We start from the raw sequence: 55914 nt of genomic DNA, 5'->3' as shown, positions 1-55914 counted from the left end.
CGGTAGAGGGGGAGCTTTTCCATCACCCCTTCCCCCAGGCCCTCGAGGCCCTCGCCAAAAAGCCTCAGGAGGAGGATGGTCCTTTTGGTCTGCACCCCGAAGCTGGTCTCAAACCGGAACTTCAGGGGTAGCTCCAGGATCCTGAGCTCTGCGGCCTCTAGACGCATGGCTCCAGCACCTCCTTGCCCAGGTAGGGGACAAGGGCCTGGGGTACCCTCACCCGCCCATCAGGGAGTTGGTGGTTTTCCAAAAGCATCACCAGAATTCTGGGGGTGGCCAAGGCGGTGTTGTTCAAGGTGTAGGCGTACTGCACCCTGCCCTCCTTGTCCCGGTAGCGGAGGTCCGCCCTCCGGGCTTGCCAGTCCAGAAGGGCTGAGCAGGAGTGGGTTTCCCGGTAACGCCCCTCCGAGGGCACCCAGACCTCCAGGTCCACCTGCCGCCACTTGCCCGGGCCCATGTCCCCCGTGGAGACCTCCAGGAGGCGGTAGGGAAGTTCCAGGAGGCCTAGGATTTCCTCGGCGTTTTGTAAAAGCTCCTGGAAGGCTTGGTCCGAGGCCTCGAGGCTCGCCTCGGTGAGCACGTACTGCTCCACCTTGTGAAACTGGTGCACCCGCATGAGGCCCCTCACGTCCTTGCCGAAGCTCCCCGCTTCCGAGCGGAAGGCGGGGGCATAGCCGGCATAGCGCTTGGGAAGCTCTTCGGGTTTCAGGATCTCCCCGCTGTGAAGGGCGTTCAACACCACCTCCGCGGTGCCCGTGAGGTAGAGGTCTGTGCCGGCGATGGGCCAGACCTGGTCCCTAGCGGCGGGAAAGTGCCCGGTGCCGATGAAGGCCTTCTCCCTGGCGTAAGAGGGAAGGGTCAAAGGGGTATAGCCCTTTCGCACCATGAAGTCCACGGCGAAGCGGATCAGGGCCAGCTCATACAGGGCAAGATCCCCCCTCAGGGCGTAGGTGCGGCTTCCCGAAACCTGGCTGATCCTGGGCTCCCACCAGCCGTTTTTCTCCAGAAGGCTCACGTGGTCCAGGGGAGGGAAGGAAAACTCCGGGGGGGTTCCCACCCGCTTGATCTCCACGTTGGCGGAGTCGTCGGGGCCCACTGGGGCTTGGGGCCAGGGGGGCAGGGGCACCTGGAGGAGGAGCTCTAAGAGCCGGGCTTCCTTTTCCCGCAAGGCTTCCTCCACCCCCTTGGCCTCCTCCGCCAGGGCCTTGCCCCTGGCCACCAGGTGGGGCTTGGTCTCGGGGGGAGCTTTCGGTACCTCCTTGGCGATGCGGTTGCGCTCGGTCTGGAGCTCCTGGAGCCGGGCCTTTAGGCCCTGCACCTCGGCGTCCAGGGCCAGAAGGGCATCCAAATCCAAGGCCACCCCCTTCAGGCGGATGGCTTCCCGATAGACCTCGGGGTTGCGGCGGAGGTGCTTGAGGTCCACCATGGTCACTCCAGCACCTTGGGTACCCGGAAAAACCCCTCTTCGGCCTCTGGGGCCGCCTTTAGGGCCTCTTCCTGGGAAAGGGAGGGAAGGGGTTCATCCTCCCTTAGACGGCCCTGGGCTTCCTCCTCCCCGGCTTCTTCCACGTGGGGAAGGGCGTCCACGAACTCCAGGATCCGCTTGAGATCCTCTAACAGCAAGGCCTCCTCCTCGGGGGAAAGCCGGATCTTGGCAAGGCCTTCCAGCTTGCGTAAGAGCTCCGGGGATAGCTCCATGTCCCGCATTTTACCCTCGGGAAGCCCTACGAAAGCCAGCTGGCCAAAGCATAGACCAGGGGGGCCAGGAGGAGGGCGGGAAGGAAGGAGCCCACCCGCACCTTGGTGAGGCCCAGGAGGTTGATCCCCACCCCGAGGACCATCAGGCCTCCCACCCCGGTCACGAGGAGGACCCGGGGGTCGTGGGCGGGGTCGGGGAGAACCTGGCTCAGGGTGCCGGCCAAAAGGGCGATACCCCCCTGGTAGCCGAGGATGACCAGCACGCTAAACCCCACACCTATGCCAAAGGAGCTGGTGAGGGCGATGGCGGAGAGGCCATCCAGGGTGGCCTTGAGGAGAAGGATGCTGGGATCCCCGGTCAAGCCGTTCTGGATGGAGCCCAGAAGGGTCATAGGGCCCACGCAAAAGAGAAGGCTTGCCGCCACGAAGCCCTCGGTGAAGCTTCCCCCGCCCCTTACCGCCCGCTTGATCTTCTCCCCAATGCCCTCGAGGGCCTCCTCGATCCGCCACCACTCCCCAAGGAGCCCTCCCAGCACCAAGGCGATGAGCCCGAGGATCACGCCGTCTATGGCCCCGCCCTTGGCCTTTCCCAGGGCCCCTGCCATGGAGAACCCGATGAAAAGGGTGGTGAGCCCCACCCCCTGGACCATGATGCGGGCCATGCGTTCGGGGAGCCGGCCCCGGAGCAAGAGGCCGAGTCCTGTGCCCAGGGTCACGGTGGCGGCGTTGGCCAGGGTTCCTGAGAGCTTGTCCAGAAGGGTGAGCTCCATGGGGGCTATTCTACGGGAGTGGAGCCCATCCTCACCCAGGACGGAACCCCAACCCTCTTCCATCCGGGGTACGGGGAAGCCTACCATCCAAGGCAGGGAGCCTTGCTCCAGGCCCGCCGGCTTTACCTAGAGAAGACCCTCACCCACCTCCATCCGGCCCCTAGGGTCCTCGAGGTGGGCCTAGGACTTTTGGTGAACTTCCGCACCACCCTGGAAAGCGCCCTGCAACGGGGGGTCTACCTCCGCTACGTGGCGGTGGAGAAGGAACCTCTGCCAAAAGAGCTCCTGGCCCAGATCCCCTTACCCCTTCCCCGGGCGGAGGCGGTGATGGCGGGGATCCTTAAGGTGTGGCCGCTAGAGCGTTTCCAGGGCCCATGGGGTGAGCTTCGCATCCTTTTTGGCAAGGTGGAGGAGGTGGGACTTCCCCAGAACTGGGCCACCGCGGTTTACCTGGACCCCTTTAGCCCCCGGGTGAACCCGGAGCCTTGGTCCTTTCCTGTGCTGCAAAAGCTTTGTCGGGCTTTGCGGCGTGGCGGGAGGCTTGCCACCTACTCTGCCCAGGGGGCCTTCCGCCGGGCCCTTAAGGAGGCGGGGTTTGCCCTTCACCGGGTACCTGCTGAGGGTAAGCGGGAGTGGACGGTGGGAATCGCCTTAAAAGCTCCTCCCGGCTGAGGTAGGCCAGCTGGGCCCAGGAGCGGTCGGGCTGGGGAAGCTCCCCTCGGTACAGCCAAAGGAACCAGGCGCTGCTCAGGGTAGCCACCAAACGGGGCCATGGGGGAAGGGGATGGGTGTGGAAGCCAAAGAGCCTGGCTCCCTGGGCCAGGTAGCTGTAGCCGTAGACCAAGCGCACCTCGGGGTCTTGGGCCACCTCTTCCGCCAACTTCTTCAGGCTTTCTCGCACGTATCGGATGGCTTCAAACGTGGAAAGCTCCATGCTCCGCTGGCTTTCCAGATGGATCTCAAGGGCAGGGGTGCCCCGGGGTAGTGCGGGGAGGTTGGGCCCGGGAAAAGGCTTTTTCTCCACCCGGAAGAGGTCAAAGGGGCCGTAGCCCACCCGGGCCACCCGATGCCTTGCGTTAAAGCGTTCCTCAAATCCCTGGAGTCCCCGGATGAGGGCGAGCCTCGGGGTCAGGGGAAAGGGGGCAAGGCTGTCCAGGGTGACGGGTTGGTAACCCAGGCGTAGGATCTCCGGAAGCGCTCGCTCTAAGAGCTTAAGGGTTCGCTCCGGCCCGTCGTGGAGGAGCACTATGGACCCTGGGCGCAGGTAGTAAAGAAGCCTTTCCGCAAGGGCCTCAGGGGGAAGGTCCAGCCAGTCCTTGCTTTCCAGGTCCCAAAGCGCCACCCGTTTGCCGAGCCTGCGGGCAAACAACCGGGTAAAGGGGGTGTGAAGCCCATGGGGAGGCCGGTAGTAGCGGCCAGGGTTTCGGCGCATGTGTTCCCATTCCACCCAGGGCAACAGAAGCTTCCAGGCCTGGTGCCACTCGCCATGGTCCTCCACCTGGTGGCCTTCCCGCCTTATGGCCTCCACCAGGTCCGGCCGGGCCTTGGCCCGTTCCCCGGTCAGGAAAAAGGTGGCCTTGACCCCGTGCTGGCGCAAAAGCGCCAAGAGGGCCTCCGTCTTCTCCGAGGGGCCGTCGTCAAAGGTTAGGGCCACCTTGGGGGTGCGCCTCGAGGCGTGGGCGTAGGCCCCCAGGCCAAGGAAGCGGAAGAGGAGGTCGGAGAGCCCGTAGAGGAGGAGAATCAAGCCCAGGATCAGTTCCACCGCATCCTCCAAAAGAGAATAGCGTAAAGGAGACTGAGAAGTAAGAAGATGGTGCTACCTGCGAGAAAGGGTGCCCTAATACCCATGGTTTCCCACAAAAGACCCCCCACCGCAGGTCCCAAGGCCACCCCTAGCCCCTCCACGGTCATCAGCCCTCCCCATACAGCGGCTCGGTTTTCCTGGGGTAGGTTTCTGGCCAGGAAGCCATTCCACCCGGGGAGGAAAAGGCTGAAGCCTAAGCCTCCCAAGGCAGCCAGCAGGGCAAGCTCGGCCAGGCTGGGAGTGAAGGCCAGGCGGGCCATCACCAGGGCCAAAAGGAGAAGCCCGCCCACCAGGGCGAAGCGGTAGCCCCTTCGGTCCACCTGCCGGCCGGTAAGGGGCAAAAGGCCAAAGGCCAAGCCTCCGCCCAAGAGGAGAATCCCTCCCAGGGCGATGGGCTCGAGGGCCAGTTCCTCCTTGGCAAAACGCAGGATGAAGAGGGAAACCAAACCGGGAGCGAAGGTCTGGCCGAAGGCGGCCGGGAGGAACAGCAAAAGGCGCTTAAGGGGGTAGGTTTCCCGGGCCCTTGGGGGAATGGGGATGCGGAAGGGGAGTAGGCTGAGGGCGAGGAGGAGGGTCAGACCTTGGGTGGCGATGAGCAGGTTGAGGGCGGCTTCGGGTTCTTTTTGGGCTATCTGTCCCACCCCCACCAGGCCGATGCCCACCCAGGGCATCACCAGGGTCAGGGTGAAGGACAGGGCCCGCGCTTCCCGTCCGGGCACGGCGATGCGGCTGGCCAGGGTCATGAGCCCAGGGTAGAGGGTGGACATGGTAAGGCCCCACAGGACGGCCAGCCCCCAAAGCAGCCAGCCGGCGTGGGCTTTGGGGGTGAGGAGAAGGGCCAGAAAGCCCGCGAAGGCCGCTAGGGTGACCGTGCGGCCAAACCCCACCCTTTCCGCCAGTAGCCCACCAACGGTTTTCGATAGGTTCTCGGAGAGCTGGTGGAAGGTAAAGGCCAGGGTGAAGGTGGCGGGGCCAAGCCCCAGGTGCTCGGGGGCGTAGAAGGGAAGGAGGCCGGCGAAGAAGCCGCTTCGTACCCCTTCCATGAGGCCTACGGCTAGGACCAGGCGCAGGAAAACAAAGAGCCCCTCCCTGGTCCACGGCAGATAGCGAAACACGCTAAAGTATACCCGTGCGCATCAGCGTGGTGATTCCCGCCCACAACGAGGAGGCCTTTTTGCCCAAGGCATTGCAGGCGGTTTTGGCGCAGACGTTACCACCCTTTGAGGTGGTGGTGGTGGACAATGCCTCCACCGACCGCACCCGGGAGGTGGCGGAGGCCTTTGGGGTACGGGTGGTGTACTGCCCCCAGAAGGGAGTGGCCTATGCGCGCCAGGCGGGGCTTCTGGCCGCCCGTGGGGAATGGGTGGCCATGACCGATGCCGACTCCATTCCCCTCCCCACCTGGCTTCAGAGCCTAGCCCGAAATGCGCAAGACGCGGTGGCCCTCTATGGTCCCTTGCGCTTCTATGGGGTCTCTCCCTGGACGGCTTGGGTTTCCGAGTGGGGCTATCGCGCTTTTCTAAACTTTATGGCCTTGCTGGGAAAACCCAACCTAGCTGGGGCCAACATGATGTTCTTAAAGGAGGCCGCCTTGAGGGTGGGAGGGTTTCCGGAGGTGGAGGCCCGGGAGGATGTGCTTTTGGGTTGGAAGCTTAGGCGGATGGGGAGGGTCAGGTACGTGCCCGAGGCCCTGGTCCTTACCTCTCCCAGGAGGTTAAAGGGGGGATGGGGGAGGTTCTTGGTCCAGCAGGTTAGAAACCTCCTGGGTGATCCTCGAGGCTACTTCGGGGAAGACGGGGGAAGGGAAAGATGAGCCTCCGGGGTTCCACCCGCAGGATCTCGTTGGCCTCGTCATATACGGCCACGATTTTTTCCGCGATCCGCTCTGCGGAGCGTTCCATGGCCCAGGCCCGGGCCTCGAGGCTGAAGCGCCGGCGTTTCTCCTCGTCCTTTAGGAGCTCCAAGGCCTTGGCCGCCAGGGCCTGGAAGTCCTTTGGAGCCACCAGGTACCCGGTTTGGCTGTCCACTACCCCTTCCAGCACCCCTTCTGCCCCCACGGCCACCACCGGCACGCCCATGGCCTGGGCCTCCCAGATCACCAGCCCCTGGGTTTCCGTTTCGCTGGCGAAGAGGAAGAGCTCCGCCATCCGGTAGTAGCCCCCGATGTACCGGTAGGGTACCGTCCCCAGGAAACGAACCCGATTCCCGATGCCCAGGGTTTCCGCCAGGCGTTTCAAGGGCTCCAGCTCGGGTCCTTCCCCGATGTGCACCAGGAAGACCTCCTCCTCCCTGGCCATCTCGGCCACGGCCCTCAGCACCACGCCAAAGGACTTTTCCTTTCCCAGCCGGCCCACGGTGATGAGGCGCCTTTTCCCCTCGGGCCAGGGGGAGGGGGAGGGAAGGGGCGCTTCCTCCAGGATACGGTTGTCGATACCCGTGGGGATAACCCGTATGGGCCTTTGGATGCCATAACCCTCCGCTAGCCGCTTTACGGGTTCCGTGGGGGCGATGACCACCTCCACCCGGTTGTAGAAGGCCTTGGCGAGCCTGGGGATGATCCCCGTGTACTTGTCCAGGATGGCGAGACCGGGGACATAGTGGGCGTACTTTTCGTAATGGGTGTGGAAGGTGGATACGTGGGGGAGCTCCTTATTGCGGGCAATCCTGAGGCCCCACACGCCCAGGGTCAAGGGGGTGTGAGTGTGAATGATTTCAAACTCCGTGGGCAGGTGGCGGGAAGAGGGTAGGGCGATCTGCTGCCCTTCGTAAAAGGGGTAAGCCACGGAGGGGACCCGGACCACACCTTCTTCGCGGTCAGGGGCCTCGGGATGGTGGGGCGCCACCACCCAGGCCTCGTGCCCCATGCGCCTAAGCTCCCGGAGGAGGAGGTAAACGCTGGTGGTTACCCCGTTGGGGTTGGGGAAGTAAACATCGGTAAAGAGACCTACGCGGTAGAGGCGCATGCGTTCCTATCCTAACCACCCAAGCTCTTTCGGATGTGATTAGCAGCACCCAGGATCCCTCCGGGTGGGCCAATGCGGGTTTTCCCCGCCTGGCTCGCCTGCGTGTAGACCTGCTTGCTGTTCAGCAGGAGAAGACCTTCAGCAGCTAGCCGGTAGGGGTCTGGTTCCACAAGGCGCAAGGCTGGACCCAAAAGCCACTTTTGTCTTCGGGCGAAGGCCTTTGTGTATTGAGGGCCTGGGGTAGGAAAGCTTACAACTGGGACTCCTAGACCCGCTGCTTGCTCGCTAGCAGTTCCTGCTGTGGCGAAGGCGATTCGGCTACGGTGAAGGATAGCCGAGAAAGCACCTCGTAAAATCCAAACCGTTTTGCCTTCCTTGGTGAGGCGAAGCGAACCGGGGTCCTCTCTGTCGATTTGCCAGCCTGGCAAGGGAGGAAGGGCCTCCCAGGGTTTGGCCCAAGCTACTACAGGAGTTAGAGGGATATGGCGGCTTGCTTCCAGCATAAGGGGGAGGCTAAATTGCTCGTCTCCCCGGGTGCCAGGGAGTAAAGCCAAGAGTGGGTCATTGCCAAGTAGGGGGGCTAAGTCACGCTCTGGCGGCGGTAAGAGATCCATGGCAAAGCTGCCGTACCAGTAGGCATGGCTTATCCCTAGGTTTTTAAGACGCATCAGGCTCTTTTGGTCACGGACAAATACCGCCTTAACGGACCTTAGGAGGAAGCGTTCATAGGGTGTGAAGTCGCTTCCTCCCCAGTCTAATATCAGTTCCCAAAAAGGCCTGCCTTCAAGATAGTAGGCAGAAACCAAGGGATTGATGTGGTAGACAGGGCTGCCTTTAGCGGCCCAAAGAGCCACTGTTAGGGCGTAGGCGTCGCCTACCGCAACGACTGCGTCCCCTCGTGTACTTCGGGCAGTCTGCCATTGCCTTAGGGTCATGCCAAGGAAACCTGCTCTAAGGTCTTTCATTAGATTTTGCCAGCTACCGAAGATGAATCCCCCGGAGGGCATTTCCTGACGGGGTCCAAGGATTTCCCTGGCAACGCTCTTGTAGGCTTTTCCTTTACCTACCAAGGGCAGGGCCAAGGTTTCGTGGCCCAGCTCCTGAGCGATGCGAGCTCCGATAGCATCCTCTGTGGGTCCGTTGGATACGAAAAGCACTTTCATGGTTGTGGCGGGGTCGGAACCTGGGGCCTAAGTAGGGTGACGGGGAGGCATTTAGGTGAGCCAAGGTTGGGGATAACTGTCCTGCAAGCCATACGCAAAACCCACAGAGCATTATAGCGAATGTGTTCTTTGACCTGGTATAGGATGGAAGCGTGGAGCTGGGTCTGGTGACGGATACCGCAGCGGACCTGTCCCCGCGGGTGCTGACGGAGGAGGCGGTGGGCCTTGTGCCCATCTATGTCCACCTGGGGGGCAGGAGGTACAAGGATTGGCAGGAGCTTACCCCGGATGCCCTTTACCAAGCCATGCGAGCAGGGGCTGAGCCCGTGACCGAACCCCCAGGGGTGGAGGACTTTGCCGAGGTCTATGAACGGTACCTTCAGGTTTATGACCGCCTCCTATCCCTGCATGTCTCCGGAGAACTTTCCAAAACCGTGGAGAGGGCTCGGGAGGCTGCCCTGAAGGTGGCTCCCACCCGTATCCGGGTGGTGGATTCGGGCATGGTCTCTGCGGGGCTTGGGGCCATGGTGCTCAGGGCGGTGGAGATGTTGCGGAAGGGGGCAGAGGAGGAGGCCGTGGTGCGGGAGTGGGAGAGGCTTAAGCGTTCCAGCCTGTACTTCAGCGTGGCCGACTTATCCCACTTGGCGCGGAACGGCCGCCTTCCCCGCTTTGGGGAGGTGGTGGGTAACCTCCTGGGCCTTCGCCCCATCCTGCGCATCGAAAAGGGGCATATCCGCTTCCTCAAGGTGGCTAGGGAAGGAGCCGTGCCCGAGGTTCTTGCCCGGCTGGTCCTCGAGGAGCTTAAGGGAAGGCCTGCCCGGATCACCATCGCCCACACCGATGCCAAGGGCGAGTGGATTGAAGGCTTAAAGAAAAGCTTGGAGGGCGCCTTACGCCTGGAAAAGGGGCGCATCACGCGAAGCGGAGCCACCATCGCTGCCAACGTGGGTCTTGGAGCCCTAGCCGTTCACGCCTACTCGCTAGAATAGGCCCTTGGGTGCCCCCTCTGGCTCCCAGGAGAGAGGGGGTGGATCCTGCTTGCCCATGGAGATCGCCTTGGATCGGTATTACGGGCACCGCCTGGCCGTGCCCCAGGTGGTGGCGGCCTTGCTCTTTGCCCGGGAGAGGCCCCCGGCCCTCCTCCTGGCCCCGGAGGAGCGTTTGCGCCGTTACCGGGACCTAGGGGCTTTTGGCGTGCCGGTTTACGTGAACCCCGGCCTCGAGGCCTGGGAGGAGCGGGCCCTTTTCGTGATGGGGTATGAGGAGGCCCTCGCTCCCTTCCCCGAGGACCCCTCCGCCTGGCGGCTCGTTTTGGAGGTGGGCCGAAGCTATCCTCGAGGGGAGTTGCTGGACCGCCTCCTGCGCATGGGGTACGCCCGGGATGAGGATTATCGGGTGCTGGGGGAGGTGGTGGAGTTTTCCGGGGTCCGGCTGGAGTTCTTTGGGGACGAGCTGGAGAGGCTTTTGGTGGAGGGAGAGGAACGGAGGCGGCACATCCTTCTACCCAAACCGGGCAAGGCGGAAGCCTTTACCTCCAAAAAGCTCCTCCACTTTCCCGGCCCCGTGTACCTGGACACCCCGGCCCTGGCCCCCAAGGAGATCTGGCCCTTGCTGGAAGGGCGTCAGGTGGTGGCCCTGGGGGGTGGGGTGGAGCTCTCCCCCTTGGACCTGGCGGTGAGGCCCCTTACCCCCTATAGGGGGAGCCTCAAAGCCCTGGAAAAGGACCTTGCCCGCTGGCTCGGGGAAGGGAGGCGGGTCAGCCTGTTCGTGGCCCACGGGCGCACCCTGGACTACCTGAAAAGGCGGCTTGCTCCCTTTAGGCCCCGGGTGCTTGAGCGCTATCCGGGACCCAGGGGTGAGCTTTCCCTGCTCCAGGGTGCCTTTGAGGGGGGAGCGGAGTGGGAGGAGGAGGTCCTCCTTACCGAGGCCCTGATCTTCGCCACGGGGGCGGTGCGGGCCCGGTTACGGGCGGGGGAGGGGATCACCGACCCCGGGGCCCTTTCCCCTGGGGATTTCCTCATCCACCCCGACCATGGGGTGGGGCAGTACCTGGGCCTGGAGACCCGGGAGGTCCTGGGGGTGAAGCGGGACTACCTGGTCCTCCGCTACAAGGGGGAGGGGAAGCTCTACCTGCCGGTGGACCAACTGCCCCTTCTCAAGCGCCACCCTGGCACCACGGACGACCCGCCGGAGCTTTCCTCCCTGGGCAAAGGGGAGTGGCAACGGCTTAAGGAGAAGGCTAGAAAGGACGTGGAGGAGCTGGCGGCAAGGCTTCTCGTCCTTCAGGCCAAGCGCAAGGCTACCCCGGGCCGGGCCTACCCCCCGTTGCCGGAGTGGGATCCCCTCATCGAAAGGGGCTTCCCCCACCAGCTCACCCCAGACCAGAAGCAGGCCCTGGAGGAGGTCTTGCGGGACCTCGAGGCCCCCTTCCCCATGGACCGGCTCATCTCCGGGGACGTGGGCTTTGGCAAAACGGAGATCGCCCTCCGGGCTGCCCATCGGGTGGTGGGGCACGGGGCCCAGGTGGCCTTTTTGGTCCCCACCACCCTCCTGGCGGAACAGCACGGTAGGACCTTCCGGGAGCGGTTTGCTGGCCTTCCCGTGCGGATCGGAGTCCTTTCCCGCTTTACCCCGGAAGGAGAGGAGGAGGCCATCCTCAAGGGCCTCGAGGCGGGCACGGTGGACGTGGTCATCGGCACCCACCGCCTTTTAGGGGGGGATGTGCGGTTTAAGGACCTGGGGCTTCTCATAGTGGACGAGGAGCACCGCTTCGGGGTGGCGCAGAAGGAGCGGATCCGGGAGCTTAAAGCCGAGGTGGATACCCTCTACCTTTCCGCCACCCCCATCCCCCGTACCCTCTACTCCGCCTTAGTGGGCCTGAAGGACCTTTCCAGCATCAAGACCCCACCCCCGGGCCGGAAGCCCATCCGCACCTTCCTGGCTCCCTTTGACCCCCTGTTGGTGCGGGAGGCCATCCTCTTCGAGCTGGAAAGGGGGGGCAAGGTCTTCTACGTGCACGACCGGGTGGCCTCCATCGAGGCGAGGCGGCGGTACCTGGAGAGCCTGGTGCCCGAGGCCCGCATCGGGGTGGTCCACGGCAAGATGCCCGAAGGCCTGGTGGAGGAAACCATGCTCCTTTTCGCCGAGGGGGCTTACGACGTCCTTTTGGCCACCACCATCATCGAGTCAGGCCTGGATGTAGCCGAGGCCAACACCATCCTCATCGAGCGGGCGGATCGCCTGGGGTTGGCCACCTTGTACCAGCTTCGGGGCCGGGTGGGACGGCGGGAGGTGGAGGCCTATGCCTACCTCTTCCACCCCCCTAGGCTCACCGAGGCGGCGGAAAAGCGGCTTAACGCCATCGCGGATCTTTCCGACTTGGGAAGCGGCCACCTCCTGGCGGAGAAGGACATGGAGATCCGGGGAGTGGGGAACCTGCTGGGCCCCGAACAGCACGGGCACATCCGGGCCTTATCCCTGGAGGTCTACACGGAGCTTCTGGAGGAGGCCATCCGCAAGCTCCGGGGCGAGGCAGGGGAGGAGAGGAGGCACGTAACCCTGGACCTAGGGGTCTCCGCCCGGCTTCCCGCGGAGTATGTGCCGAGCCTCGAGGGCCGTAGCCGGTACTATGGCCGCCTGGCCGGGGCTAGGAGCCTGGCGGAGATCTCCCGCATCGCCAGGGAACTCAAGGACCGGTATGGCCCCCTTCCCGAGGAGGCGGAAAACCTCCTGGCCTTGGCCCGGCTGCGCCTGGTGGCGGAGCGCAAGGGGGTGGTGTCCATCACCGAGGACCTCACCCATCTCCAGGTGACCTTTCCCCGCTGGCCCTTGGACTACGACGCCCGGGGCCTGAAAGGGCTTCCCTTCCGGGTGGAACTCACCCAGTACCCCCCAGGCTTCCGCCTGGAAAAAAAAGGCTTGAAGCCCCGGGATTATCCCGAGGCTTTGCTGCAGGCCCTCTACCTCTTCGCCGACGCTTAGGGGTTGGGGATCAGGTTGAAGAGCTTAAGCCTTAGCACCACCTCAGCTTCGGTCAAGGTGTACTGGACCTTGTCCCCGGCTAGGTTTAGCCTAGCACCAATGCGAAAGCGGCCGCTTTTGATGAGGTCAAAAGCTTGCGTGCCCGGCTGGATGTTTAGGAGGAGGGTAACAGCCTGCTCTTCCCCAGGGTCTAGGGTGACGGATTGCTGGATAGCGGCATAATCCCCTCCTTGGCCATCGTAAAGATTGGTGTCGCTCTCAGGGCCCAAGCGGACCTCGAGGTCCAGGGTGCTGGGGAGGGTGCCTGTGTTTTTCAAGGCCACCTGGAGGCCCAATTTTCCCTCCACCAAAGCCTCGCTCCCGGGCACCTCTACCAGTTGGCCCGCAGGGTCATCGGGGAAGAGAACCTGGGCAGTGGCGAGGTTGAGCTCCCCCTGGCGTTGGTCTTGGGGGATAAAGCTTAAAAGATCCACTTCAAACCGATGGATGGTGTGGCCGCTGCAGGCCGCCAGGACCAGGGAGGATAACAATAGGGCTAAACGTTTCACGGTTTGACCTCCTTAAAACCGCACCGCCATGGCGATGCCGTACACGGTTCCCCCCACCAAGGGAGCCTCGTGGGTGGTGAGGGCAAGGTCCAGGCTGAGGGCTTCCAGGTTGAAGCCAGCGCCTAGACCGAGGCGCAAGCCTCCCTCCACTCCGAACCCAGCCCGGATGGCAACCATACCCAGGCGGTATTCCGCACCCATGTGGAAGGCGGGGGCGGTGGCGCCGAAGCGGCTGTCCGCAGCCAGGAGGAGTTCGCCCACCTCCAAGGGTAGGCGGTAGGCCCCGTTAAGGGTAAAGATGGGGGCGGAGAGATCGCTTTTCCTCGTGGTAGCCGAACGGCTGGTTTCCGCTCCATCCACCAGCGTTACCTCCACGCCGCTCCACTGGGAGAACCCTAGGAGGTTTTGCACCCCAAGGCCCAAGGCCCAATCCCCCCCGTCCACTGCCAGGCCCACATCCCCTCTTAGGCCGTAGCCCCCACCTCCACCGCCTTGGCCAAGGCTACCCTCCAGGTAGGAGGGATAGCTGAGGAAGTAACGGGCTTCGTAACTTACACCGCTTATATTGCCGTCCTGGTCAAAGGTGGGCCGGGCCTTGGCCGAGGCCTCTGCGTAGCCCAGACCGTAGAATCCCTCGCCCCGTACCCCCGCGTACACCCTCCCTGGGCCGGGTATTTCGGGAAGGGGGGTGGAAAATCCCAGGGCCACGCTTATGCCAGAGGTGAGGGAACCTTGGGCCTCGAGGGCACAGGGGGACGGAGTGCTAGCCTTGCAGCGGTCAAAGGAGCCCTCCCTCATGGCCTGCTCCAGATCCGGATTTGGAGCCACCCGTAACCCCTCAGAGCCCACGAAGGGACCAAGGGAAAGGTATGTGCCGGGTCCTAGATCCAGGCGTAGGGGCAGGAAGGGTTGGGGGGTGAAGGCGCTGGGCTTGTCCGGTGCCACTCCCGCTTGAAAGGAGGGCATCAGGCTTCTCCCTTGGCCATCGGTGATGGAGATACCATCGGCGCTGATCCGGAACACCACCTCGTCGGGGCTTCGCGCGGGGTTAAGGAGAAAGCTACCCAGGTGGGTGGCCTGATCGTAGGCGCTGAGGAAATCAAAGTTGTTTCGGAAGGAAGCCGGGTCCGTGAAGTAGGCAAAGGGGCTCGTGTCTGCAAAGAAAGGCAAAAACCGTAGCAGACCCACCGGGACCTGGAAGCCCTCCCCATCCCACTTTCCCGGAAAGGCGGCGTAGGCGGGGTTGGCTGCTTGTGCCCCCGGTCCGGGTAGGAGAACACCGCCCATGCCTAAGTTTCGCACCCCTTGGGCCAGGGTGAGCCCCAGGAGGCCGACGAGGAGGAAGGAAGCGCTTCTTTTCATACAAGGTTTATCTTATCGGAGCCATGCTCTTTGTCAACGGACCCCTTTGACAAGCCCGCGAACCCTGCCGTAAACTTTGACTCAGTATAAGGAGGTGGCCATGATCAAGAAGGTGGGCGTGGTGGGCGCGGGAACCATGGGTAGCGGGATCGCCGCCTTGGTGGCGAGCGCCGGGATCCCGGTGGTCCTTTTGGACATCCCGGGCAAGGAAAACCGCAACGAGCCGGCCAAAAGGGGTCTTGAAAGGGCCTTGAAGGCCAAGCCGGCAGCCTTCATGGACCCGGATCTGGCCCGCTATGTGGAGATCGGTAACACCGAGGACGACCTGGGGAAGCTTGCGGACTGCGACTGGGTGGTGGAGGCCATTATCGAGAAGCCCGAGCCCAAGCGGGCTTTGTACGAGCGGCTGGAGGGCATCCTAAAGCCCACGGCCATCGTCAGCTCCAACACCAGCGGCATCCCCATGCGGGTGCTTTTGGAGGGCCGCTCCGAGGCTTTCCGCCGTCGCTTTTTGGGCACCCACTTCTTCAACCCGCCCCGCTACCTGCACCTGCTGGAACTGATCCCCACCCCTGAGACCGACCCTGAGGTCCTAAAGGAGATCCGGCGCTTTGGGGAGCGCATCCTGGGTAAGGGCACGGTTCTGGCCAAGGACTCTCCCGGCTTCATCGCCAACCGGCTTGGGGTCTACGGCATGGTGCAGGCGGTGCGCCTCATGGAGAAGCACGGCCTCAGCATTGACGAGGTGGATGCCCTCACGGGACCCCTTCTAGGCCGTCCCAACTCCGCCACCTTCCGCACCGCTGACCTCACGGGGCTGGATGTGCTCAAGCTGGTCACGGAAGAGCTGGCCCAGGCCACCGGGGAGGACTTTGCCCTGCCGGAGTGGGTCCTGCGCCTGGTGGAGGAGGGGCGGCTTGGGGAGAAGACGGGTGCGGGGTTTTACCGACGGGCGAATGGGGAGATCTACACCTTGGACCATCGCACCCTCGAGTATGTGCCCCGGGCCAAGGTGGACCTCCCTGAGCTTAAGGCCCTTCGGGATCTGCCCCTGGCGGAAAGGCTTCCCAAGGTGTTGGAGCTTCCCGGCAAGTACGGGGCTTTCCTCAGGGAGCTTTTGGCCCGCACCGCCCACTACACCTTGGAGAAGGCTTCCGGGATCGCCTACGACCTGGTCTCCGTGGACCAGGCCCTGGAGTGGGGCTTCGGTTGGGAGGAGGGGCCCTTCAAGAACATGGATGCCCTGGGCCACGGGCGCCTCGAGGCCCTTTTCCAGGAGCTGGGTCTTCCCAAGCCCGAGCTCTTAGGCCAGGCCCAGGGGGCCTTCTACCGCAATGGCACCTACCTGGGCTTTGACGGGGCCTACCACCCCTTGCCCAGGCGGGAAGGGGTTATTTCCCTAAAAGCCCTCAAGTCCGAGGGCAAGACCCTCCTAGAGGGCAAGGAGGCAGCCCTGTTGGACCTGGGGGATGGGGTGGCCCTTTTGGAGTTCCGCACCAAGATGAACGCCATCGGGGAGGGCGTGATCCGCATGCTCCAGAAGAGCCTGGAGTATGTGGAGGAAAAGGGCTATGTGGGTCTGGTGATCGGCAACGAGGACCCGAGGGCGTTTTCCGCTGGGGCTAACCTGGCCTTGATCCTCTCCCTGGCCCAGGAAGGCGACTGGGACCAGCTATCCCTGGCGGTGCGGCAGTTTCAGAAGGCTTCCATGTCCTTGCGCTATAGCCCCTTCCCGGTGGTGGTGGCACCCTTTGGCCTAACCCTGGGCGGGGGTGCGGAGTTCACCCTGCATGCGGATAGCGTCCAGGCCCACGCGGAGCTCTACATGGGCTTGGTGGAGGCCGGGGTGGGGCTTCTGCCCGCCGGGGGTGGCACCAAGGAGATGCTTTTCCGCTTCACCCAGGAACTTGCGCCCTACGAGGAGGCGGACCCCTTTGAGGGGGTGAAGCGGGCCTTTAACCTCATCGCCTTGGCCAAGACCTCCACCAGCGCCCTCGAGGCCCGCAAGATGGGCTTCCTTAGGGATCGGGATCGGGTCAGCATGAACCGGGACTTCCTCATCGCCGACGCCAAGCGGCGGGTCTTGGAGCTGGCCCCGGATTACCGCCCACCCCTTCCTCCAAGGATCCGCGTCCTGGGCAGTGAGGCCTTGGGCAACCTGCGCTATGCGGTCTGGGCCTTCCGGGAGGCGGGGGAGATCTCGGACCACGACATGCGGATCGGCCTGGAGATTGCCCAGGTCCTCACGGGTGGGGAGGGCCCGGCGCGGGAGGTTTCCGAGTGGGACCTTCTGGACCTGGAACGGGAAGCCTTCTTGAGGCTCCTCGGCACCCGTAAGACCCAGGAGCGGATCGCCTACACCCTCAAGACGGGTAAGCCCCTTAGGAACTAAAGAGGTGGAACCATGCGGGAAGCGGTAATCGTCAGCGCAGTGCGGAGCCCCGTGGCCCGGGGCAAAAAGGATGGGGCCTTGGCCACCTTGCATCCCGTGGACCTCTCGGCCCAGGTGATGCGGCAGGCGGTGGAACGGGTGGGCTTGGATCCCAAGGAGCTGGAGGATGTCCTCTGGGGCTGCGCCATGCCCGAGGCAGCCCAGGGGCTGAACATCGCCCGCTTGGCCCTCTTAAGGGCGGGCTTCCCTGTGGAGGTGGCGGGGGCCACCATCAACCGCTTTTGCTCCAGCGGCCTTCAGACCATCGCCATGGCGGCCCAGGCGGTGATGACGGGGATGGCGGATGCGGTGTTGGCGGGCGGGGTGGAGATGATGAGCCAGGTGCCCATGTCGGGCTACCACACCCGCCTCCACCCCGACCTCACCCCCACGGAGTGGACCCCGGAGGGCTACTCCACCTACATCGGCATGGGTTTTACCGCCGAGAGGGTGGCGGAGCGCTTCGGGATCAGCCGGGAGGACCAGGACCGCTGGGCCCTTAGGAGCCATCAAAGGGCGGCCCAGGCCTGGGCTGAGGGTCGGTTTACCGAGGTGGTGCCCATCCGGGTACCCAAGGTGCACTACCAGGGAACCAAGAGGGTGGTGGAGGAGATCCTTTTTGAGCGGGATGAAACCGTGAGGCCGGAGACCTCCCTCGAGGCCTTGGCCAAGCTCCGGCCCGCCTTCAAAAAGGGCGGCACCGTGACCGCGGGGAACGCAAGCCCCTACTCCGATGGGGCGGCGGCCGTGGTGGTGATGAGCCGGGAGAAGGCGGAGGCCCTGGGCCTGAAACCCTTGGCCCGCTTCATCAGCTTCGCCGTGGCCGGGGTGGAGCCGGACATCATGGGCATAGGTCCCGTCAAGGCGGTACCCAAGGCCCTAAAAAGGGCGGGCCTGGGCCTGGACCAGGTGGGCCTCATCGAGTTCAACGAGGCCTTTGCCGCCCAGGTGCTGGCGGTGATGCGCGCTTTGGAGATGCCCGAGGAGAGGACCAACGTGAACGGCGGGGCCATCGCCCTGGGCCACCCTTTGGGGGCCACCGGGGCCAAGCTCACCGCCCAGCTCATTGCCGAGCTGGGGAGGCGGGGTGGGGGGTATGGCCTGGTGACCATGTGCATCGGCGGTGGCATGGGGGCTGCCGGGGTTTTTGAGGTTTACCCAGCCTAGGAGGGAGCCATGACGGAGGAGAAGAAGCTTTGGCAGAAGGGCGGGGGTTGGTTGTTGGAGGCCCCTGAGCGCCTCTACACCCCCGAGGACTTCGACGAGAGCGTCAAGGAGATCGCCCGCACCACCCGCACCTTCGTGGAGAAGGAGGTGCTTCCCCTTCTTGAGCGCATGGAGCACGGGGAGTTGGAGCTGAACGTGCCCCTCATGCGCAAGGCGGGGGAGCTTGGGCTTCTGGGGATTGATGTGCCCGAGGAGTACGGGGGGCTGGACCTGCCCAAGGTGATCTCCACGGTGGTGGCGGAGGAACTATCGGGCAGTGGGGGCTTTTCCGTCACCTACGGGGCCCACACCTCCATCGGTACCCTGCCCCTGGTCTACTTCGGCACCGAGGAGCAGAAGCAAAAGTACCTGCCCAAGCTGGCCAGCGGGGAGTGGATCGCGGCCTACTGCCTCACGGAGCCGGGATCGGGTTCGGATGCCCTTTCGGCCAAGACCCGGGCCACCCTTTCCGAGGACGGCAGGCACTACATCCTAAATGGGGTCAAGCAGTGGATCTCCAACGCCGGCTTCGCCCACCTCTTCACCGTTTTCGCCAAGGTGGATGGGGAGCACTTCACCGCCTTTTTGGTGGAGCGGGATACTCCCGGGCTTTCCTTCGGCCCCGAGGAGAAGAAGATGGGGATCAAGGCCTCCAGCACCCGCCAGGTGGTCCTCGAGGACGCGAAGGTCCCCGTGGAAAACGTCCTGGGGGAGATCGGTAAGGGGCACAAGATCGCCTTTAACGTCCTCAACGTGGGCCGGTACAAGCTGGGGGCGGGGGCGGTGGGCGGGGCAAAGCGGGCCCTGGAGCTCTCTGCCAAGTACGCTAAGGAACGCCACCAGTTCGGACGGTCCATCGGGAGCTTTGGCCTGATCCAGGCGAAGCTTGGGGAGATGGCCAGCCGCATCTACGCTGCCGAAAGCGCCGTCTACCGCACCGTGGGCCTTATCGACGAGGCCCTTCTGGGCAGGAAGGGTGCTGAGGCGGTGATGGCAGGGATAGAGGAGTACGCGGTGGAGGCCAGCATCATCAAGGTGCTGGGGTCGGAGGTGCTGGACTACGTGGTGGACGAAGGGGTGCAGATCCACGGGGGCTACGGCTACTCCCAGGAGTACCCCATCGAGAGGGCCTACCGCGACGCCCGCATCAACCGGATTTTTGAGGGCACTAACGAGATCAACCGCCTCCTCATCCCCGGGATGCTCCTAAGGAGGGCCCTGAAGGGGCAGCTACCCCTCTTCCAAGCGGCCATGAAGCTTCAGAAGGAGCTTCTGGAGCCCGGCTTTGAGGAGCCCGAGGACCTCGAGGCCCACCAGGTGGCGGGACTCAAGAAGCTTGCCCTGATGGTGGCGGGTCTTGCCGCCCAAAAATACGGGGAGAAGGTGGAGGAGGAGCAGGAGGTCCTGGGGGCGGTGGCGGATATCCTGATCGACGCCTACGCCGCCGAAAGCGCCCTCCTGAGGGCCAGGAGGCTTGGGGGGGTTGCCCTTGCCATGGCCCGGCTCTATCTCCTCCAGGCCCTGGACCGGGCCCAGGCTTCGGCCCTATCCGTCCTGCCCCGGTTGGTGGAAGGGGATGAGGCCCGGGTGGTCTACTCCGCGGCCCGCAGGCTCACCAAGCATGAGCCCGTGGACCTGGTAGCCCTGAGGCGGGAGGTGGCGGGGGCGGTCCTGGAAGCGGAGGGCTATCCCATCCCCCGCTGAAGCGGGGCGTTTCCCTGCCGGGGCTTGGCCCCGGCAGGGGCCTTAGGTGGTCTTAACCGACGGCGCTTTGGGGTAGGCGCGTTACCCCTTTTGCGCCGTGATCCCTTTGACCGCCTCTGGGTTGCTCAGGAGGAAGACCCTTTTGGTCCCAGGCGACGCCCCGATCGCCCGCTACCCCTTGGAACTCCTTTGGTGAGCTACTCCAGGGCCAGGCGCCACTTGGGGCCTTCCTTGGTGTCCTCCACGATGATCCCCAGGGCGTTGAGCCTTTGGCGGATGAGGTCGCTTTTGGCGTAGTCCTTGGCCCGCCGGGCCTCCTCCCTGAGTTCCAGAAGGAGGGCGACGAGCCCCTCCAGAAGGGGGCCGGAAACCCTCTCCTCGAGAACCCTTTCGGGGAATAGCCCTAGGATGCCTTCCCCCAGGGTGTGGAAGACCTGGGCGGTGCGCCTCAGGGTATCCCCCTTGGCCTCGGGGAGGAGCTTGTTGAACTCGGGGAGGAAGGAGAAGAAGGCGGCCAGGGCCTCGGGGGTGCTAAGGTCGTCCTCTATGGCCGCCAGGAAATCCCTTTCCAAGGCATCCAGGGCTCTTTCCAGCTCCGAGGTGGTGCCGGGCGAGGCCGTGGCCAAACGGGCCCGCACTTCCCGATAGGTCTGAAGAAGGCGGGCATAGCCCCGCTTGGCCGCCTCGAGGCCCTCCCAGGTGAAGTCCATGGGGCTTCGGTAGTGGGTCTGTAGCAGGTAAAAGCGCAGGGCCATGGGCTCGTGGGCCTTGAGGAGGTCGTGGAGGAGGACCAGGTTCCCCGTGCTTTTGGCCATTTTTTCCCCTTCCAGGAGCACGTGGTTGTGGTGCATCCAGTGGCGGGCAAAGCGGTAACCCGCTGCCTCCGCCTGGGCGATCTCGCACTCGTGGTGGGGGAACTGCAGGTCGATGCCCCCGGCGTGGATGTCAAACCCTTCCCCCAGGTACTTGAGGCTCATGGCGGTGCACTCTATGTGCCAGCCCGGATACCCTTCCCCCCATGGGCTTTTCCAGCGCATGATGTGGCCGGGCTCGGCGGCTTTCCAGAGGGCGAAGTCCAGGGGGTCCTCCTTCTCCTCCCGCACCTCCACCCTGGCCCCGGCTCTTAGCTCCTCCAGGCGCTTTCCCGAAAGCTTCCCGTACTGGGGGAAGGCCCGCACCCGGAAGTAGACACTTCCCTTTCGCTCGTAGGCGAAGCCCAACTTTAAGAGCCTTTCCGTGAGCTCGATCTGCTCCGGGATGTGGCCGCTGGCCCTGGGGGCGATGGAGGGGCGGAGCACGTTCAGGGCGGTGATGGCGTCGAAGTAGCTCCAGGTGTACTTCTCAGCCACCTCCATGGGTTCCAGCTGTTCCAGCTTGGCCCGGCGCTGGATCTTGTCCTCTCCCTGATCGGCATCGTCGGTGAGGTGGCCCACGTCGGTGATGTTGGAGACGAAGCGCACCTTGTATCCCTGGTGGAGGAGGTAGCGGCGGAGCACATCGTAGACGATGGGTCCCCGGGCATGCCCCAGATGGGGGTCGGAGTATACGGTGGGGCCGCATACATAGATCCCCACGTGCCCCGGGGTGGCGGGGGTGAAGTCCACTTTGCTCCTCTGCAAGGTGTCGTAGATGCGCAGGCCCATATGGGGGATTATAGGCCCATGGCATAATGGCGGGGTATGGGCAGGATCCTGAGGGGCTTGGCAGGGGGTGGCCAGCTTAGGGTGGTGGCCGCGGACACGGGGGACGTGGTGGAGGAGGCGCGGCGCCGCCATGGGCTTTCCCCCACGGCTACCGCCGCCTTGGGCCGGGCCATGACCGGGGCACTGCTTCTAGCCCAGCTCCTCCTGAAAACCCCCAAGGAGCGGATTACCCTGCGCATGGAGGGCACGGGGCCCTTAGGTGGGCTTGTGGCGGAGGCGGATGCTGTGGGAAACGTCCGGGGGTACGTGCGAAACCCGGTGGCAGAGGTGCCCTTGCGGGAGGATGGGAAGCTGAACGTGGGGGAACTCATCGGGGCCGGGGTCTTGCGGGTGGACCGGAGCCTTCCCCACGGGGAGGTCTACACCAGCACCGTGCCCCTGGTCTCCGGGGAGATCGCCGAGGACCTGGCCCACTACCTTTGGCAGTCGGAGCAGATTCCCTCCGCGGTCCTCTTGGGGGTGCGGGTGAAGGGGGAAGGGGAGGTGGAGCTGGCGGGGGGGGTGGCCATCCAGGTGATGCCGGACACCCCCGAGGAGGTGCTTTCCCGCCTCGAGGCCAACCTGTCGGGTGTAAGCGGCATCACGCCCCTCTTGCGGGAGGGCCTGGAGGCTGCTCTGGAGAAGATTCTTGCCGGCTTGGGTTTTGAGAGGACGGATCTCCGGGCCCTAGGCTACCCTTTGGACGAGATCCCCGCCCGCTTCCGGTGCCGTTGCAATCGGGAAAAGGCCCTCGAGGCCCTGGTCTTTTTCACCCCGGAGGAACGGGAGGACATGATCGTAAGGGACGGGGGTGCGGAGGTGGTCTGCCACTGGTGCGGGGAGGTGTACCGCTTCTCCCCGGAGGAGATCCGCACCCTGGTGGCGGAGGTGCGCTGCCCTGACTGCGGCACCCTCTGGCTGTATCCCAAGGCGGACGGTACCCTTTTCCGCATCGAGGGGGATACCTGCCGCTGCGGGCGTAAGGTGGAAATTCCTTCGGAAAAGCGGGCAAGGGCCTGATAAACTTTGTCCATGTTCAAGACCATCCTCCTGGCTTATGACGGTTCCGACCATGCCAAGCGGGCGGCAAGGATAGCCAAGATGGAGGCCGAGGCCCACGGGGCCAGGTTGGTGGTGGTGCATGTCTATGAGCCCGTCCCCGACTACCTGGGGGAGCCCTTTTTCCAGGAGGCCCTGAAAAGGCGCCTGGAACGGGCGGAAAAGGTCCTGGCGGAGGCCGTGGGCCTCACGGGGGTGCCCCGGGAGGATGCCCTTCTCCTCGAGGGGCGCCCTGCGGAGGCCATCCTGGAGGCGGCCATAGGGGAACAGGCCGACCTCATCGTCATGGGTACCCGGGGCTTGGGGGCGATCGGTAGCCTCTTCCTGGGAAGCCAAAGCCAAAGGGTGTTGGCGGAAGCCCCCTGCCCCGTGCTTTTGGTGCGCTGAAGGGTTTTCGGCGGCCTTGGAGTAAACCCTTCCCGGAGGCACCCCCTTTCCCCTGGTGTAAAGGGTACACTGGGGGGTATGGAGTACCAGACCCTGGCGGTGCTTTCGGGCCTACCGGAAGACCCCCATGGCGCGGTGGGGCTTCCCATCTACGCGGTGGCCGCCTACGGTTTCAAGACCCTGGAGGAGGGAGCGGAGCGGTTTGCCAGCGGGGAGGGCTATGTCTACGCCCGGCAGAAGGACCCCACCAATAGGGCCTTAGAGGAGCGGCTACGGGCCTTGGAAGGAGGCATGGAGGCCTTGGTCTTCGCCTCCGGCCAGGCGGCCACCTTTGCTGCCCTCTTTTCCCTCCTCCGCCCAGGGGATGAGGTGGTGGCGGCTAAGGGGCTTTTCGGCCAGACCATCGGCCTTTTCCAACAGGTCTTTGCCCCCATGGGCGTAAGGGTGCGCCACGTGGAGCCCGAGACCGACCGGGTGCGGGAGGCCCTCAGCGAGAGGACCCGGGCCATCTTCGTGGAAACCATGGCCAACCCGGCCCTGGCGGTTTCGGACCTCGAGGGCCTGGCCTCCTTGGCGGAGGAAAAGGGTATTGCCCTGGTGGTGGACAACACCTTTGGCGCTGCCGGTGCCCTGGCCAAGCCCCTCCAGTGGGGGGCCCACGTGGTGGTGGAAAGCCTCACCAAATGGGCAAGCGGCCACGGCTCCGTACTGGGAGGAGCAGTGGTGGTGAGGGAAAGCCCCATCTGGGCCAACTACCCCCAGTTCCTGGAGAAGGATGCCAGGGGCCAGGTTCCTTGGGGGGCCCTGGGGCCTCGCTGTTATCCCGAGCGGGTGCGTACCCTGGGGCTATCCCTCATGGGCATGGCCCTTTCCCCCTTCAACGCCTACCTTCTCTTCCAGGGCCTAGAGACTGTGGCCCTAAGGGTTAGGCGGATGAGCGAAACCGCCCAGAGCCTGGCCGAGGCCCTTCTAGGCCACCCGAAGATCAAAGCCCTTCGCTACCCCGGCCTACCCCAGGATCCGGCCTATCCCATGGCCCGCAAGTACCTAACCTCAGGAGGGCCCATGCTGACCCTGGATCTGGGAAGCCAGGAAGCAGCCAGCCGCTTCCTGAGGGCCATACCCCTACCCAAAGTGGCCAACCTGGGGGATGCCCGCACCCTTTTGGTGCATCCCTGGACCACCACCCATAGCCGCCTTTCGGAGGAGGGGAGGCTTCAGGCGGGTGTTACCCCGGGGTTGGTGCGGGTTTCCGTGGGCCTCGAGGACCCCGGGGATCTTGTGGCCTGGTTCCGGGAGGCTCTGGGGGAGGTTTAGGGGGGAGTGAAGGCACAAGCAGGCTTAATCGTGATTATATGCACATAATGGTCCTCCCTAGCCCAGAGCCCGCCGGGGATGTTTCCCGGCGGGCTCCTTTACCCAGGCTTCAGATCACCCAAAGCCCTTGGCGCATCAGGGGCACCCGGGTGCCATCCTGCAAGATCCCATCCACCTGCATTTCCTTAGAGCCGATCATCCAGTCGATGTGCACCAGGCTTTCGTTGGCCCCGCGCCTTAGGAATTCCTCCCCGCTTGGGCGCCCCTCGAGGTTCTCCGCATAGGCCTGGCCGAAGGCGATGTGGCTGGCGGCGTTCTCGTCAAAGAGGGTGTCGAAGAAGACCAAGCCCGTTTGGGCGATGGGATTGTCGGCGGGTACCAGGGCCACCTCTCCGAGCCTGCGGGCCCCCTCGTCGGTGGAGAGGACCTTGAGGAGGACCTCCTGGCCCCTTTCCGCCCCTACCTCCACCGCATATCCCCGTTCAAACCGAGCCCAGATGCCCTCCACCAGCTGCCCCCCCAGGGCCAGGGGCCGGGTTGCGCGCACCACCCCTTCCACCCGTTCCCGATGGGGGGCGGTGAAGACCTCCTCCGTGGGCAGATTGGGGTTACAAATGCGTCCCTTCTTGGTGGGGGTGGCCCCACCCTGCCATAGGTGGCCTTCCGCAAGGCCCACCGTTAGGTCCGTACCTGGCCCCTGGAAGTGTAGGGCAGCGAAGCGCTTGGCGTTCAGGAAGGCCACCTTTTCGTGGAGGCTTCGGTTGTGGGCCTCCCAGGCGGCTACGGGGTCCGGCCCGTCCACCCGGGTGGCCTGGAAGATGGCCTGCCAGAGCCTGGCCACGGCTTCCTCCTCGGGGAGATCCGGGAAGACCGCCCGGGCCCAGCCGGGGTGGGCGAAGGGGACGATGGTCCAGTTGGAGACAAACTCCGTGATGGCCTCGAGGGCCGGCTTGTAGGCGCGGCTCTGCGCCTGTTGGGCCCGCCCGATGCGCTCCGGGGGAAGGCCCTCGAGGGCCCGGGGGTCGTTGCCGGAAACCGCAAGCCGCGCCGCCCCTTCCCGGAAGGCCTTAGCCATGCCCTCGTAGAGCCAGGCCGGGGCCTGGTCCAAACCTTCCTCCGGGGCCAGGGAAAGGCGCTTCCGGGAGAGGACGTTATCCCCGTAGAGGACCGTGAAGAGGCTTGCCCCTTGCCCGTAGGCCTTTTCCGCCAGAAGGCGCACGAAATCCACCGCCTCTATGGGCGCGGTGGCGATGACCTCCTGCCCTTTTTCCAGGTTAAGCCCTACCCGGATGGCCAAGTCCGCCAGCTTTTCTAGGTTCTCCTGAAACGCGCTCACGCTCCCAAGTCTTTTGGCCAAAAGGGCTTACGTCAAGCCCTAGGGCAGCTTTTGGGCCTTCCCAGGAGGAGGACGGCTCCAGCCAAAAGGAGGAGAGGTGGCCGGTAATCATCGAGGATTAGGGCCGCCAAAAGGAAGAGGAGGGCCAAGGGGTACCGCAGGGGCATGGCCTCATGGTACACCGGGGGCGGGGCCGTGCCCGGGACATTCCTCACCCGCCCGGGCCGATATGGTAAGGGTGAGGTGAACCCTATGCGCTCCATCACCGTGGACGGCAACGAGGCGGTGGCCCGGGTGGCCTACCGCTTAAGCGAGGTGATCGCCATTTACCCCATCACCCCTTCCAGCCCCATGGCGGAGCTCTCCGATGAGTGGGCGGCCAGGGGGGAGCCCAACCTGTTTGGACTGGTGCCCCGGGTGGTGGAGATGCAGTCCGAGGGGGGTGCGGCGGGGGCCCTGCACGGGGCCCTCCAGGAGGGGGTGCTGGCCACCACCTTCACCGCCAGCCAAGGCCTCCTGCTCATGATCCCCGACATGTACAAGATCGCCGGCCAGGCCCTTCCCGGGGTGATCCACGTGGCCGCTAGGTCCTTGGCCACCCATGCCCTATCCATCTTTGGGGACCACCAGGATCTCTATGCGGTGCGGCCCACGGGGTGGGCGATCCTGGTGTCGGACTCCGTGCAGGCGGCACAGGACTTGGCGGCCATGGCCCACATCGCTGCCCTGAAGGCAAGCCTGCCCGTGCTACACGCCATGGATGGTTTCCGCACCTCCCACGAGGTGCAGAAGATCGTGCCCCTTTCCGACCGGGAGCTTAAGGCCCTCTTTCCCTTCGGGGCCCTCGAGGCCTATCGCCGGCGGGCCCTCACCCCCGAGGCCCCGGTGATCCGGGGCACCGCGCAAAACCCCGACCACTACTTCCAGAACCGGGAGGCCATCAACCCCCACTACCTGCGCCTGCCCCAGGTGGTGGCCGAGGCCATGGAACACTTTGCCCAGGTAACGGGGCGCCGTTACGCTCCTTACGAGTACTTCGGCCACCCGGAAGCGGAGCGGGTGGTGGTGGTCATGGGCTCAGCCTCCTTGGCGGTGGAGGAGGCGGTGGAGTACCTCCTGAGGCAAGGGGAAAGGGTGGGCATGGTGCGGGTGCGCCTTTACCGCCCCTTCCAGAGCGAGGCCTTTCTCGCCACCTTGCCCCAAACCGTGAGGAAGGTGGCGGTCCTGGACCGGGGTAAGGAGCCTGGGGCCGTGGGGGAACCCCTCTTCCAGGAGGTGGCGGCGGCCTTTGCCCTGAGGGGTGGGGAGGTTCCGGTCCTGGTGGGCGGGAGGTACGGGCTTTCCTCCAAGGAGTTCACCCCAGCCATGGCCCTGGGGGTTTTTGAGGAGCTCAGGAAGGAGAGACCCCGGCATGGCTTCACCGTGGGAATCGTGGACGACGTGACGGGCACAAGCCTTTCCTATCCCCAGGTGGACTTTGAGGACCCGGCCTCGGTGCGGGCGGTTTTCTTCGCCCTGGGGGCCGATGGGACCGTGAGCGCCAACAAGAACACCATCAAGATCATCGGGGAGGAGACCCCCCTTTACGCCCAAGGGTATTTTGTCTACGACTCCAAGAAGTCGGGCTCCCGCACGGTAAGCCACCTGCGCTTTGGGCCAAATCCCCTGAACAAGCCCTACCTGGTGCAGAAGGCCAACTTCGTGGGCATCCACCAGTGGAGCTTCTTGGAACGGCTTCCCATGCTGGGGGTGGCGGAAGAAGGGGCCACGGTCCTCATCAATAGCCCCTACCCCAAGGAGGAGGTTTGGGACCGCCTGCCCAGGCCTGTCCAGGAGGAGATCCTCAGGAAGAAGCTAAGGGTCTATGTGGTCAACGCCTATGAGCTGGCCAGGAGGGTGGGCCTTCCCGGGCGTATCAACACCATCATGCAGGCGGCCTTCTTCAGGCTTTCCCGGGTCTTGCCCGAGGAGGAGGCCAAGGCCCGCATCAAGAAGGGGATAGAGAAAAGCTACGGCAAGCGGGGAAAAACGGTGCTGGAGAGGAACTTCCAGGCAGTGGAGCTGGGTTTTGAGGCGGTGGAGCCCCTCCCCATTCCCGGAAGGATCACCTCGGAGCAGGAGCTGGTGCCCCCTATGGTGGACCACCCGCCCGCCTTCGTACGGGAGGTGCTGGGGCCCATCGCCTTGGGGCTTGGAGACGCCTTGCCGGTTTCCGCCTTTCCCCCGGATGGAACCTACCCCACGGGGACGGCCAGGTACGAAAAGCGGGGCATCGCGGAGTTCATCCCCACCTGGGATCCCCAGGTGTGCGTGCAGTGCGGCAAGTGCGTCCTGGTCTGCCCCCATGCGGTGATCCGGGCCAAGGTGGTGCCGGAGGAAGCCTTGGCCCAGGCCCCCGAGGGTTTCCCCCACCGCAAGGCCATGTGGAAGGAACTCACCGGGGAGTTTACCCTGGCCATAAGCCCCGACGACTGCACGGGTTGCTCCCTATGCGTGGAGGTATGCCCCGCCAAGGACAAGCAAAACCCGAGCCGGAAGGCCTTGAACCTGGCACCCCGCCTCGAGGTTCGGGAAGCCATGAACCGGCACTGGGACTTTTTCCTTTCCCTGCCGGAAACCCCCAGGGCCAGCCTCAAGTTCCACGCGGTCAAGGACGTGCAACTTCTGGAGCCCTTGTTTGAGTTCCCCGGGGCCTGCGCGGGGTGTGGGGAAACCCCTTACCTGAGGCTCCTTACCCAGCTCTTCGGCGACCGCCTCATCGTGGCCAACGCCACCGGGTGTAGCTCCATCTACGGGGGAAACCTTCCCACGACCCCCTGGAGCAAGAACAAGGAGGGGCGGGGCCCCGCCTGGGCCAACTCCCTTTTCGAGGACAACGCCGAGTTCGGTTTCGGCATGCGCCTGGCCCTGGACAAGAAGGCGGAGTACGCCCGAGAGCTTGTCAGGGGCTTCCGGCAGGTGCTGGGGGAGGAGCTTTTGGAGAGGCTCCTTGCGGACACGGGGCCAGAGGGGGTGGAGGAGAGGCGGCGGGATGTGGCCCTGCTACGGCAAAAGCTCAAGGACCTGGACGATCCCAAGGCCCGGGATCTCCTGGCGGTGGCGGATGCCCTCATCCCCCATTCCGTGTGGATCGTGGGCGGGGACGGCTGGGCCTACGATATCGGTTACGGGGGTCTGGACCACGTGCTGGCCAGCGGGGCCAACGTGAAGGTCCTGGTGTTGGACACAGAGGTCTACTCCAACACCGGGGGGCAGGCCTCCAAGGCCACGGGCCTGGGGGCGGTGGCCAAGTTCGCCGCGGCGGGCAAGCCCACCCCCAAGAAGGACCTGGCCTTCATGGCCATGAGCTACGGGCACGTTTACGTGGCCCAGGTGGCCATGGGGGCGAGCGATGCCCACACCCTGAGGGCCTTCCTCGAGGCGGAGGCCCATAAGGGTCCGGCCCTCATCATCGCCTACAGCCACTGCATTGCCCACGGCATCGACATGGCCAAGGGCATGGAGCACCAGAGGTTGGCGGAGCGCACGGGGTACTGGCCCCTCTTCCGCTACATCCCTGGCCAGGGGCTGATCCTGGATTCCAAGCCCCCCACCCTGCCCTTGCGGGAATACCTCTATGCGGAAAACCGCTACCGGCTCCTTCTCCAGACCCATCCCGAGGGGGCCGAGGCCTTCTTGAAGCTGGCGGAGGAGGCCGTGCGGGAAAGGTGGGAAAGGCTTTCCCGCATGGCCCAAAGGGAAACTGTGCCAAGCTAAAGGGAGGAGGAAGCCATGGACCTCAGCACCACCTACCTGGGCTTAAAGCTGGAGCACCCTTTGGTGGCCTCGGCCTCACCCCTTACGGAGCGGCTGGACGGGTTTCTCCGCCTGGAGGATGGGGGTGCAGCGGCCATCGTGATGCACTCCCTCTTTGAGGAACAGGTGACCCTCGAGGAGGAGATCCTGGACCATTACCTGCACTACGGCCACGAAAGCTACGCCGAGGCCCTTTCCTACTTTCCCCGGGCCCACGAGTACCGCCTGACCCCTGAGCGCCACCTGGACCTCCTTTCCCGGGCCAAGGAGCGGGTTTCCATTCCCATCATCGCCAGCTTGAACGGCATCAGCCGGGGAGGGTGGGTGGAGTATGCCAGGCTTCTGGAGGAAGCAGGGGCTGACGCCATAGAGCTCAACCTCTACTACATTCCCACCGACCCTTCCCTTTCCGGGGCGGAGGTGGAGGCCATGTACCTGGATACCATCCGGGCGGTGGTGGAAAGCGTGGGAATCCCCGTGGCCGTCAAGGTGGGGCATGCCTTTACCGCCTTTGCCCACTTCGCAAAAGGGGTGGAGGGCACGGGGGCCCGGGCCCTGGTCCTTTTCAACCGCTTCTACCAGCCCGACCTGGACCTGGAGACCTTTTCCGTGGTGCCCACCCTAAGCCTTTCCCGCCCCTACGAGGCCCTTTTGCGCATCCACTGGATCGCCCTCCTCTACGGCCGGGTTGGCCTGGAACTGGCCTTGACGGGGGGCGTGCACTCGGGGAAGGAGGCGGTTAAGGGGATTCTTTCCGGGGCCCAGGTGGTGATGATGACCTCGGCTCTTCTGGAAAAGGGGCCGGGGCATTTCCGCACCGTGCTCGAGGAACTCAAGGCCTTTATGGAGGAGAAGGGGTACGGGAGCGTGGAGGAGATGCGGGGGGTCATGAGCTACCTGAAGGTGGCGGAGCCCGCTGCCCTGGAAAGGGCCAACTACCTCAAGGTTCTGGGCTCGTATCGCCTTCTTCCCTGAGGGCGTAGAACCCTTTTCCCAGGGCCACTACCGGGCTTCTGGACCAGCGGGCCAAGGCGGAAAGCCGGATCTTGGCGATTTTCTCCGGTTCCTTCACCGCGGCCCAGAGCCCCGCTTCCTTCAGGCGGCGGCCCACCTCCGTGTAGTGCAGCGGCCGGCCCTCCCGTTTCAGCATCTCCAACACCGCCTTGCGGAACCGATCCGGTGGGGGCATGGGCAGGTCCAGTATACCCGTATAGTGAGGGCATGAGGAACCAGGAGCTGGCCCGTCTCCTCGAGGAGATCGGGCTCATGAGCGAGTTTCTTGGGGATAACCCCTTTAGGGTGCGGGCCTACTACCAGGCAGCTCGCACCCTCTACGACCTGGATACCCCCATTGAGGAGGTGGCCAAGGGGGGAAAGGAGGCTCTTCTGGCCCTTCCCGGGATCGGCCCGGACCTGGCGGAAAAGATCCTGGAGTTTCTCGCCACCGGGGGGATAGGGAAGCACCGGGACCTTTCGGAGCGGGTGCCGAAGGGGGTCTTGGCGGTGATGGGGGTTCCCGGGGTGGGGCCCAAGACCGCCAGGCAGCTTTTCCACGAGCTGGGCATCGACTCCCTGGAAAAGCTGAGGGAGGCCCTGGAAAGGGGCGATCTCCTGCGCCTCAAGGGTTTTGGCCAAAAGAAGGCGGAGCGCATCCGGGAGGGCCTGGCCCTGGTGCAGGTGGCGGGCAAGCGAAGGCCCTTGGGGGCGGTGCTCTCCTTGGCGCGGAACCTCCTCGCCGCCATCCGGGACCTGCCGGGGGTGGAGAGGGCGGAACTGTGCGGATCCGCCAGGCGGTATAAGGACACGGTGGGGGACCTGGACTACCTGGTGGCCAGCGAAAGAGGCGAGGAGGTGGTGAAAGCCTTCGTGAAGCTCTCCCAGGTGAAGGAGGTGTACGCCCAGGGTAGGGAGCGGGCCACGGTGTTCCTGAAAAACGGCCTGCAGGTGGACCTCCGGGTGGTGCCGCCCGAAAGTTGGGGCTCCGGCCTCCAGTACCTCACCGGGAGCAAGGAGCACTCCATCCGGCTTCGGAGCCTTGCCCAGGAGAAGGGTTTAAAGCTTTCCGAGTACGGGGTCTATAAGGGCGAGGCCCGCCTGGCAGGGGAGACGGAGGAGGGGGTCTACGAGACTTTGGGGCTACCCTTCATTCCTCCTGTCCTGCGGGAGAACCAAGGGGAGATCGAGGCGGCGTTGGAGGGAAGGCTTCCCAGGCTCCTGGAGCTTTCCCAGGTGAAGGGGGACTTGCAGGTCCACTCCACCTATTCCGACGGGCAGAATGGCCTCGAGGAGCTCTGGCAGGCGGCCAAGGCCCTGGGCTACCAGTACCTGGGGGTCACCGACCACTCCCCGGCGGTGCGGGTGGCGGGAGGTCCTTCCCCCGAGGAGGCCCTAAGGCGCATTGAGGCCATTCGCCGCTTCAACGAAACCAAAGGCCCCCCCTACCTCCTGGCGGGGGCGGAGGTGGACATCCGCCCCGACGGCTCCCTGGACTATCCGGACTGGGTTTTGCGGGAGCTGGACCTGGTGCTCATCTCCATCCACTCGGGCTTTAAGCTTTCCAAGGCCGAACAGACCAAAAGGATCCTGCGCGCCCTGGAAAACCCCTTTGTGCACGTGCTGGCTCACCCCACGGCCCGGCTCCTCGGAAGGCGGGCGCCCATCGAGGCGGACTGGGAGGCGGTGTTTGCCAAGGCCAAGGAACGGGGCGTGGCGGTGGAGATCGATGGCTATTACGACCGCATGGACCTCCCGGATGATCTGGCCCGCATGGCCTACGGGATGGGGCTTTGGATCAGCCTTTCCACCGATGCCCACCAGGTGGAGCACCTGCGCTTCATGGAGCTTGCGGTGGGCACGGCGCAGAGGGCCTGGATTGGTCCAAAGCGGGTGTTGAACGCCCTCCCTTACCAGGAGCTTCTTGCCTGGCTCAAAGCCCGGCGAGGCCTTTAGCCCTTAATAGGATTTCCAGGAACATCTCCCGGGAGAGCCTGCCCGTCTGGGTGTTCTGCCGGGAAACGTGGTAGCTGGCCAAGAGGTGACGGCCATCCGGCAGGGGGTAGTGGGCCCCGTGGAAGAAGGGATGGGCGGACTTCTTCATGCCGAAGTGCTCCAGGAGGGCCTCGAGGGCAATCCGCCCCAAGGCCAAGTAGACCCTGGCTTCCCGAAGGAGCCCGAGTTCCAACCGGGTCCAGGCGCTACAGGCCAAAAGCTCCTCCCGGGTGGGCTTGTTTTCCGGGGGGGCACAGCGCACCGCGGCGGTGAGGTAGGTGCCAAAAAGCCGAAGATCGTCATGGGGTTCGCTTTGGGGCTTGCTGGAGAGGCCCGCCTGGTAGAGGAGGGGGTAGAGGAAGGCCCCGGAGGCATCCCCCGTAAAGGGCCGGCCCGTGCGGTTGGAGCCGTGGGCCCCGGGGGCCAGGCCGAGGAGAACCAACCGGGCGTGGGGGTCACCGAAGCCGGGCACCGGCCTGGCCCAGTAGGTCCAGTCCCTATAGGCCCGGCGCTTCCTTTGCCCCACCTCCTCCCGGTGGGCCACCAGCCTTGGGCAGAGGGTGCAGGCGGTGAGTTCCCGTTGGAAGGCATCCCATGGGGAGGTCTCCATCGGCTTACAAGCATAACCCCCGCCCTAGGGCGGGGGTTATGGGAGGGTCTCAGGCCTACTCGCTACAGTGTCCAGGGCCGATCTTACCCTCGTTGTACTGGCCGAGGATGCCGGCGTAGTAGCGGGCCTGGTTGACGAGGCTCTTGCTGAGGTTGGAGGCGGGTCCGTAGGTGTGGAAGAAGTTCTCCGCCCAGGTGATGGCGTCCAGGACCTCCGGCGGAGCATAAGCCCCCTTCAGCACGTTCAGCTTGGCGGCGATGTACTGGTGGGCCAGCTGGCTCCGCCGCTTGACCCCTGCCTTCTGGAACACGGCGGAGAGGTGCGCCTTGACCGTTCGCTCGGAGATGCCCAGTTCCTGGGCGATCTCCTTGTTGCTGAGGCCCAAGGCGGCCAGGGCCGCCACCTCCTTTTCCCGGGGGGAGAGTTGGGGGATGGGTTCGCCCACCACCTGGGCCACCACCCGCCTTTCCGCCCAGATCTCCCCCTCGGCCACCTTCCGCAGGGCTTGGGCCAGGACCTCGAGGCCCTGTTCCGGGTAGAGGTACCCCTTGTACCCAAGCCGGAGGGCCTGTGTAGCCTGCTCACGGTTTTGCAGGAGCACCACCGCCGGGACCGGTGGGGGAGGGGGGAGTTCCCACCTGGCTTCCAACAGGCCTACTTGGGCGTTGAAGGGGTGCTCCGCCACCTGGAACCCCCGGGCCTTTAGGGCCTCGGCCAGGGCCTCCTGCTGGCTGGCCAAGGCGAGGTTGAGCCAGACCCGGATCATGGTCTAGGCTCATTTTATCCCAACTCTTTAAAGCGGAATGTTGTCGTGTTTCTTGAAGGGGCGCTCCTCCTGCTTGTCCCAGAGCATCCTCAGGTGATGGTAGAGGATACGCCGGGTGTGGGCGGGGTCTATGACATCGTCGATGTAGCCCCTCCCCGCGGCCACCCAGGGGTTGTCAAAGGCCCGGCGGTACTCCTCGATCTTGCGGCGGCGGGTTTCCTCGGGGTTGGGGGAGGATTGGATCTCCTTGCGGTAGATGATGTTGGCCGCTCCCTCGGCCCCCATCACCGCCACTGCCGCCGTGGGCCAGGCCAGGACCACATCCGCCCCCATGTCCTTGGAGTTCATGGCCAGGTAGGCTCCCCCATAGGCCTTGCGGGCGATGAGGGTGATCTTGGGGACCGTGGCCTCCGCGTAGGCGAAGAGCATCTTGGCCCCGTGGCGGATGATGCCCCCGTGCTCCTGGGCCACCCCGGGCAGGAACCCGGTGACATCCACCAGGGTGAGGATGGGGATGTTGAAGGCATCCATGGTGCGGATGAAGCGGGCGGCCTTGTCGGAGGCATTGATGTCCAAGGCCCCGGCCATGAAGCGGGGATTGTTGGCCACCACCCCCACAGGGTAGCCGCCGAGCCGGCCTAAGCCCACGATGATGTTCCGGGCGAAGCCGGGCTGGATTTCCAGGAACTCCCCATCGTCCAGGAGGGTCCTGATCACCTGGTGCATGTTGTAGGGCCTTTTGGCGTCGGGGTGGACGATCTCCAGGATCTCCGGGGTGGGGCGAAGGGGATCGTCCTTGGGTTCCACCACCGGGGGCTTTTCCCGGCTGTTTTGGGGCAGGTAGGTGAGAAGCTTCTTGATGAGGTCCAGGACCTCTAGGTCGTTTTGGCCCTCGAGGTGGGCCACCCCGCTTTTCTCCATGTGCACGTCTGCCCCCCCCAGCTCCTCAAAGGTCACCTCCTCCCGGGTCACGCTCTTGATCACCTCGGGGCCGGTGATGAACATGTAGCTGGTTCCCCGGCTCATGAGGATGAAGTCGGTCATGGCGGGGCTATAGACCGCTCCCCCGGCGCAGGGCCCCAGGATGGCGGAGATCTGGGGCACCACCCCGGAGTAGATGGCGTTACGGTAGAAAACTTCCCCGTACCCGGAGAGGCTATCCACCCCCTCCTGGATGCGGGCGCCGGCGGAGTCGTTGAGGCCGATGATGGGAGCCCCCACCTTGGCCGCCAGATCCATGAGGCTGGCAATCTTGCGCCCGTGCATCTTGCCCAAGGAGCCCCCCAGCACGGTGAAGTCCTGGCTGAAGACGAAGACCAACCGGCCCCCGATGGTGCCGTACCCGGTCACCACCCCGTCCGCTGGGGCCTCAAGCCCTTCCATGAGGCCAGTTTCCAGGTGCTCGGCGAAGGGCATGAGTTCCACGAAGCTTCCCGGGTCCAGAAGGTATTCTATTCGCTCCCGGGCGGTGAGCTTCCCCTGCTGGTGCTGTTTGCGGATGCGTTCCTCTCCCCCGCCGAGGAGGATCCTTTTCCGCCTTTCCTCCAGCTCTGCCAGTAGCTCATCCAGGATAAGCTTGGCGTTATCGGCCATACTGGCCGCATGATATACTAAGAAGCCGGGTTTGCTTTCACGCTTAAGGGGCCCGGCGGAGGAGGTGAGAGGGATGAAGCGCTGGTTAGGCCTGATCCTGTTGCTGGTGGTGGCTCTTCTTGTGGTCTGGGCTGGCTACCAGGGCTATGCCCGCCTCCGGGCCCTCGAGGGCCAGGTGGCCGCCCTGGAGGCTCGGGTGGAGGCTCAGGAGCAAGCCCTAAAGGCCTTGGGCGACCGGGTGGGCAGGCTGGAGGAGGAGGTTTTCAAGGCCCCAGCCCCGCCCCTTTCCCTCCCCGAGGTGCCCGAGGCCCCAAGCGCCCCCGCCTGGCCCTATGCGGTGGGGGTGGTGGTGGCGGCGGTGCTCCTTTTCTTCCTCCTCCAGCTCCTCCGTGGCCAACGCGAGAGGGAGAAGGTCCAGGAACCGCAAACCCCTTCCCAGGAGAACCTCGAGGCTTCCCGCATGGAGGATGAGGGGGCTCCGCCTCCCAAGAGGGAGTGAGGTAGGCCGAGGGCGGGCAGGGAGCTCCCTGCCCGCCCTCGGCCGGAAGCCGGAGCTAGTCCTTCAGTTTCTTAACCGCCTGGATCAAGGCGGGAAGCACCTGGTGTACATCCCCCACGATGCCGTAGTCCGCGTGCTTGAAGATGGGGGCCTCGGGGTCCTTGTTCACCGCCACGATGTACTTGCTCTTGTTCATCCCCGCCAGGTGCTGCACCGCCCCGGAAACCCCGAGGGCGATGTAGAGGGAGGGTTGCACGGTTTTCCCCGTCTGGCCCACCTGTTCGCCATAGGGGCGCCAGCCGGCGTCCACCACTGCCCGGGTGGCCCCCACAGCCCCGCCCAGGAGGGCGGCAAGCTCCTCCACCTGCTTGAAGGCCTCGGCGCTTCCCATGCCCCGTCCTCCGGTGACCACCACATCCGCCTCGGTGAGGGAAACCCCCTTTTTCTCCTCCTGTACCCTCTCCAAAACCTCCACCGTGGGGACCGGGGGGATGGAGAGGGGCACCACCTGGCCCGCCTGGCCCCGGGGTTCCGCCAAGGGGGTGGTGTTGGGCTTCACCGTGAGGACCACCGGGGGAGCGCTCTTCACCTTCTGGGTCACCCGGTTCAGGTAGGCGTAGCGGGTGGCGTAGACCTCGCCCCCTTCCGCCCACGACTCCAGGGTGTCCTCCAGAAGCCCGGCCTTTAAGGCGTAGGCCACCCGGCCCAGGTAGGCGCGGCTTTGCCGGGAAGAGGGGGCAACGATGGCCTTTGCCCCTGCCTTGGCGGCCTCCAGGATCCCCGCCGCCCACTTCTCGGCGGTGTAGGGACCAAGCTCCGCCACATAGAGGGTTTCCACGTGGGCTCGGGCCTCCTCCACGGGGGCTTGGCCCTCGGCCAAAAGCACCCCGGCCACCCCATCCCCAAAGGCCTCGGCCAGCTTCCGGGCCCGGGTTAGGGCCTCGAGGCTCGCCTTCCTCAGCTTGCTTCCATCATGGTCCAGAACCACAAGGATCATGGATGCCTCCTCAGATCACCTTGGCCTCATCGTGGAGAAGTCGCACCAGCTCCTCGGCTGCCGCCACGGGGTCCTTGCCCTCCAGAATCTTTTGAAGCCGGGCCTTCTCCTGGATGCTCTCCTGGAGGATTTCCACCCGGCTTGTGCCCTGAAAGGCCACCCTTTTGATCTCCTTCTTTTTGGCCTTCATGATGCCAGGCAGGGTGGGGTAGCGGGGCTCGTTCAGGCCTTGTTGCGTGGTGAAGACCGCGGGAAGCCGTACCCGCACCCACTCTGCCCCCTCGTCCAGGTCGTGCTTGGCCTTGGCGGTTTCCCCTTCCAGCTGGAGGGCGGTGGTCCAGGGGACCACCGGTACGCCCAGGGCTTCCGCCAAAGCCCCCCCCAGGGCCTGGCTGTCCCAGTCCGCCTGCTGCCCGCCCGTGAGGATGAGGGTAGGGGATTCCTCCTTCAGGACGGGAGCCAGGGCCTCGGCCACGGTCACGGGATCGGCGTAGCCCTCATGGACCACGTGGATCCCCCTATCCATCCCCATGGCCAAGGCGGTGCGGATGGCCTCCTCGGTGCGCTCGGGGCCAAAGCCCACCACGATGGCCTCGCCCCCGTGCTTTTCCTTCAGGCGAAGGGCCTCCTCCACCCCGTACTCGTCCATCTGGTCCAGGATCAAGGTGGCCCCGGAAAGGTCCACCCGGTCCCCCTGGATCCTCAGCCTACTTTCCCCGTCGGGTACCTGCCTGATGACCGCCACGAACTTCATCCCTTACCTCCTATTCCGCCAGGAGATGCCTGGCGATGATGAGCCTTTGGATCTCGTTGGTGCCCTCGTAGATCTGGTTGAGCTTTACGTCCCTTAGGAGCTTCTCCACGGGAAACTCCCGCACGTAGCCGTAGCCCCCGTGGATCTGGATGGCCTGGTTGGCGGCCTCAAAGGCGATCTCCGAGGCAAAGGCCTTGGCGATGGCGCTGGCGTGGGCGTGGGGAAGACCCCGGTCCGCCAGCCAGGCGGCGTAGTAGGTGTACATGCGGGCGGTTTCTATGCCGATGAGCATATCCGCCAGCTTGAACTGGATGGCCTGGAAGCCCGCGATGGGCTGGCCGAAGGCCTCCCGCTCTTTGGCGTACTTTTTGGCCTCGTCCAGGGCTCTCCGTGCTACCCCTACGCTTCCCGCCGCCACGGGGATACGGGTCTTGTTGAGGGTGTTCATGGCGATCTTGAACCCCTCGCCCTCCTCTCCCAGGCGGTTTTCCACCGGCACCTTGACATCCTCGAATACCAGCTCGTAGGTGCCCGAGGCCCTCTGTCCCATCTTCCCGTGGATCTTCACGGCGCTAAAGCCCGGGGTGCCCTTCTCCACCACCAGGGCCACCACCCCCTTGTGGCGGAGCTCGGGGTTCAAGGTGGCGAAGACCACCACCCACTCGGCCTCGCCCCCGTTGGAGATCCACATCTTGGTGCCGTTAAGGAGGTAGTGGTCCCCCTGGCGCACCGCCCTGGTCTTGAGGGCGGCGGCATCGGATCCGTTTCCCGGCTCGCTGAGGGCGAAGGCGGCCAGGGCGGGTTTCTCGGTGAGGGGCTTGAGGAACCGACGCTTTTGCTCCTCGGTGCCGGCCAAGAGCACGGGGGTGATCCCCAGGTCGCTGGCCATGGGGATGGTGTAGATGCCCATGCAGGCATAGGCCAGCTCCTCCCCCACGATGACCTCGTCCAGCATCTTGAGGCCCATCCCCCCGTACTCCTCGGGGATGATGGCGTTCAGAAGGCCCACCTCGTGGAGCCTTTCTATGACCGGCCAGGGGACCTCTTCCCTCTCGTCGTACTCCTGGGCCACGGGGAGGATGACCTCCTTGGCGAAGCGCCGGGCCAGGGCCTGGAGCTGCCGTTGTTCCTCGGTGAGGCTGAAGTCTATGGGCATAACCTCCTCCTTGGCGGCCTGCCAGGGGTGGGGGCAAGGGCCCCTCTTTGACCCAGTCTAAGATTTTGCCCACCCCCTTGCAACCCCGCCCCCATGCTACCATTGGAGGCAGATGAGAGCCTCGGGCCAGTTGGAGATCCTCGGACGTTTCCAGAGAGCCCTATTGAGGGATTTGGAGCCCGTGCAGATACTTCGGAACCTCCTCGAGGTGACCACGGAGGAAGGGGTCGAGCGGGCAGCCCTCTTCCTCTACCACCGGGAAACGCGGGAGCTGGTGGGGGAGGTGGCCTCGGGGCGGGGCCGCCACTACACGGTTTCCGCCATCGCCCTTCCCCTGTACGCAAAGGGACCCGTGCAGGAGGCCTTTTTCGCCGAGGGCCCGGTGCGGCGGGAGGAGGAGTGGCTTTTGCCGGTGGTGGGGGAGGAGGCCTCCTTTTGCTGGGCGAATCCCGAGGTCCGCTGCACGGTCCGCCCCCGGGCTACCCGGGAAACCCGCTTCCTGCTCTGCCCCAGCTGCGCCCACTTCTCGCCCAAGGGGGTGTTGAGCCTGGAGGGGGTTCCCCAGGCCCTGAGGCCTCTTCTGCCCCTTCTGGCCCAACTCACGGCCTTGGCCTTGAAAAACGGCGAACTCCTTTCCCAGCGAAACCGGGCCCTGGCGCAGCTTTCCCGCCACGCGGAGGCCCTGTCCCACGTAAGCGCCTTGGCCCGGGAAGTGGTCAAGGCCCTGGAGCCCGCCGCGGTGCTTCAAACCCTGGCCCAGGCGCTTTCGGAGCGCTTCGGTTTCTTCCGGGTGACCGTGGCCTTGGTGAAGGGGGAGGAGGGTAAGGATTACCTGGAGGGCTTCCTGACCGTGCGGGGAAAAGAGGTGTACTGGACGGAGGGCATCAGCCAAATCCGCCTGCCCCTGGCCTCTTCCCCCGATCCTTTGGCCAAGGCGGTGCGGGAACGGAGGACCCTGGTTATGGGGAGGGAGAGCCTGCCCCCGCATGTGGCCCAGGAGATGGGCCCCAGCATCGCCTTTGTCCCCATTCTGGCCAAGGAGGAGGCCTTGGGGGCGGTGGCGGTGGACCACGGACCCGGGGGGCCGGGGGTAAGCGAGGAGGAGGTGCGCTACGTGGAGCTCCTCACGGGCGTGGCGGGGGTGGCCCTCAGGAACGCCCAGCTCTATCGGGAGAAGAAGGAGCTCTCCCTGGCTTTGGCTTCCGAACGGGGGCGACTGTCCCAGGTCTTGGAGGAGCTTCCCGACGGGGTAGTGGTCCTTTTCGGCTCCCAGGGTTTTGCCAACGGAAAGGCCCGGCAGGCGCTTTCCCTGGGGGCCAGCGTGTCCCTGGAGGAGCTTCCCGCAGCCTTAGAGCCGGCCTTGGAAGGGGGAAGGTTGGAGTTCAGCCTGGGAGGGGCCACGTATAGCGTCCGGGGAAAGCGGGTGGGGGAGATGCGGGTCTTGGTTCTCCACGACATCACCGAGCGCACCCGCATGGAGCGGGCCCTGAGGGAGCAGGTGGCCTTTACCCAGGCCTTGGTGGACTTGGCCCAGGAGGCTTTGCGGCAACGGGGACTGGCCCCCCTGACCGAGGCCATCGTCAAGCGCCTGCAGACCCTTTTCGCCGCGGACGAGGGACTGCTTTTGGCGGAGGAAGGGGGTAGCCAAAGGGTGCTCCATAGCACCTGCCCCCTTCCCGGGGCTCTGCCCCGGCCCAACCTTCTGGAAAAGGCCTTGGCGGAAGGGGGGGCCCTGGGGGCGGAGGTGTTAGGGGCGCAGGACTGCGGGGTTGCGGGGATGCTGGGCCTGAAGAGCGCCCTGGTGGTCCCCTTTCGGGCGGGGGGGTTCCGGGGCGCCCTCCTATTGGGCTACCGGTGGGAAAGGCGGTTTTCCGAGAGGCTTCTTTCCCGCTTGGCTCAGCTGGGGACCCTGTTGTCTTTGGTGCTGGAAAAGGCCCGATTTTTGGAGATGATAGAGGCCGAGGAGGAGCGGCTGAGTGCCCTTTTGGAGCACTCCCAGGACGTGGTGTATGTGCTGGACGGAGAGGGAGTTATCCGCTACGTGAGCGCCAGTGTGCGCCACGTTCTGGGCTATGATCCCGAGGGCTACAAGAAGGCTCCCTTGAGGGCCTTGGACTTCGTTCACCCCGAGGACCGGGGGGTGGCGGAGGCTTTGCTCCACGAGCTTTTGCGCCACCCGGGGGAGGTGCGTGCCGGGGAGTTCCGGGTCCTTCACGCGGACGGTACCCCGATTCCCGTGGAGGCCTGGGGGCGGAACCTCCTGGCGGATCCCCGGGTGCAGGGGGTGGTGGTGGACCTGCACGACCTCAGGCCCAGGCTGGAGGCGGAGCGGCTCAAAGGGGAGTTCATCGCGGCCGTAAGCCACGAGCTTCGCACGCCTTTGGCGGTGATCATGGGCCTGGCGGAGCTCCTTCGGGAGGAGGGGCTTTCCCCCTCGGCCCAGGAGTCGGCGGACCTCATCCTGGAGAGCGCCTTCCGCCTGAAAACCATGGTGGATAACCTCCTGGATACCAGCCGCCTCGAGGCCGGCCGCTTTGAGGTGAGCAAGCGGCCCGTGAACCTGAGGCCTCTTCTCCAGGACCTGGCCAGAAGCTTCCAGGGGGTGGCCCGGCTTTCGGGGGTGGAGTTCCAGGTGGCCTTGGAGGAGCTTCCCCTTCTGGAGGCGGATCCCGACCGGGTGGTCCAGGTGATGGGCAACCTTCTTTCCAACGCCTTCAAGTTCACCCCACCGGGCGGGCGGGTCCAGCTTCGCGCCCGGCAGGAGGGGGACAGGGTGGTCCTGGAGGTGGAGGATACCGGGCCTGGTATCCCCAAGGAGGAGCTCCCGCGCCTTTTCCAGCGCTACGCCCGGGCCAGGAATGCCCAGACCCGGGGCGTTTCGGGCACGGGGCTTGGGCTGTTCATCTCCAAACACATCGTGGAGGCCCACGGGGGCCGGATTGAGGTGGAGAGCGAGGAGGGAAGGGGAAGCCTCTTTAGGGTTATCCTACCCGTGTATGGCCCGCATCCTGCTGGTTGAGGACGAGCCCTTGGTGGCCCACATGGTGCGCCGCATCCTGGAGCGGGCGGGGCACCAGGTGGACTGGGCCCCTTCGGGACAGGTGGCCTTGGAGAAGGTTTCCGAGGCCTATGATCTCGTGGTGTGCGATCTGGTGATGCCTGGGATTTCCGGCCTCGAGGTGATCCGAAAAATACGGGAGCAGGGCCTATCCACCACCATCCTGGCTCTTTCCGCCAGCGTTTCCGAGATAAGCCGGCGGGAGGCCCTCGAGGCGGGAGCCCAAGCCTTCCTCGGCAAGCCCTTTGAAACCCAGGCCCTGTTGGCCCAGGTGGACCGCCTGTTGGCCGGAGAAGGGGGCTTGGGGGGTTAGGTCTGGCCTGGGCCTGGTGGGGTGCGGTGTATACTTATTCGCAAGAGGGAGGAAGCTATGAGGCGGAGGCGGTTTCTCCAAGGGTTGGGGGTGGGTTTAGCGGCAAGCCTGTCCTATAGGGCCTTTGCCCAGGCCACCCCGCAGGTGCGCTGGCGGTTGGTTTCCAGCTATCCCAGGAGCCTGGATACCCTCTATGGCGGGGCTGAGGACCTGGCCAAGCGGGTGGCGGAGCTCACCGGCGACCGCTTCCAGATCCGGGTTTATCAGGCGGGGGAGATCGTTCCCGGGGGCCAGGTGCTGGATGCGGTCCAGCAGGGCACCGTGGAGGCGGGCCACACCTACGGCCCCTTCTACGTGGGCAAGAACCCCACCCTGGCCTTTGACGGGGGGGTGCCCTTTGGCATGACCTACCGGCAGCACAACGCCTGGATGCGGTATGGTGGGGGCTTGGAGCTCCTGCGCTCCGTGTACGCCGACTTCGGGGTGGTCCAGTTCCCCGGGGGGAACACCGGGGCCCAGATGGGGGGATGGTTCCGCAAGGAGATCCAGGCCCTGGCGGACCTCAAGGGCTTAAGGATGCGGATCCCCGGCCTTGGGGGGTTGGTGATGGGGCGGCTTGGGGTGGTGCCCCAGACCCTAGCCGCTGGGGATATCTACCCGGCCCTGGAGCGAGGCACCATAGACGCCACCGAGTTCTCCGGTCCCTATGACGATGAGAAGCTGGGCTTTTACAAGGTGGCCCGTTACTACTACTACCCCTCCTTCTGGGAACCCAGCGCCCAGCTTTCCTTCCTGGTCTCCCAAAGGGAGTGGCAGAGGCTTCCCAAGGAGTTCCAGGAGGCCTTCCAGGTGGCCGCCGCCGAGGTGAACCTCACCATGATGGCCAAGTACGATGCCCAGAATCCCCCGGCCCTGAACCGCCTTCTCAAGGCGGGGGTGCGCTTGCGCCGCTGGCCGGGGGAGATCATGAAGAAGGCCCTCGAGGAGGCCCGGGCCCTCTACGAGGAACAGGCTGCCAAGGACGCCACCTACCGCAAGGTGTACACCGCTTACTGGGCCTTCCGCAACGAACAGTACCGCTGGTTCTCCGTGGCCGAGCTGGGCTATGAAAGCTTCGCCTTCCCCACCGTCTGAGGCGGGTGAGGCGAGGGTCAGTCCAGTTTCTCCAGGCGCACCGCCGCCACCTTGTACTCGGGGATGCGGCTGAAGGGATCCAGGGCGTCCAGGGTTAGGCGGTTGGCGGGGGCCTCGGCAAAGTGGAAGGGGGCGTAGACCACCCCTTCGGGGGTGCGGTCTGTGACCCAGGCCCGGGCCCGGATGCGCCCGCGGCGGCTTACCACCTGGATGATCTCCCCGTCTTGGATCCCAAGCCGTCCGGCGTCCTTAGGGTTCACCTCCACCTTGAGCTCGGGGTAGGCTTCCTGAAGCTGGCTGTTCCTGCTTAGGGTTCCCCCGTGCCAGTGGAAGAGGACCCGGCCGGTGGAGAGGGTAAGGGGGTAGTCCTGGGAGGGGGTTTCCGCGGGAGGAGTGTAGTGCACGGGGAAGAAGCGGGCCTTGCCCGTGGGGGTGTTGAAGCGTTCGCGGAAAAGCACCGCCTCCCCGGGATGGTCCTCGTGGGGACAAGGCCAGCGAACGCCCTCCCTTTCCAGGCGGCGATAGGTGATCCCGCCCATCATCTCGGGAATGGCCCGGCGCACCTCCTCCCAGATGGCCTCCGGGCCAGGGTAGGAGGCCCACGGACGGCCCAAGGCCTGGGCCAGGCGCCTGCCCAGCTCCTGGAGGATCCACCAGTCAGGCCGGGCCTCCCCTGGGGGGTCCAGCAACTTTCGGATCCTCTGGACCCTGCGGTCGGTGTTGGTGAAGGTTCCGTCCTTTTCCAGGAAGCTGGCCGCCGGCAGCACCACGTGGGCAAAGGAGGTGGTCTCGTTCTCCAAAATATCCTGCACCACAAGGAAGGGAAGGGCCTCCAGCTTAGCCTTTAGGTGGTCCTGGTAGGGCTCGCTGGTCACGGGATCCTCCCCGATGAGATAGATGGCCTCCACCTCGGGGATCCTCTGGAAGACCTCGGTCATGCGCAGGCCCGGCTCGGGGTTTAGCCCCACCCCCCAGAGGGCTTCAAAGCGCTTCCTCCCTGCCTCCTCCGCAACCTTCAGGTACCCGGGGAGGACATCGGGGAGGCCCCCCATATCCCCTGCTCCTTGTACGTTGTTCTGTCCCCGCAAGGGGTTGAGGCCCGCTCCCTCCTTGCCCACCTTGCCGGTGAGGAGGGCCAGGTTCACCAGGGCCTGGGCGGTGGCAGTCCCCTTGGTGTGTTGGGTGACCCCCATGGCCCAGTAGGCCCCCGCCCTCTCTGTGGTGGCGTAGAGACGGGCGGCCAGGGCGATCTTCTCCTTTTCCACCCCGGTGATGCCCTCGGCTTCCTCGAGGGTATAGGCCTCCAGGGAGGCCCGCCACGCGGCAAACCCCTCGGTGCGCTCCTCCACGTACCCTTGGTCCCAGAGGCCCTCCTCGAGGATATAGCGGGCCATGGCGTTCAAGAGGAAAAGATCGGTGCCCGGGCGTACCCTGAGCCAAAGGGTGGCGGCTTCCGCCATCCCCGTGTAACGGGGGTCCACCACGATAAGCCCTGCCCCCTGCCGTACCCTTTTTTTGATCATGGCCCCGATCACGGGGTGGGTTTCCGTGGTGTTGGAGCCCACCACCAAGAAGAGATCGGTTTTCCAGATATCCTCTAGGGGATTCGTCATGCTGGCCCCGCCCAGGGACCGGGAAAGGGCCACGGTGGAGGAGGAGTGGCAAAGCCTTGAGCAGTGGTCCACGTGGTTGGTGGAGAGGAGGGCTCGGGCCAGCTTTTGGGTGAGGTAGACCTCCTCGTTGGTGGTCTTGGCGGAGGGGAAGACGGCGATGGCCTCGGGCCCTCGCCTCTTCAGCACGGCGAGGAGCTTGTTTGCCGTAAAGTCCAGGGCCTCATCCCAGCTAACCCGACGGAAGGCCTGGTGGCGGTCTTCCCGCACCATGGGGTAGAGGAGGCGCTTACCCGAAAAGGGGAAGTCCAGGCCGAAGCGGCCCTTCACGCAAAGCGCCCCGTGGTTGGGGGGGATGTCGGGGGCCAGCACCCGCAGGATGCGGCCCCCTTGGATCTCGGGCTCCACTTGGCAACCCACACCGCAGTAAGGGCATGTGGTGCGCATCCTACACCTCCGCGCTCAGGGGCCTGAGGGCCCCTGTGGGGCAGACCTGAAGGCAGTTTCCGCAGAAGACGCAAGGGGTTTCGGGAAGGGGACGGTCCAGGGGGGTGGTGGGGTGGGCCATGAGGCCCCTCCCCTCCAGGGCGAGGGCGTACACCCCCATGATCCCGTCCCCGCAGGCATCCACACAAAGACGGCAGTTCACGCACTTGGCGTAGTCCCTGAGGAAAAAGGGGTTGTCCCGGATGGGCTCCCGCTCCCTTCGGTTGAGGGGTAGTTTGCCCCAGCGCTGGGGTTGGCCGTGATGGGCCTTCAGGAGCGCTAAGAGGGAAGGAGCCTGGCCCAGGTCCGTGGTGAGGGCTAGCCACTCCAGGAGGGTTCGGCGGAGGGTTTGGAGTTCCTGGGTGTCGGTGCGCACCTCCATGCCCTCCTGGGCCTGGGTGGTGCAGGCGGGAAGGAGGCGGCCGTCCACCTCCACCAGGCAAAGGCGGCAGATCCCCCGGGTTTCCGTGTGGGGATGGTAGCAGAGGTGGGGAGGATCCGTGATCTCCAGGAGGAGGGTCCCTTCCTGGGCCTCCACCTCTTGTCCGTTTACCCTAAGCCGCATCCTCCACCTCCAGAAGGCTCTGGTAAGCCCAGTAGGCGGACTGGCCCAGGCCGCATAGGCTTCCCTTTAGGGCCTGTCCCAGGTGGCCCACCAGGTCCCGGTCCCTTTCCCGCCTCCTCACCATCTCCACCTGCACCGCCGTGCCCAGGGGACAGGGGAAGCACTTTCCGCAGGACTCCTCCCGGAAAAACTCCGCCAGGCCCAGAAGGACTTCCCACAGGTCCACCTCCTTTGCGAAGGCCACGATGGCGCCGGCGCCCAGGGGAATCCGGCCTTTATAGCGCAAGGGTAAGGCGAAATCGCGGGTGAACACCCCCGCTGCACCACCTAGAAGCACGGCCTTAAGCCCCTTTGGGTCGCCTCCGGCCCTCTCCACGGCTTCGCCCAAGGGGGTTCCCAGGGGAAGCTCGTAAAGCCCCGGGTGGGCCACGTCCCCGCTGATGGAGAAAAGCTTGGGCTCCTTTTGCCGCCAGGACCCTGGGCCCTCCTTGAGGATCAGGGGCAGGTTGGCCAGGGTTTCCACGTTTTGCACCAAGGTGGGCCTGCCCCATAGGCCCTTCTCCACGGGGAAAGGGGGTTTTAGGCGGGGCTCGGCCCTTTTGCCCTCCAGGGATTCCAAAAGGGCGGTTTCCTCGCCGCAGATGTAGAGGCCCCCGCTTCGGAAGACCTCGGTGGGAACAGGAAGGAGGCGGGCTTCCTCAAGTTGCTGGATGGCTTTTTCCAGGCCCAGGATGGCGGCTTCGAACTCGTCCCGCACGTAGAGGAAGACCCGGGTTGCCCCGGTGGCTAAGGCGGCCAAAAGGGTTCCCTCCAGGACCAGGAAGGGATGGTGCTCCAGGAGGAAGCGGTCCTTGAAGTTGCCGGGTTCCGACTCGTCGGCGTTCACCACCAGGTACCTGGGGGCTTCCCCCCGGGCCACGGCCCGCATCTTGATGTGGGCGGGAAAGGCGGCTCCTCCCCGGCCAAGGAGCCCGGCCTCCTCCACCGCCTCGAGGATGGCCCCTGGGGCCAGGAGGTTCTCCAGAGCCCTCCGCAAGAACACCAGCCCCCCCAACGCCTCATACTGGGCGAGTTCCTGGATGGGTTCGGAGGGAAGGAGTCGGTTTCCGTGCCCCAGGGCGAAGGGAAGGCGGAACTCCCTAAAGGGGACAAGCCGGCCTTCCCATTCCACAAAGCGTTTTTCCCCCTCCACCCGCACGTGGATGGGGGAGAGGGCCTCGAGGCCCAAGGGGGGATGGGTTCCGTCGGCTTTCTCTAGGAGGCGGGGGAATCCTCGGGCCCGGGCCACGGGATCGTCCACCAGAAGCCTCCCCTGGGGCAGGCCCCGGTACCGGGGGTAGTAGCGCACCACCCCCCAGGCCTGGGCCAGGGGTATCCCGGCCAGCCGGGCAGCCTCGGCCACCTTCTCCTCGTCTAGGGGAAGGCGGGCATCCAAGAGGGGGAGGAGGCTTGGCTTTTCCATACCCTTAGCTTACCCGGCCTAGGGGTTTCAAAGGATGCGGAGATGGGGGAGGCGGGCAAGGAGGTGATTCTGGAAAGGCTCCATGCGGTCTTGGGGCACCAGGGCCACCACCGCCCCGCCGAACCCTGCCCCCGTGAGCTTGGCCCCGTGGGCCCCGGCCCTCAAGGCCTCCTCCACCAGGAGGTCCAGTTCTGGCAGGCTCACCTCGTAGTCTTGGGAGAGGGAGCGGTGGCTCTCCACCATGAGCTCACCGAAGGCCTTGACATCCCCCCTTCGTAGGGCTTCCACCCCCCTTAGCACCCGGAGGTTTTCGCCCACGATGTGCCGCGCCCTTTTGTCCAAGGGGGAAGGCAGGCCCTCCACCAGGCGAAGCTCCCCGATGTCCCTCAGGCTTCGTACCCCAAGCCGCCTGGCTGCCTCCTCCGCCTCCCTTCGCCTTTGGTTGTACCCGGCTTCCGCCAGGCGCCGGCCCAGCCCCAGGTCCAGCACCACCACCCTCGCACCAGGGGGTAAGGGCAGGTTCTCGTAATCCAGGGTACGGGTGTCCAGGAAGAGGGCCTTGCCCACCTCACCCAGGCTGGCGGCCATCTGGTCCATGATGCCGCAGCCTACCCCCACGTACTCCACCTCCGCCTTTTGGCCCAACAGGGCGATGTCCTTGTCGGAAAGGGGCAGGCGGTAGAGGGTGCGCAGGGCCCTTAGGGCCGCCACCTCCAGGGCCGCGGAGCTGGAAAGGCCGGCCCCTATGGGCACCCTACTCCGCACGTAAAAGCGGGCCCCAGGAACCCCATACCCCGCTTCCCTTAGGGCCCATACCACCCCCAGGAGGTAGTCCAGAAAGTCCCCCTGGGCTGGGCTTCCCAGGGGGCGGGCCCTAAGCTCCTTGAGCTCCTCGCTGTAGGCCTCTACCCGTCCCTCGGCCTTGGCCGCCTCCACCTGGGTGAGGTAGGGGAGGGGGGTGGGAAGGACGTAGCCCTCCTGGTAGTCGGTGTGCTCCCCCAAGAGATTCACCCGCCCCGGGGCCTGGGCGCTGGCCTCGGGCAGGGTACCGAAGACTTCTTTGAACCCCATGCCTCCATTATGGGCATAGGGCCCTAAGGTTATGGTCTAGGAGGTCCAGATAGCTAGAGACCCTGCGGTCCAAGGTGTCGGTGTAGAGGACCGCGATGCGGGCTCCCAACGCCTGCGCCAGGGCCTTCAGGGCGGTTCCCTGGAACTGGGGCTCGGCCAGGACCAGCTTTACCCCTTCCCGGCGCGCTCGCTCCAGGAGCGTAAGGAAGCTGCGGCTTCCCGCTTCCTGCACCCCCATGGCGGTGAGGCTGCCCACCACCTGGAGGCCGTACCGGCGGGCGAAGTAGGCGAAGGCATCGTGCTGGGTGACCACCTTGAGCCCCTTCAGCTTGCAGGCTTGGAAGGCTTTATCCCGCTTTTCCACCTCGGCTTTAAAGCGCCTCAGGTTGGCCTGGTAGAGGGCCTTTCCTTGGGGGTCCAGCCGGGAGAGCTCCTGGGCGATGCGCTCCCCATAGCGCAGGGCGTAGGTGGGGTCCAGCCACAGGTGGGGGTTGCAGGGGCCATGGCCGTGCTCCTTTTCCCCATGCTCCTCCTCTTGCCCCTCCTCCTGGCAGATGAGGCCGGGTTGCCCTTCCGCCAGCTTTACCACCCGGGCCCCTTGGGGGAGGAGGCTTTGCAGCTTGGGCAAGAAGGCCTCGAGGCCCAGGCCGTTGGCGAAGAGCAGGCGGCTTTGGGCCAGGGTTTTGGCGGTGCTGGGGGTGGGTTCAAAGGTGTGGGGGTCGGCCCCGGGGGGGACCACGCTGGCTACCTTGACCCGGTTTCCCCCCACCTGGGATACCAGGTCGGCCAGGATGGGGGTGGTGGCCGCCACCTGCACCTGGGCCCAGGCGGGGGAGAGGAGAAGGAGTAACAGGACTAGCCGTGGCATGAGGTAATGATAAACCATTATCGGTATAGCCGCAAGCCCTCGTGGCCGCGCGCGGGCTTATGAGGGGGCAGGGTATACTCAGGGGGAAATGAGCCTAAAAGCCCTTCACAAGAAGCACGTCCTTACCCCCTGGGTGGCCCAGGCTTCCCTCAACCCTCCCTTGGTGGTGCGGGGCGAAGGCGTCTGGCTTTACGACGAGGAGGGACGGCGCTACCTGGACCTTTCCAGCGGCCTGGTGGCCTTGAACCTGGGCCATGGCCACCCCAGGCTGGTGCAGGCCATTGCCGAGCAGGCGGCCACCTTGGCCTATGCCGCCCCCGGCCTTTTCCACGATAAGCGGGCCCTTCTCGCCCAGTTCCTCTCCGACCTCTCCCCGTGGCCCGAAGGGGCCAGGGTCTTCTTCACCCCCTCGGGCACCGAGGCCAACGAGGACGCCTTGAAGTTCGTGCGCCACCTCACGGGCCGCTTCAAGGTCCTTGCCGCCTACCGCTCCTTCCACGGGGCCACCCATGCCTCCGCCAGCCTCACCGGGGAGAACCGCCGCTGGCCCTCCGAGCCGGGCACCGCCCCGGGGGTGGTCCATTTCTTCGCCCCTTATCCCTACCGGAGCCCCTTTTACACGGAAGACCCAAAGGAGGAGGCCGCCCGGGCCCTGGAGCACCTGGAAAGGGTCCTCCTCCATGAGGATCCCAAGCGGGTGGCGGCCATCTTCCTGGAGCCGGTGGTGGGTTCCAATGGCGTCATCGTCTACCCGGAAGGGTATCTGGAGGGGGTGCGGGCCCTTTGCGACCGGCATGGGATACTTCTGGTCTTTGACGAGGTGATGACCGGCTTCGGGCGCCTGGGGGCGGCCTTTGCTGCCCAGCGGTTTGGGGTGGTGCCCGACCTCATCACCTTCGCCAAGGGGGTGACCTCCGCCTATGTGCCCTTAGGGGGGGTGCTGGTGCGGGAGACCCTGGCCCGCTACTTTGAGGAAAACCCCGTGCCCACGGGGCACACCTACGCAGGCCATCCCTTGGCGGTGGCGGCGGGGCTTGCCACCCTCCAGGCCTACCGGGAGGAGGGGGTGTTCCAGCGGGTGTTGGCCATGGAGGGGTTCTTCCAAGGGAGCCTGAGGGCCCTGAGGGACCGGCATCCCCTGGTGGGGGACGTCCGGGGGCTTGGGGCTTTTTACGCCCTGGAGCTGGTCCGGGACCGGGGCACCAAGGAACCCCTTTCCCCTTGGCATGCTCCCTTTAGCCCCCCCATGCAATCCCTGCAAAAGGCCTTGTGGCAGGAGGGGGTTTACCTGCTGGCCAAGCACAACATCCTCATCGTGGCCCCGCCCCTGACCATAGGGGAGGAGGAGTTCTTGGAGGGGGTGGAACGCCTTTCCCGCGCCCTAAGGCAGGTGGAGGTGGAGGCTTTGGGCTAACCTGGAGGGGTGCGACGGCTTGAGGATCTCTTCCCTTTCCTGGCCTCCCTCGAGGGGAGGCCTTATCCCTTTTACAAGGACCTAAAGGGCACCTGGAGGGGCGAGGGGTTTGACCTGCGCTTTGTCCACGTGCAAGGGGATCCCTTCGCTTCCCCCAGCGTTTTGGAGGTGCGCTACCCGGCCATGGCGGTGGAGAACCTGAGGCTTTACCGCCACCCCATGGGCCGGGTGGCGGTGGAGGACTTCCTCCTGAGGGCCCTAAAGGCCCGGTTTCGCCATCTGCCCTTTGTGGGGGGAAGCGGGCACTCGGGGAGGGTCTTCGTGGAGGTGGAAAGCCCCAAGGTGTTGCGGCGGGGTGGGGCCCATCTCGGCCAGGAGGCCCTTTACCTGCGCTTCCGGGTGGGGCTTCCCGCCTCGGGCCGAAGGATTTTGGGCAAAGAGGCGGCGAGGCTTTTCCGGGCCATGGCGGACCACCTTTCGGCCTTCCTGAGGGAGCTTGATGGGAGGGGGCTCCTTGCCCACATCCACCAGGCCGAGGACTTCGCCCACATCCAGGAAAACCTTGCCCAAAGGGGCCTGGTGGCCTTTGTGGGGGATGGGGCCATCCTCCCCCGGGAAAGCGGGGTGAGCCAGAAACCCTTAAGGGGTGCGGTGCCCTTCCAAAGCCCCCCTTCCTTGCGGGTCTCCTTCCGGGTGCCCCATGGGGGGGAGGTCTTGGGTATGGGTCTTCCCCAGGGCCTCACCCTGATCACCGGCGGCGGGTTTCACGGGAAGACCACCCTCCTCGAGGCCCTGGTCCACGGGGTCCATCCCCACATCCTTGGGGATGGGCGGGAGTGGGTGGTGAGCCATCCCCTGGCCGTGAGGGTCCAGTCCGAGGATGGCCGGAGCGTGAAGGGGGTGGACCTAAGGCCCTTCGTGCACGACCTGCCCCTGGGCCAGGACACTTCCTTCTTCTCCACCGAGGATGCCTCGGGCTCCACCAGTTTGGCGGCCGCCATCCTCGAGGCCTTAGAGCTGGGCGCCCGGGTGCTTCTCCTGGACGAGGACACCTCCGCCACCAACCTCCTGGTGCGGGATGCCCGCATGCAAGCCCTGGTGCGGCGGGAAACCCTCACCCCCCTTCTGGACCGGGTGCGGGATGTTAAGGCCAGGGGCGTGAGCCTGGTCCTGGTGGTGGGCGGGGTGGGGGATTACCTGGACCTTGCGGATACCGTTCTCCTTCTGGAGGAGTACCGCCCCAGGGAAGCCACCCTGGAGGCCAAGGCCGTGGCCCAGGCCCATCCCACGGGCCGCACCTTTGGCGAACCCCGGTATCCCCTGGCCGTGGCCTCCCGGGCTCCCTTGCCGGAAAGCTTTGACCCCAGGCGGGGCAGGAAGGCCCGGGTAAGGGGTCGGGGTCTCCGGGAGCTGGTCTATGGGGAGGAGGTGGTGGACCTATCCGCCCTGGACCTTTTTGAGAACGCCCAGGTGCGGGCCTTGGGGGCATGGTTCCAGCGGCTTTGGCAGCAGGCGGACGGCAAGACCCCCTTGGGGGAGCTGGTAAGGGAGGTGCTGAGGGGGGTGGAGGACCTTTTCTCCCTGGGGGAGGCGCCGGAGGTGGCGGAGGTGCGCCCCTTGGAACTGGGGGCGGCGGTGAACCGGCTTCGGGGCTTGGAGGTGAGGCGGGTGGAGGATAAGCTGGACATATGAGTGAATGCGTGTCCTGTGGTGGTTTTCCCGGAGGACCGGCTACCCAAGGGGAAGGGTCTTTTGGGGCAGGCCCGGGTGGTGCGGGTGGAGGTGGATGGTGTGGCGGTCTTTGAGGGTTGACCTTACGGGCAAGCGGGTCTACTGGGGGCAAGTCTCCCCCGAGGAGGTGGCCTATGGCGGCCGGTACCGTACGGGCCGGCTTCTTTGGGAGCGGGAGGCCTACCGCGTGGACCCCCTTTCCCTGGAGAACCCCCTGATTTTCGCCATAGGCCCCCTGGCGGGAACGGGGTTTTCCAACGCCAACCGCACCAGCGTGGGCACCCGTAGCCCCCTGACCCTGGGCATCAAGGAGGCCAACGGGGGCGGCACCTTTGGCTACGCCCTGGGCCAGATGAGGCTTTCCCACCTGGTCCTCGAGGGGGCAAGCCCCAACTGGGTGGTCCTCCGCATCACCCGGGAGGGCCAGGTCCTGTTTGACCCGGCAGAGGACCTCCTCGGCCTGGGGAATTTCCAGGCGGCGGCCAAGCTCTTTGCCGCCTATGGCAGGAGGATTGCCTTCGCCCTTTTGGGGCCGGTGGGGGAGTATCTGGGACTTCTTTCCGGCATCGCCTTTTCCGACATAGACGGTAGGCCCTCCCGCTTGGCCGCCCGGGGTGGCGTGGGGGCAGTGATGGGAAGCAAGCGGGTCAAGGCCATCGTGGTGGAGGTGCCGGGGAAGGTGGAGGTCTGGGACAAGCCCAAGGTTAGCGGGGCTATCCGCCGCTATGCGGAGCTTTTGCGCCAAGACCCCTTGGTGATGAAGTTTTACCACGCCATCGGCACCATGGGAATGGCGGACTTCCAGAACGCCTTTGGGGGGCTTCCCGTGAGGAACTTTCGCCAGGGTCAGCTTGCCCCCCCGGAGGAGTTCCGCATGGGAGGCCAGCACATCGCCCCCCTCAACAAGGCCCGGGGTGGGAAGCACACCCACGCCTGCATGCCCGGATGCGTGATCCAGTGCTCCAACGTCATCGTGGACGAGAAAGGGGAGGAGGTGGTTTCCCCTCTGGAGTACGAGACCATCGGCCTAATGGGGACCAACTGCGGCCTCACCGACCCGGACCAGCTTGCCCGCCTCAACCGCCTGGCCAACGACCTGGGGGTGGACACCATAGAGACCGGGGCCACCTTGGCCCTCCTCATGGAAAAGGGGGAAGCGGATTGGGGGGATTATACCTTCATGGAGGCCAAGCTCAAGGCCCTCTATACTCCGAGCGAGGCAGCCCGCTTCCTGGCCCAAGGCACCGCCCGGGTAGGGGAGGCCTTGGGGCTTAAGCGGGTTCCCGTTATCAAGCGCCAGGCCATCAGCGCTTACGACCCCAGGGTGGTGGAGGCCACGGGCATCACCATGATGGTCACCGCCCAGGGAGCAGACCACACCGCGGGGAATGCCCCGCGCCTGGAGACCCGGGCCATGCCCGTGGAGGAGGTCCTCGAGGCCAGCTACCAGGCCCAGGTGAACGCCGCCGCCAACGACGCCCTGGGCCTTTGCGTCTTCGGGGGGAGCGTCACCAACAAGCAGGTGGAGTTCGTGGTGGAAAGCCTCAACGCCGCCTTGGGCACGAACCTGACCCCTGCCTTGTGGCGTGAGCTTGGGGAAGGGGTTTTGCGCCTGGAGCACCGCTTTAACCATCTGGCGGGCTTTACCCACCAGGATGACCGCCTCCCCGGCTTCTTCTACGAGGAGCCCCTTCCGCCCAAGGGCTACACCGCCCGCTTCCGCCCCGAGGACCTGGGGCCCCTTTACGAGAGGCTGGACCAGGGGTCGTAAAGCTCGGGGCTTTGCGCGGAGGGGGGAAGGGTTTCCCCTTTGAGGAAGCGGCGGGCGTAGAGCCCTGCAAGCTGGGGGAAGGGTTCGGCGGCCACCTTCTCCAAGGCGTAGACCGCCACCACGTCCGCCAAGGCCCTGAGGGCCTCCTTGGCGTACCAAGGCCCCTCCTCCTTCAGTTGCTTGAGGATCCTGTCCGCCTCGGCCTGGGCCTTGGGGTTCTCCCCTAGCATGGCCAAAAGGAGCTCGTGGGCACCCTTCTTGAGGATGGCCTCCAGCATATCCAGGGCTTGGATGTTGGCGGGGCCCTCCCAGATGGGGGTGATGAGGGCTTCCCGGTGCCAGCGGGCCACCCCGTATTCCTCCAGAAAGCCCAGGCCCCCAAAAAGCTCCATGGCGAGGGCGGTTATGGCGCCCGCGTGCTCGGCGGTCCGGCCCTTGGCCAGGTGGGAAAGGAGGCGGGCCAGGTGGTAGCCCTCGCTGTAGGGGGGCCGCTCCTTCCAGGCTTGGTCAAAGGCCTGAACGGCCAAGAAGGCCAGGGCGGTGCCTCCCACCTGCCTTAGGCGCATCTCCAGGAGGTCGTGCTGAACGAGAGGGTGCTCGAGGAGGGTCTTCCCGAAGGCCCTTCGTCTCCTTACCCGGAAGAGGGCCTCGAGGTGGGCCTTCTTGGCGATGCCCATGGCGGCGGCCGCATTGGCCAGCCGGCTCACCGTGAGGTTTTCCAGGGTGTAATAGATGCCTTCCTCCAACCTGCCGATGGGGTAGGCCAGGCTTCCCTCCAGCTCCACCTCCCCTGAGGGCACGGCCCGGGTGGCCAGTTTCTCCTTAAAGCGGCGCACGGTAAAGTTCAGCCTCCCCTCCACCTGCCGGGGCAGGAGAAAGAGGCCAAGGCCCTTGGGGCCAGCCGGGGCTCCCTCCGGCCTGGCGGTGACGAGGGCGTAGTCGGCTAGGCCCGCCCCCGAGGCGAAGTACTTGTCCCCTTGGTAAAGGCGGTAGAGGCTTCCTTCCCGCCGGGCCATGGTGCGGTTGGCCCCCAGGTCGCTTCCTCCCTGGATCTCCGTCATCCAGGTGGCGCCGAAGGCCGGCCCGTGGAGGAGTTCCCGCTTCACCCCTTCGTGCTCGGGGGCGTACTTGTGGAGGGCGTAGGCCACCTGGTGGGTGATGGTGAGGATGCAGTAAAGCCCCCCGTCCGCCAGAAGGTAGCCGAAGGCGTAGTGGAGAGGCCAGCCTCTGCCCTCATAGGCGGGGCGGATCATGGGCCTGAGCTTTTCCAGGAGGGCCCTTTGAGCAGGGGAGAGGAGGGCCTGGTCGATGCGGTTCCCATCCAGGTCGTGCATCTGCAGGCGGGGCGGGGCATCCTGGTCCACGTGGTGGGCCACCTCCAAAACCTCCTCTCCCACCAGTCTCCCGAAGGCGGAGAGCTCCTCTTGGGGGAGGCCTGGGGCAAAAGTGTCCAATATCGCTTTCAGGTCCGGGTCAAGCCGATAATGATCCTCGCCCTGGCTGTAAAAGCGCGCCTTCATGGTCCCCTCCAGCCCCAGGCTAACCCTGGGAGGGGGGCGCGTCAAGGTGAGGTGATCTACAATCAAATTGTTTGTGGTGAAATAGTATGACGTTATGGTATGGGAGGTGATGGGCCGAATCTGGCGTTTGCAGAGGGCTTTGCGCGAGGAGATGGAGGAGGGCCTCGAGGCCCTGGGCCTTTCCGGCCTCGAGGCCTGGTTGCTCCGGGTGGTGGATACGAACCCGCATCCCTCGGATGCCGCGAGGCACATGGGTCTTCCTCCACCCACCGTAAGCCACATGCCTATGTACACGTCAAAACCTCCATAGGGCATAACCCCAAGGGACTTCCGCGCCTTCCT

47 protein-coding genes (1 of these 47 only partly in view) are annotated in these 55914 nt (G+C 65.2%); 21 read left to right on the top strand and 26 right to left on the bottom strand.

Features of this window, described 5'->3' with window-relative positions:
* The 4 genes in view from menC to L0C59_RS08370 are tightly spaced (at most 26 nt apart) and all read right to left on the bottom strand, a layout consistent with a single transcriptional unit that may run on beyond the window.
* Positions 1-167 carry the 5' end (the start) of an o-succinylbenzoate synthase gene (gene menC, locus L0C59_RS08385; protein WP_243090909.1) on the bottom strand. It extends 943 nt beyond the left edge of the window, so only the first 167 of its 1110 coding nucleotides appear in the window; the start codon lies at positions 165-167; its stop codon lies beyond the left edge, outside the window.
* Complete coding sequence (gene serS, locus L0C59_RS08380; protein ID WP_243090908.1) at positions 158-1426, bottom strand: serine--tRNA ligase; 1269 nt, start codon at positions 1424-1426, stop codon at positions 158-160. The genes menC and serS overlap by 10 nt, the downstream gene beginning before the upstream one ends.
* Positions 1427-1428: 2 nt before the next feature.
* On the bottom strand, positions 1429-1698 hold the full coding sequence (gene gatC, locus L0C59_RS08375) for an Asp-tRNA(Asn)/Glu-tRNA(Gln) amidotransferase subunit GatC (protein ID WP_243090907.1): 270 nt from the start codon (positions 1696-1698) through the stop codon (positions 1429-1431).
* A gap of 26 nt (positions 1699-1724) precedes the next feature.
* The gene (locus tag L0C59_RS08370) at positions 1725-2468 is read right to left on the bottom strand and encodes a DUF554 domain-containing protein (protein ID WP_243090906.1); all 744 of its coding nucleotides are present in this window, start codon (positions 2466-2468) and stop codon (positions 1725-1727) included.
* Positions 2469-2486: 18 nt separating this feature from the next.
* Between L0C59_RS08370 and mnmC2 the strand changes: the two genes are divergently transcribed.
* Positions 2487-3140, top strand: a complete 654-nt coding sequence (gene mnmC2, locus L0C59_RS08365) for a tRNA (5-methylaminomethyl-2-thiouridine)(34)-methyltransferase MnmC2 (protein ID WP_243090905.1) — start codon at positions 2487-2489, stop codon at positions 3138-3140.
* Here mnmC2 and L0C59_RS08360 read toward each other — a convergent pair.
* Together L0C59_RS08360 and L0C59_RS08355 are read right to left on the bottom strand one after the other, a co-directional pair.
* The gene (locus tag L0C59_RS08360) at positions 3049-4230 is read right to left on the bottom strand and encodes a polysaccharide deacetylase family protein (protein WP_243090904.1); all 1182 of its coding nucleotides are present in this window, start codon (positions 4228-4230) and stop codon (positions 3049-3051) included. The two genes, mnmC2 and L0C59_RS08360, sit on opposite strands and share 92 nt — an antisense overlap.
* Entirely contained in the window at positions 4221-5387 is a 1167-nt protein-coding gene (locus tag L0C59_RS08355) for an MFS transporter (protein WP_243090903.1), read from the bottom strand. The genes L0C59_RS08360 and L0C59_RS08355 overlap by 10 nt, the downstream gene beginning before the upstream one ends.
* Positions 5388-5401: 14 nt before the next feature.
* Here L0C59_RS08355 and L0C59_RS08350 point away from each other — a divergent pair, with 14 nt between their 5' ends.
* Positions 5402-6085, top strand: a complete 684-nt coding sequence (locus L0C59_RS08350) for a glycosyltransferase family 2 protein (RefSeq protein ID WP_243090902.1) — start codon at positions 5402-5404, stop codon at positions 6083-6085.
* On the opposite strand, the gene L0C59_RS08345 is transcribed toward L0C59_RS08350, so the two are convergent.
* Positions 6024-7235: a glycosyltransferase family 4 protein gene (locus tag L0C59_RS08345; protein ID WP_243090901.1), complete on the bottom strand. Its 1212-nt coding sequence runs from the start codon at positions 7233-7235 to the stop codon at positions 6024-6026. The genes L0C59_RS08350 and L0C59_RS08345 overlap by 62 nt on opposite strands.
* Positions 7236-7246: 11 nt before the next feature.
* Positions 7247-8398, bottom strand: a complete 1152-nt coding sequence (locus L0C59_RS08340; RefSeq protein ID WP_243090900.1) for a lipid-A-disaccharide synthase-related protein — start codon at positions 8396-8398, stop codon at positions 7247-7249.
* Positions 8399-8550: 152 nt separating this feature from the next.
* On the opposite strand from L0C59_RS08340, the gene L0C59_RS08335 reads away from it, so the two are divergent.
* Both L0C59_RS08335 and mfd read left to right on the top strand, forming a co-directional pair.
* On the top strand, positions 8551-9387 hold the full coding sequence (locus tag L0C59_RS08335; protein WP_243090899.1) for a DegV family protein: 837 nt from the start codon (positions 8551-8553) through the stop codon (positions 9385-9387).
* A 55-nt stretch (positions 9388-9442) separates the two neighbouring features.
* Positions 9443-12379 carry a transcription-repair coupling factor gene (gene mfd / locus L0C59_RS08330; protein WP_243090898.1) on the top strand — a complete coding sequence of 979 codons (2937 nt, stop codon included), beginning with the start codon at positions 9443-9445 and terminating at the stop codon, positions 12377-12379.
* Here the strand turns inward: mfd and L0C59_RS08325 are convergent.
* A complete protein-coding gene (locus L0C59_RS08325; protein ID WP_243090897.1) occupies positions 12376-12927 on the bottom strand; it encodes a hypothetical protein in 552 nt (183 codons plus the stop codon). The genes mfd and L0C59_RS08325 overlap by 4 nt on opposite strands.
* 12 nt (positions 12928-12939) lie before the next feature.
* Positions 12940-14289: a hypothetical protein gene (locus L0C59_RS08320; RefSeq protein ID WP_243090896.1), complete on the bottom strand. Its 1350-nt coding sequence runs from the start codon at positions 14287-14289 to the stop codon at positions 12940-12942.
* Between the two features lie 100 nt (positions 14290-14389).
* Between L0C59_RS08320 and L0C59_RS08315 the strand changes: the two genes are divergently transcribed.
* Genes L0C59_RS08315 through L0C59_RS08305 form a run of 3 tightly spaced genes read left to right on the top strand, consistent with a single transcriptional unit; the run spans position 14390 to position 19630 of the window.
* A complete protein-coding gene (locus L0C59_RS08315) occupies positions 14390-16681 on the top strand; it encodes a 3-hydroxyacyl-CoA dehydrogenase/enoyl-CoA hydratase family protein (protein WP_243090895.1) in 2292 nt (763 codons plus the stop codon).
* Positions 16682-16693: 12 nt separating this feature from the next.
* Positions 16694-17887: a thiolase family protein gene (locus tag L0C59_RS08310; RefSeq protein ID WP_243090894.1), complete on the top strand. Its 1194-nt coding sequence runs from the start codon at positions 16694-16696 to the stop codon at positions 17885-17887.
* Positions 17888-17896: 9 nt separating this feature from the next.
* Positions 17897-19630 carry an acyl-CoA dehydrogenase family protein gene (locus L0C59_RS08305; RefSeq protein ID WP_243090893.1) on the top strand — a complete coding sequence of 578 codons (1734 nt, stop codon included), beginning with the start codon at positions 17897-17899 and terminating at the stop codon, positions 19628-19630.
* Positions 19631-19827: 197 nt separating this feature from the next.
* Here L0C59_RS08305 and cysS read toward each other — a convergent pair whose 3' ends face one another.
* Positions 19828-21273, bottom strand: a complete 1446-nt coding sequence (gene cysS, locus L0C59_RS08300) for a cysteine--tRNA ligase (RefSeq protein ID WP_243090892.1) — start codon at positions 21271-21273, stop codon at positions 19828-19830.
* 36 nt (positions 21274-21309) lie between these two features.
* Between cysS and hslO the strand changes: the two genes are divergently transcribed.
* The 3 genes from hslO to L0C59_RS08285 all read left to right on the top strand — a co-directional run bounded on the left by hslO (position 21310) and on the right by L0C59_RS08285 (position 24075).
* Positions 21310-22332 carry an Hsp33 family molecular chaperone HslO gene (hslO, locus tag L0C59_RS08295; protein WP_243090891.1) on the top strand — a complete coding sequence of 341 codons (1023 nt, stop codon included), beginning with the start codon at positions 21310-21312 and terminating at the stop codon, positions 22330-22332.
* Positions 22333-22344: 12 nt separating this feature from the next.
* Positions 22345-22758, top strand: a complete 414-nt coding sequence (locus tag L0C59_RS08290; protein WP_243090890.1) for a universal stress protein — start codon at positions 22345-22347, stop codon at positions 22756-22758.
* 78 nt (positions 22759-22836) lie between these two features.
* On the top strand, positions 22837-24075 hold the full coding sequence (locus tag L0C59_RS08285) for an aminotransferase class I/II-fold pyridoxal phosphate-dependent enzyme (protein WP_243090889.1): 1239 nt from the start codon (positions 22837-22839) through the stop codon (positions 24073-24075).
* A gap of 109 nt (positions 24076-24184) precedes the next feature.
* Here the strand turns inward: L0C59_RS08285 and L0C59_RS08280 are convergent, their stop codons facing one another.
* Positions 24185-25411, bottom strand: a complete 1227-nt coding sequence (locus L0C59_RS08280; RefSeq protein WP_243090888.1) for an aminopeptidase — start codon at positions 25409-25411, stop codon at positions 24185-24187.
* Positions 25412-25443: 32 nt separating this feature from the next.
* Entirely contained in the window at positions 25444-25578 is a 135-nt protein-coding gene (locus tag L0C59_RS11135) for a hypothetical protein (RefSeq protein ID WP_279232618.1), read from the bottom strand.
* 85 nt (positions 25579-25663) lie between these two features.
* On the opposite strand from L0C59_RS11135, the gene nifJ reads away from it, so the two are divergent.
* Positions 25664-29167 (top strand): pyruvate:ferredoxin (flavodoxin) oxidoreductase, encoded by a 3504-nt coding sequence (gene nifJ / locus L0C59_RS08275; protein WP_243090887.1) that lies wholly within the window; start codon positions 25664-25666, stop codon positions 29165-29167.
* Between the two features lie 15 nt (positions 29168-29182).
* Positions 29183-30181, top strand: coding sequence for a dihydroorotate dehydrogenase-like protein (locus tag L0C59_RS08270; protein ID WP_243090886.1), 999 nt, complete (start codon positions 29183-29185; stop codon positions 30179-30181).
* Here the strand turns inward: L0C59_RS08270 and L0C59_RS08265 are convergent.
* Positions 30147-30395, bottom strand: coding sequence for a winged helix-turn-helix domain-containing protein (locus L0C59_RS08265; protein ID WP_243090885.1), 249 nt, complete (start codon positions 30393-30395; stop codon positions 30147-30149). The genes L0C59_RS08270 and L0C59_RS08265 overlap by 35 nt on opposite strands.
* A gap of 32 nt (positions 30396-30427) precedes the next feature.
* Between L0C59_RS08265 and polX the strand changes: the two genes are divergently transcribed.
* Positions 30428-32155 carry a DNA polymerase/3'-5' exonuclease PolX gene (gene polX, locus L0C59_RS08260; RefSeq protein WP_243090884.1) on the top strand — a complete coding sequence of 576 codons (1728 nt, stop codon included), beginning with the start codon at positions 30428-30430 and terminating at the stop codon, positions 32153-32155.
* On the opposite strand, the gene L0C59_RS08255 is transcribed toward polX, so the two are convergent.
* Genes L0C59_RS08255 through L0C59_RS08245 form a run of 3 tightly spaced genes read right to left on the bottom strand, consistent with a single transcriptional unit; the run spans position 32133 to position 35163 of the window.
* Positions 32133-32804 (bottom strand): uracil-DNA glycosylase, encoded by a 672-nt coding sequence (locus L0C59_RS08255; protein WP_243090883.1) that lies wholly within the window; start codon positions 32802-32804, stop codon positions 32133-32135. The genes polX and L0C59_RS08255 overlap by 23 nt on opposite strands.
* A gap of 55 nt (positions 32805-32859) precedes the next feature.
* Positions 32860-33570: a helix-turn-helix transcriptional regulator gene (locus tag L0C59_RS08250; protein ID WP_243090882.1), complete on the bottom strand. Its 711-nt coding sequence runs from the start codon at positions 33568-33570 to the stop codon at positions 32860-32862.
* Between the two features lie 27 nt (positions 33571-33597).
* Complete coding sequence (locus L0C59_RS08245; RefSeq protein WP_243090881.1) at positions 33598-35163, bottom strand: acyl-CoA carboxylase subunit beta; 1566 nt, start codon at positions 35161-35163, stop codon at positions 33598-33600.
* Positions 35164-35236: 73 nt separating this feature from the next.
* On the opposite strand from L0C59_RS08245, the gene L0C59_RS08240 reads away from it, so the two are divergent.
* On the top strand, positions 35237-35662 hold the full coding sequence (locus L0C59_RS08240; RefSeq protein WP_243090880.1) for a hypothetical protein: 426 nt from the start codon (positions 35237-35239) through the stop codon (positions 35660-35662).
* Between the two features lie 55 nt (positions 35663-35717).
* Here L0C59_RS08240 and L0C59_RS08235 read toward each other — a convergent pair whose 3' ends face one another.
* The 3 genes from L0C59_RS08235 to L0C59_RS08225 are packed head-to-tail and all read right to left on the bottom strand — an operon-like array spanning position 35718 to position 38569.
* Positions 35718-36659, bottom strand: coding sequence for an electron transfer flavoprotein subunit alpha/FixB family protein (locus tag L0C59_RS08235; protein ID WP_243090879.1), 942 nt, complete (start codon positions 36657-36659; stop codon positions 35718-35720).
* 10 nt (positions 36660-36669) lie between these two features.
* Complete coding sequence (locus L0C59_RS08230) at positions 36670-37413, bottom strand: electron transfer flavoprotein subunit beta/FixA family protein (RefSeq protein ID WP_243090878.1); 744 nt, start codon at positions 37411-37413, stop codon at positions 36670-36672.
* A gap of 10 nt (positions 37414-37423) precedes the next feature.
* Positions 37424-38569: an acyl-CoA dehydrogenase family protein gene (locus L0C59_RS08225; protein ID WP_243090877.1), complete on the bottom strand. Its 1146-nt coding sequence runs from the start codon at positions 38567-38569 to the stop codon at positions 37424-37426.
* Positions 38570-38681: 112 nt separating this feature from the next.
* On the opposite strand from L0C59_RS08225, the gene L0C59_RS08220 reads away from it, so the two are divergent.
* Genes L0C59_RS08220 through L0C59_RS08210 form a run of 3 tightly spaced genes read left to right on the top strand, consistent with a single transcriptional unit; the run spans position 38682 to position 43074 of the window.
* A complete protein-coding gene (locus L0C59_RS08220) occupies positions 38682-41588 on the top strand; it encodes an ATP-binding protein (protein ID WP_243090876.1) in 2907 nt (968 codons plus the stop codon).
* Positions 41566-41940, top strand: a complete 375-nt coding sequence (locus tag L0C59_RS08215) for a response regulator transcription factor (RefSeq protein WP_243090875.1) — start codon at positions 41566-41568, stop codon at positions 41938-41940. Before L0C59_RS08220 ends, L0C59_RS08215 begins: the two co-directional genes overlap by 23 nt.
* Positions 41941-41997: 57 nt before the next feature.
* The gene (locus L0C59_RS08210; RefSeq protein ID WP_243090874.1) at positions 41998-43074 is read left to right on the top strand and encodes a TRAP transporter substrate-binding protein; all 1077 of its coding nucleotides are present in this window, start codon (positions 41998-42000) and stop codon (positions 43072-43074) included.
* 17 nt (positions 43075-43091) lie between these two features.
* On the opposite strand, the gene fdhF is transcribed toward L0C59_RS08210, so the two are convergent.
* From fdhF to L0C59_RS08185, 5 genes are read right to left on the bottom strand one after another with little or no spacing between them, the layout of a single operon-like run.
* Positions 43092-45131, bottom strand: a complete 2040-nt coding sequence (fdhF, locus tag L0C59_RS08205; RefSeq protein WP_279232617.1) for a formate dehydrogenase subunit alpha — start codon at positions 45129-45131, stop codon at positions 43092-43094.
* Position 45132: 1 nt separating this feature from the next.
* Positions 45133-45735, bottom strand: coding sequence for a 2Fe-2S iron-sulfur cluster-binding protein (locus L0C59_RS08200; protein WP_243090872.1), 603 nt, complete (start codon positions 45733-45735; stop codon positions 45133-45135).
* Complete coding sequence (locus L0C59_RS08195) at positions 45725-47197, bottom strand: NADH-ubiquinone oxidoreductase-F iron-sulfur binding region domain-containing protein (RefSeq protein ID WP_243090871.1); 1473 nt, start codon at positions 47195-47197, stop codon at positions 45725-45727. The genes L0C59_RS08200 and L0C59_RS08195 overlap by 11 nt, the downstream gene beginning before the upstream one ends.
* 27 nt (positions 47198-47224) lie before the next feature.
* A complete protein-coding gene (galK, locus tag L0C59_RS08190) occupies positions 47225-48268 on the bottom strand; it encodes a galactokinase (RefSeq protein WP_243090870.1) in 1044 nt (347 codons plus the stop codon).
* Between the two features lie 7 nt (positions 48269-48275).
* Entirely contained in the window at positions 48276-49136 is an 861-nt protein-coding gene (locus L0C59_RS08185; protein ID WP_243090869.1) for a metal ABC transporter substrate-binding protein, read from the bottom strand.
* An 88-nt stretch (positions 49137-49224) separates the two neighbouring features.
* On the opposite strand from L0C59_RS08185, the gene L0C59_RS08180 reads away from it, so the two are divergent.
* From L0C59_RS08180 to L0C59_RS08165, 3 genes are all read left to right on the top strand, one after another.
* On the top strand, positions 49225-50550 hold the full coding sequence (locus L0C59_RS08180) for an aminotransferase class III-fold pyridoxal phosphate-dependent enzyme (RefSeq protein ID WP_243090868.1): 1326 nt from the start codon (positions 49225-49227) through the stop codon (positions 50548-50550).
* Positions 50551-50559: 9 nt separating this feature from the next.
* Positions 50560-52242, top strand: coding sequence for an ABC-ATPase domain-containing protein (locus L0C59_RS08175; protein WP_243090867.1), 1683 nt, complete (start codon positions 50560-50562; stop codon positions 52240-52242).
* A 97-nt stretch (positions 52243-52339) separates the two neighbouring features.
* Positions 52340-54052, top strand: coding sequence for an aldehyde ferredoxin oxidoreductase C-terminal domain-containing protein (locus L0C59_RS08165; RefSeq protein ID WP_341474747.1), 1713 nt, complete (start codon positions 52340-52342; stop codon positions 54050-54052).
* On the opposite strand, the gene L0C59_RS08160 is transcribed toward L0C59_RS08165, so the two are convergent.
* Positions 54025-55572 carry an acyl-CoA dehydrogenase family protein gene (locus L0C59_RS08160; RefSeq protein ID WP_243090865.1) on the bottom strand — a complete coding sequence of 516 codons (1548 nt, stop codon included), beginning with the start codon at positions 55570-55572 and terminating at the stop codon, positions 54025-54027. The two genes, L0C59_RS08165 and L0C59_RS08160, sit on opposite strands and share 28 nt — an antisense overlap.
* Positions 55573-55681: 109 nt before the next feature.
* Here L0C59_RS08160 and L0C59_RS08155 point away from each other — a divergent pair, with 109 nt between their 5' ends.
* Positions 55682-55882, top strand: a complete 201-nt coding sequence (locus L0C59_RS08155; RefSeq protein WP_243090864.1) for a hypothetical protein — start codon at positions 55682-55684, stop codon at positions 55880-55882.
* Positions 55883-55914 lie beyond the last annotated feature (32 nt).

Origin of the sequence: Thermus neutrinimicus (assembly GCF_022760955.1) — a bacterium.
In the GTDB taxonomy this organism is placed as follows: domain Bacteria; phylum Deinococcota; class Deinococci; order Deinococcales; family Thermaceae; genus Thermus; species Thermus neutrinimicus.
This window is presented reverse-complemented; position numbering and strand designations above follow the sequence as displayed.

What these genes read in the sequence shown, in the direction of transcription:
- serS (WP_243090908.1), bottom strand. Translation starts at nt 1,426, where the DNA reads ATGGTGGACCTCAAGCACCTCCGCCGCAACCCCGAGGTCTATCGGGAA.
- gatC (WP_243090907.1), bottom strand. Translation starts at nt 1,698, where the DNA reads ATGGAGCTATCCCCGGAGCTCTTACGCAAGCTGGAAGGCCTTGCCAAG.
- L0C59_RS08370 (WP_243090906.1), bottom strand. Translation starts at nt 2,468, where the DNA reads ATGGAGCTCACCCTTCTGGACAAGCTCTCAGGAACCCTGGCCAACGCC.
- L0C59_RS08345 (WP_243090901.1), bottom strand. Translation starts at nt 7,235, where the DNA reads ATGCGCCTCTACCGCGTAGGTCTCTTTACCGATGTTTACTTCCCCAAC.
- L0C59_RS08340 (WP_243090900.1), bottom strand. Translation starts at nt 8,398, where the DNA reads ATGAAAGTGCTTTTCGTATCCAACGGACCCACAGAGGATGCTATCGGA.
- mfd (WP_243090898.1), top strand. Translation starts at nt 9,443, where the DNA reads ATGGAGATCGCCTTGGATCGGTATTACGGGCACCGCCTGGCCGTGCCC.
- L0C59_RS08320 (WP_243090896.1), bottom strand. Translation starts at nt 14,289, where the DNA reads ATGAAAAGAAGCGCTTCCTTCCTCCTCGTCGGCCTCCTGGGGCTCACC.
- L0C59_RS08315 (WP_243090895.1), top strand. Translation starts at nt 14,390, where the DNA reads ATGATCAAGAAGGTGGGCGTGGTGGGCGCGGGAACCATGGGTAGCGGG.
- L0C59_RS08310 (WP_243090894.1), top strand. Translation starts at nt 16,694, where the DNA reads ATGCGGGAAGCGGTAATCGTCAGCGCAGTGCGGAGCCCCGTGGCCCGG.
- L0C59_RS08305 (WP_243090893.1), top strand. Translation starts at nt 17,897, where the DNA reads ATGACGGAGGAGAAGAAGCTTTGGCAGAAGGGCGGGGGTTGGTTGTTG.
- cysS (WP_243090892.1), bottom strand. Translation starts at nt 21,273, where the DNA reads ATGGGCCTGCGCATCTACGACACCTTGCAGAGGAGCAAAGTGGACTTC.
- hslO (WP_243090891.1), top strand. Translation starts at nt 21,310, where the DNA reads ATGGGCAGGATCCTGAGGGGCTTGGCAGGGGGTGGCCAGCTTAGGGTG.
- L0C59_RS08290 (WP_243090890.1), top strand. Translation starts at nt 22,345, where the DNA reads ATGTTCAAGACCATCCTCCTGGCTTATGACGGTTCCGACCATGCCAAG.
- L0C59_RS08285 (WP_243090889.1), top strand. Translation starts at nt 22,837, where the DNA reads ATGGAGTACCAGACCCTGGCGGTGCTTTCGGGCCTACCGGAAGACCCC.
- L0C59_RS11135 (WP_279232618.1), bottom strand. Translation starts at nt 25,578, where the DNA reads ATGCCCCTGCGGTACCCCTTGGCCCTCCTCTTCCTTTTGGCGGCCCTA.
- nifJ (WP_243090887.1), top strand. Translation starts at nt 25,664, where the DNA reads ATGCGCTCCATCACCGTGGACGGCAACGAGGCGGTGGCCCGGGTGGCC.
- L0C59_RS08270 (WP_243090886.1), top strand. Translation starts at nt 29,183, where the DNA reads ATGGACCTCAGCACCACCTACCTGGGCTTAAAGCTGGAGCACCCTTTG.
- L0C59_RS08265 (WP_243090885.1), bottom strand. Translation starts at nt 30,395, where the DNA reads ATGCCCCCACCGGATCGGTTCCGCAAGGCGGTGTTGGAGATGCTGAAA.
- polX (WP_243090884.1), top strand. Translation starts at nt 30,428, where the DNA reads ATGAGGAACCAGGAGCTGGCCCGTCTCCTCGAGGAGATCGGGCTCATG.
- L0C59_RS08255 (WP_243090883.1), bottom strand. Translation starts at nt 32,804, where the DNA reads ATGGAGACCTCCCCATGGGATGCCTTCCAACGGGAACTCACCGCCTGC.
- L0C59_RS08250 (WP_243090882.1), bottom strand. Translation starts at nt 33,570, where the DNA reads ATGATCCGGGTCTGGCTCAACCTCGCCTTGGCCAGCCAGCAGGAGGCC.
- L0C59_RS08245 (WP_243090881.1), bottom strand. Translation starts at nt 35,163, where the DNA reads ATGGCCGATAACGCCAAGCTTATCCTGGATGAGCTACTGGCAGAGCTG.
- L0C59_RS08240 (WP_243090880.1), top strand. Translation starts at nt 35,237, where the DNA reads ATGAAGCGCTGGTTAGGCCTGATCCTGTTGCTGGTGGTGGCTCTTCTT.
- L0C59_RS08235 (WP_243090879.1), bottom strand. Translation starts at nt 36,659, where the DNA reads ATGATCCTTGTGGTTCTGGACCATGATGGAAGCAAGCTGAGGAAGGCG.
- L0C59_RS08230 (WP_243090878.1), bottom strand. Translation starts at nt 37,413, where the DNA reads ATGAAGTTCGTGGCGGTCATCAGGCAGGTACCCGACGGGGAAAGTAGG.
- L0C59_RS08225 (WP_243090877.1), bottom strand. Translation starts at nt 38,569, where the DNA reads ATGCCCATAGACTTCAGCCTCACCGAGGAACAACGGCAGCTCCAGGCC.
- L0C59_RS08220 (WP_243090876.1), top strand. Translation starts at nt 38,682, where the DNA reads ATGAGAGCCTCGGGCCAGTTGGAGATCCTCGGACGTTTCCAGAGAGCC.
- L0C59_RS08215 (WP_243090875.1), top strand. Translation starts at nt 41,566, where the DNA reads ATGGCCCGCATCCTGCTGGTTGAGGACGAGCCCTTGGTGGCCCACATG.
- L0C59_RS08210 (WP_243090874.1), top strand. Translation starts at nt 41,998, where the DNA reads ATGAGGCGGAGGCGGTTTCTCCAAGGGTTGGGGGTGGGTTTAGCGGCA.
- fdhF (WP_279232617.1), bottom strand. Translation starts at nt 45,131, where the DNA reads ATGCGCACCACATGCCCTTACTGCGGTGTGGGTTGCCAAGTGGAGCCC.
- L0C59_RS08200 (WP_243090872.1), bottom strand. Translation starts at nt 45,735, where the DNA reads ATGCGGCTTAGGGTAAACGGACAAGAGGTGGAGGCCCAGGAAGGGACC.
- L0C59_RS08195 (WP_243090871.1), bottom strand. Translation starts at nt 47,197, where the DNA reads ATGGAAAAGCCAAGCCTCCTCCCCCTCTTGGATGCCCGCCTTCCCCTA.
- galK (WP_243090870.1), bottom strand. Translation starts at nt 48,268, where the DNA reads ATGGGGTTCAAAGAAGTCTTCGGTACCCTGCCCGAGGCCAGCGCCCAG.
- L0C59_RS08185 (WP_243090869.1), bottom strand. Translation starts at nt 49,136, where the DNA reads ATGCCACGGCTAGTCCTGTTACTCCTTCTCCTCTCCCCCGCCTGGGCC.
- L0C59_RS08180 (WP_243090868.1), top strand. Translation starts at nt 49,225, where the DNA reads ATGAGCCTAAAAGCCCTTCACAAGAAGCACGTCCTTACCCCCTGGGTG.
- L0C59_RS08160 (WP_243090865.1), bottom strand. Translation starts at nt 55,572, where the DNA reads ATGAAGGCGCGCTTTTACAGCCAGGGCGAGGATCATTATCGGCTTGAC.
- L0C59_RS08155 (WP_243090864.1), top strand. Translation starts at nt 55,682, where the DNA reads ATGGGCCGAATCTGGCGTTTGCAGAGGGCTTTGCGCGAGGAGATGGAG.